This is a genomic window from Desulfothermus okinawensis JCM 13304, assembly GCF_054654515.1.
In genome coordinates this window covers 1-57,671 of sequence record NZ_BAAIEW010000016.1, presented here as the reverse complement: position 1 = coordinate 57,671, position 57,671 = coordinate 1, and the positions used below count along the sequence as shown (strand labels likewise).

53 protein-coding genes and 1 riboswitch (1 of these 54 running past the window's edge) are annotated in these 57,671 nt (G+C 37.9%); of the genes, 17 read left to right on the top strand and 36 right to left on the bottom strand.

The window, feature by feature from the left end; translation table 11 throughout:
• The 3 genes from ACYQ0O_RS07680 to ACYQ0O_RS07670 all read left to right on the top strand — a co-directional run.
• Positions 1–96, top strand: partial view of a hypothetical protein gene (locus ACYQ0O_RS07680; RefSeq protein ID WP_459891847.1) — the 3' end only. The gene continues 162 nt to the left of window position 1, outside the view; only the last 96 of its 258 coding nucleotides appear in the window; the start codon falls outside the window, past its left edge; the stop codon is at positions 94–96.
• A gap of 171 nt (positions 97–267) precedes the next feature.
• A complete protein-coding gene (locus ACYQ0O_RS07675) occupies positions 268–1,302 on the top strand; it encodes a TAXI family TRAP transporter solute-binding subunit (protein WP_459891846.1) in 1,035 nt (344 codons plus the stop codon).
• A gap of 83 nt (positions 1,303–1,385) precedes the next feature.
• Positions 1,386–3,440, top strand: coding sequence for a TRAP transporter permease (locus tag ACYQ0O_RS07670; RefSeq protein WP_459891845.1), 2,055 nt, complete (start codon positions 1,386–1,388; stop codon positions 3,438–3,440).
• A gap of 17 nt (positions 3,441–3,457) precedes the next feature.
• On the opposite strand, the gene ACYQ0O_RS07665 is transcribed toward ACYQ0O_RS07670, so the two are convergent.
• From ACYQ0O_RS07665 to ACYQ0O_RS07655, 3 genes are read right to left on the bottom strand one after another with little or no spacing between them, the layout of a single operon-like run.
• The gene (locus tag ACYQ0O_RS07665) at positions 3,458–3,916 is read right to left on the bottom strand and encodes a universal stress protein (RefSeq protein WP_459891844.1); all 459 of its coding nucleotides are present in this window, start codon (positions 3,914–3,916) and stop codon (positions 3,458–3,460) included.
• Positions 3,917–3,919: 3 nt separating this feature from the next.
• The gene (locus ACYQ0O_RS07660; RefSeq protein WP_459891843.1) at positions 3,920–4,822 is read right to left on the bottom strand and encodes a D-alanine--D-alanine ligase family protein; all 903 of its coding nucleotides are present in this window, start codon (positions 4,820–4,822) and stop codon (positions 3,920–3,922) included.
• On the bottom strand, positions 4,785–5,399 hold the full coding sequence (locus ACYQ0O_RS07655; RefSeq protein ID WP_459891842.1) for an HD domain-containing protein: 615 nt from the start codon (positions 5,397–5,399) through the stop codon (positions 4,785–4,787). The genes ACYQ0O_RS07660 and ACYQ0O_RS07655 overlap by 38 nt, the downstream gene beginning before the upstream one ends.
• A 239-nt stretch (positions 5,400–5,638) precedes the next feature.
• Here ACYQ0O_RS07655 and ACYQ0O_RS07650 point away from each other — a divergent pair, with 239 nt between their 5' ends.
• The 4 genes from ACYQ0O_RS07650 to thiC all read left to right on the top strand — a co-directional run bounded on the left by ACYQ0O_RS07650 (position 5,639) and on the right by thiC (position 8,948).
• Entirely contained in the window at positions 5,639–5,851 is a 213-nt protein-coding gene (locus ACYQ0O_RS07650) for an FmdB family zinc ribbon protein (protein WP_459891841.1), read from the top strand.
• A gap of 49 nt (positions 5,852–5,900) precedes the next feature.
• Positions 5,901–6,000: riboswitch (TPP riboswitch) on the top strand.
• Between the two features lie 66 nt (positions 6,001–6,066).
• A complete protein-coding gene (locus ACYQ0O_RS07645; protein ID WP_459891840.1) occupies positions 6,067–6,855 on the top strand; it encodes a sulfide-dependent adenosine diphosphate thiazole synthase in 789 nt (262 codons plus the stop codon).
• Between the two features lie 3 nt (positions 6,856–6,858).
• Complete coding sequence (thiD, locus tag ACYQ0O_RS07640; RefSeq protein ID WP_459891839.1) at positions 6,859–7,644, top strand: bifunctional hydroxymethylpyrimidine kinase/phosphomethylpyrimidine kinase; 786 nt, start codon at positions 6,859–6,861, stop codon at positions 7,642–7,644.
• 47 nt (positions 7,645–7,691) lie between these two features.
• Positions 7,692–8,948: a phosphomethylpyrimidine synthase ThiC gene (thiC, locus tag ACYQ0O_RS07635; RefSeq protein WP_459891838.1), complete on the top strand. Its 1,257-nt coding sequence runs from the start codon at positions 7,692–7,694 to the stop codon at positions 8,946–8,948.
• A 21-nt stretch (positions 8,949–8,969) separates the two neighbouring features.
• On the opposite strand, the gene ACYQ0O_RS07630 is transcribed toward thiC, so the two are convergent.
• From ACYQ0O_RS07630 to ACYQ0O_RS07595, 8 genes are all read right to left on the bottom strand, one after another.
• Positions 8,970–9,572 carry a CDP-alcohol phosphatidyltransferase family protein gene (locus ACYQ0O_RS07630; protein ID WP_459891837.1) on the bottom strand — a complete coding sequence of 201 codons (603 nt, stop codon included), beginning with the start codon at positions 9,570–9,572 and terminating at the stop codon, positions 8,970–8,972.
• A gap of 18 nt (positions 9,573–9,590) precedes the next feature.
• A complete protein-coding gene (locus ACYQ0O_RS07625) occupies positions 9,591–10,331 on the bottom strand; it encodes a SagB/ThcOx family dehydrogenase (protein WP_459891836.1) in 741 nt (246 codons plus the stop codon).
• 14 nt (positions 10,332–10,345) lie between these two features.
• Positions 10,346–10,987 (bottom strand): TVP38/TMEM64 family protein, encoded by a 642-nt coding sequence (locus tag ACYQ0O_RS07620; protein ID WP_459891835.1) that lies wholly within the window; start codon positions 10,985–10,987, stop codon positions 10,346–10,348.
• 99 nt (positions 10,988–11,086) lie between these two features.
• Positions 11,087–11,728: a redox-sensing transcriptional repressor Rex gene (locus tag ACYQ0O_RS07615; protein ID WP_459891834.1), complete on the bottom strand. Its 642-nt coding sequence runs from the start codon at positions 11,726–11,728 to the stop codon at positions 11,087–11,089.
• Between the two features lie 92 nt (positions 11,729–11,820).
• The gene (gene atpE / locus ACYQ0O_RS07610) at positions 11,821–12,147 is read right to left on the bottom strand and encodes an ATP synthase F0 subunit C (RefSeq protein WP_075068631.1); all 327 of its coding nucleotides are present in this window, start codon (positions 12,145–12,147) and stop codon (positions 11,821–11,823) included.
• Between the two features lie 65 nt (positions 12,148–12,212).
• Positions 12,213–12,917 carry a F0F1 ATP synthase subunit A gene (gene atpB, locus ACYQ0O_RS07605; RefSeq protein ID WP_075068630.1) on the bottom strand — a complete coding sequence of 235 codons (705 nt, stop codon included), beginning with the start codon at positions 12,915–12,917 and terminating at the stop codon, positions 12,213–12,215.
• Positions 12,883–13,344, bottom strand: a complete 462-nt coding sequence (locus ACYQ0O_RS07600) for an ATP synthase subunit I (RefSeq protein ID WP_459891833.1) — start codon at positions 13,342–13,344, stop codon at positions 12,883–12,885. The genes atpB and ACYQ0O_RS07600 overlap by 35 nt, the downstream gene beginning before the upstream one ends.
• Positions 13,322–13,579, bottom strand: coding sequence for an AtpZ/AtpI family protein (locus ACYQ0O_RS07595; protein WP_459891832.1), 258 nt, complete (start codon positions 13,577–13,579; stop codon positions 13,322–13,324). The genes ACYQ0O_RS07600 and ACYQ0O_RS07595 overlap by 23 nt, the downstream gene beginning before the upstream one ends.
• Before the next feature lie 180 nt (positions 13,580–13,759).
• On the opposite strand from ACYQ0O_RS07595, the gene ACYQ0O_RS07590 reads away from it, so the two are divergent.
• Together ACYQ0O_RS07590 and ACYQ0O_RS07585 are read left to right on the top strand one after the other, a co-directional pair.
• A complete protein-coding gene (locus ACYQ0O_RS07590; protein ID WP_459891831.1) occupies positions 13,760–14,275 on the top strand; it encodes a LysM peptidoglycan-binding domain-containing protein in 516 nt (171 codons plus the stop codon).
• 248 nt (positions 14,276–14,523) lie between these two features.
• Complete coding sequence (locus ACYQ0O_RS07585) at positions 14,524–16,353, top strand: triose-phosphate isomerase (protein WP_459891830.1); 1,830 nt, start codon at positions 14,524–14,526, stop codon at positions 16,351–16,353.
• 46 nt (positions 16,354–16,399) lie between these two features.
• On the opposite strand, the gene ACYQ0O_RS07580 is transcribed toward ACYQ0O_RS07585, so the two are convergent.
• The 13 genes from ACYQ0O_RS07580 to xerD form a co-directional block, all read right to left on the bottom strand.
• On the bottom strand, positions 16,400–17,284 hold the full coding sequence (locus tag ACYQ0O_RS07580; protein WP_459891829.1) for an SDR family oxidoreductase: 885 nt from the start codon (positions 17,282–17,284) through the stop codon (positions 16,400–16,402).
• Positions 17,285–17,293: 9 nt separating this feature from the next.
• On the bottom strand, positions 17,294–19,180 hold the full coding sequence (locus ACYQ0O_RS07575) for a SurA N-terminal domain-containing protein (protein WP_459891828.1): 1,887 nt from the start codon (positions 19,178–19,180) through the stop codon (positions 17,294–17,296).
• Between the two features lie 4 nt (positions 19,181–19,184).
• On the bottom strand, positions 19,185–21,119 hold the full coding sequence (locus ACYQ0O_RS07570; protein WP_459891827.1) for an aconitate hydratase: 1,935 nt from the start codon (positions 21,117–21,119) through the stop codon (positions 19,185–19,187).
• 3 nt (positions 21,120–21,122) lie between these two features.
• Entirely contained in the window at positions 21,123–21,566 is a 444-nt protein-coding gene (locus ACYQ0O_RS07565; RefSeq protein WP_459891826.1) for a hypothetical protein, read from the bottom strand.
• Positions 21,553–24,198: a DNA mismatch repair protein MutS gene (mutS, locus tag ACYQ0O_RS07560; protein WP_459891825.1), complete on the bottom strand. Its 2,646-nt coding sequence runs from the start codon at positions 24,196–24,198 to the stop codon at positions 21,553–21,555. The genes ACYQ0O_RS07565 and mutS overlap by 14 nt, the downstream gene beginning before the upstream one ends.
• A 149-nt stretch (positions 24,199–24,347) precedes the next feature.
• Positions 24,348–24,680, bottom strand: a complete 333-nt coding sequence (locus ACYQ0O_RS07555; RefSeq protein WP_459891824.1) for a LapA family protein — start codon at positions 24,678–24,680, stop codon at positions 24,348–24,350.
• Between the two features lie 30 nt (positions 24,681–24,710).
• Positions 24,711–25,199 carry an HIT family protein gene (locus tag ACYQ0O_RS07550; RefSeq protein ID WP_459891823.1) on the bottom strand — a complete coding sequence of 163 codons (489 nt, stop codon included), beginning with the start codon at positions 25,197–25,199 and terminating at the stop codon, positions 24,711–24,713.
• 15 nt (positions 25,200–25,214) lie between these two features.
• Positions 25,215–25,667: a TIGR00725 family protein gene (locus tag ACYQ0O_RS07545; RefSeq protein ID WP_459891822.1), complete on the bottom strand. Its 453-nt coding sequence runs from the start codon at positions 25,665–25,667 to the stop codon at positions 25,215–25,217.
• Between the two features lie 11 nt (positions 25,668–25,678).
• Entirely contained in the window at positions 25,679–26,419 is a 741-nt protein-coding gene (locus ACYQ0O_RS07540; protein WP_459891821.1) for an amino acid ABC transporter ATP-binding protein, read from the bottom strand.
• Entirely contained in the window at positions 26,412–27,200 is a 789-nt protein-coding gene (locus ACYQ0O_RS07535) for an amino acid ABC transporter permease (protein WP_459891820.1), read from the bottom strand. Before ACYQ0O_RS07535 ends, ACYQ0O_RS07540 begins: the two co-directional genes overlap by 8 nt.
• A 57-nt stretch (positions 27,201–27,257) precedes the next feature.
• Positions 27,258–27,998, bottom strand: coding sequence for a basic amino acid ABC transporter substrate-binding protein (locus tag ACYQ0O_RS07530; protein ID WP_459891819.1), 741 nt, complete (start codon positions 27,996–27,998; stop codon positions 27,258–27,260).
• A gap of 129 nt (positions 27,999–28,127) precedes the next feature.
• Positions 28,128–30,785, bottom strand: coding sequence for a CBS domain-containing protein (locus ACYQ0O_RS07525; RefSeq protein ID WP_459891818.1), 2,658 nt, complete (start codon positions 30,783–30,785; stop codon positions 28,128–28,130).
• A 5-nt stretch (positions 30,786–30,790) separates the two neighbouring features.
• The gene (gene xerD, locus ACYQ0O_RS07520) at positions 30,791–31,687 is read right to left on the bottom strand and encodes a site-specific tyrosine recombinase XerD (protein ID WP_459891817.1); all 897 of its coding nucleotides are present in this window, start codon (positions 31,685–31,687) and stop codon (positions 30,791–30,793) included.
• Positions 31,688–31,711: 24 nt separating this feature from the next.
• Between xerD and folK the strand changes: the two genes are divergently transcribed.
• Both folK and ACYQ0O_RS07510 read left to right on the top strand, forming a co-directional pair.
• Positions 31,712–32,206 carry a 2-amino-4-hydroxy-6-hydroxymethyldihydropteridine diphosphokinase gene (gene folK, locus ACYQ0O_RS07515; RefSeq protein ID WP_075068623.1) on the top strand — a complete coding sequence of 165 codons (495 nt, stop codon included), beginning with the start codon at positions 31,712–31,714 and terminating at the stop codon, positions 32,204–32,206.
• Positions 32,207–32,422: 216 nt separating this feature from the next.
• Positions 32,423–32,674 (top strand): transcriptional regulator, encoded by a 252-nt coding sequence (locus ACYQ0O_RS07510; protein ID WP_459891816.1) that lies wholly within the window; start codon positions 32,423–32,425, stop codon positions 32,672–32,674.
• A gap of 77 nt (positions 32,675–32,751) precedes the next feature.
• Here ACYQ0O_RS07510 and rdgC read toward each other — a convergent pair whose 3' ends face one another.
• Positions 32,752–33,363: a recombination-associated protein RdgC gene (gene rdgC / locus ACYQ0O_RS07505; RefSeq protein WP_459891815.1), complete on the bottom strand. Its 612-nt coding sequence runs from the start codon at positions 33,361–33,363 to the stop codon at positions 32,752–32,754.
• 4 nt (positions 33,364–33,367) lie between these two features.
• On the bottom strand, positions 33,368–35,365 hold the full coding sequence (gene tkt / locus ACYQ0O_RS07500) for a transketolase (RefSeq protein ID WP_459891814.1): 1,998 nt from the start codon (positions 35,363–35,365) through the stop codon (positions 33,368–33,370).
• A gap of 119 nt (positions 35,366–35,484) precedes the next feature.
• Between tkt and rpe the strand changes: the two genes are divergently transcribed.
• Positions 35,485–36,153, top strand: a complete 669-nt coding sequence (rpe, locus tag ACYQ0O_RS07495) for a ribulose-phosphate 3-epimerase (protein WP_459891813.1) — start codon at positions 35,485–35,487, stop codon at positions 36,151–36,153.
• A gap of 105 nt (positions 36,154–36,258) precedes the next feature.
• Positions 36,259–36,729 (top strand): YbhB/YbcL family Raf kinase inhibitor-like protein, encoded by a 471-nt coding sequence (locus ACYQ0O_RS07490; RefSeq protein WP_459891812.1) that lies wholly within the window; start codon positions 36,259–36,261, stop codon positions 36,727–36,729.
• A gap of 82 nt (positions 36,730–36,811) precedes the next feature.
• Here the strand turns inward: ACYQ0O_RS07490 and ACYQ0O_RS07485 are convergent, their stop codons facing one another.
• The 4 genes from ACYQ0O_RS07485 to ACYQ0O_RS07470 all read right to left on the bottom strand — a co-directional run bounded on the left by ACYQ0O_RS07485 (position 36,812) and on the right by ACYQ0O_RS07470 (position 44,080).
• Entirely contained in the window at positions 36,812–38,365 is a 1,554-nt protein-coding gene (locus ACYQ0O_RS07485) for a clostripain-related cysteine peptidase (RefSeq protein ID WP_459891811.1), read from the bottom strand.
• A gap of 28 nt (positions 38,366–38,393) precedes the next feature.
• Complete coding sequence (locus tag ACYQ0O_RS07480) at positions 38,394–38,873, bottom strand: hypothetical protein (protein WP_459891810.1); 480 nt, start codon at positions 38,871–38,873, stop codon at positions 38,394–38,396.
• Positions 38,874–38,933: 60 nt separating this feature from the next.
• The gene (locus tag ACYQ0O_RS07475; RefSeq protein WP_459891809.1) at positions 38,934–43,151 is read right to left on the bottom strand and encodes an Ig-like domain-containing protein; all 4,218 of its coding nucleotides are present in this window, start codon (positions 43,149–43,151) and stop codon (positions 38,934–38,936) included.
• A 104-nt stretch (positions 43,152–43,255) separates the two neighbouring features.
• Positions 43,256–44,080: a glycosyltransferase family 2 protein gene (locus ACYQ0O_RS07470; protein ID WP_459891808.1), complete on the bottom strand. Its 825-nt coding sequence runs from the start codon at positions 44,078–44,080 to the stop codon at positions 43,256–43,258.
• Positions 44,081–44,089: 9 nt separating this feature from the next.
• Between ACYQ0O_RS07470 and ACYQ0O_RS07465 the strand changes: the two genes are divergently transcribed.
• Complete coding sequence (locus tag ACYQ0O_RS07465) at positions 44,090–44,869, top strand: hypothetical protein (RefSeq protein ID WP_459891807.1); 780 nt, start codon at positions 44,090–44,092, stop codon at positions 44,867–44,869.
• On the opposite strand, the gene ACYQ0O_RS07460 is transcribed toward ACYQ0O_RS07465, so the two are convergent.
• The 6 genes from ACYQ0O_RS07460 to ACYQ0O_RS07435 form a co-directional block, all read right to left on the bottom strand.
• The gene (locus tag ACYQ0O_RS07460; protein ID WP_459891806.1) at positions 44,866–47,211 is read right to left on the bottom strand and encodes a penicillin-binding protein 1A; all 2,346 of its coding nucleotides are present in this window, start codon (positions 47,209–47,211) and stop codon (positions 44,866–44,868) included. The genes ACYQ0O_RS07465 and ACYQ0O_RS07460 overlap by 4 nt on opposite strands.
• 157 nt (positions 47,212–47,368) lie before the next feature.
• Entirely contained in the window at positions 47,369–49,042 is a 1,674-nt protein-coding gene (locus ACYQ0O_RS07455) for an AAA family ATPase (protein ID WP_459891805.1), read from the bottom strand.
• Between the two features lie 75 nt (positions 49,043–49,117).
• Positions 49,118–50,125 carry a KpsF/GutQ family sugar-phosphate isomerase gene (locus ACYQ0O_RS07450; RefSeq protein WP_459891804.1) on the bottom strand — a complete coding sequence of 336 codons (1,008 nt, stop codon included), beginning with the start codon at positions 50,123–50,125 and terminating at the stop codon, positions 49,118–49,120.
• A 257-nt stretch (positions 50,126–50,382) separates the two neighbouring features.
• A complete protein-coding gene (gene purF / locus ACYQ0O_RS07445; protein WP_459891803.1) occupies positions 50,383–51,774 on the bottom strand; it encodes an amidophosphoribosyltransferase in 1,392 nt (463 codons plus the stop codon).
• Between the two features lie 49 nt (positions 51,775–51,823).
• Complete coding sequence (gene carB, locus ACYQ0O_RS07440; RefSeq protein WP_459891802.1) at positions 51,824–55,054, bottom strand: carbamoyl-phosphate synthase large subunit; 3,231 nt, start codon at positions 55,052–55,054, stop codon at positions 51,824–51,826.
• A gap of 5 nt (positions 55,055–55,059) precedes the next feature.
• The gene (locus tag ACYQ0O_RS07435; protein WP_459891801.1) at positions 55,060–55,359 is read right to left on the bottom strand and encodes a hypothetical protein; all 300 of its coding nucleotides are present in this window, start codon (positions 55,357–55,359) and stop codon (positions 55,060–55,062) included.
• Positions 55,360–55,474: 115 nt separating this feature from the next.
• Here ACYQ0O_RS07435 and ACYQ0O_RS07430 point away from each other — a divergent pair, with 115 nt between their 5' ends.
• The 3 genes from ACYQ0O_RS07430 to ACYQ0O_RS07420 form a co-directional block, all read left to right on the top strand.
• Complete coding sequence (locus ACYQ0O_RS07430; RefSeq protein ID WP_075068605.1) at positions 55,475–55,720, top strand: FeoA family protein; 246 nt, start codon at positions 55,475–55,477, stop codon at positions 55,718–55,720.
• Positions 55,721–55,839: 119 nt separating this feature from the next.
• Positions 55,840–57,267, top strand: coding sequence for an RtcB family protein (locus ACYQ0O_RS07425; protein WP_459891800.1), 1,428 nt, complete (start codon positions 55,840–55,842; stop codon positions 57,265–57,267).
• Between the two features lie 5 nt (positions 57,268–57,272).
• Positions 57,273–57,671: 2-thiouracil desulfurase family protein (locus ACYQ0O_RS07420; RefSeq protein WP_459891799.1), on the top strand; the 399-nt coding region annotated here is incomplete at its 3' end.

Sequence of the window (57,671 nt, the reverse complement as noted above, 5' to 3'; positions counted from 1 at the left end):
AAAAAAGTATTAAAGAGAGAATTTCCCAGAAGCCATAAAATAAGGGTCTATTTACTTGCCAAAGAAGAACAAAAAAAGCCTTTTAAAAAGCTGTAGCCTGTCCAAAACAAAAAGATCTTATATCCAAATTTTTATATCAATAAACACTGTTTTACATCTATGTTGACAATCATCACCTATTACCCTTATTATCCATATCAATTACCTTTACCATAATGGGTTTGGTGATTTTTTACTAAATATTTTAACTTATAAGGAGGAGAGGTTATGAAAAAAATTTTATCAATTATTTTGGCTCTATGCGTCACTTTGATCTGGGCACCCAGTAGTTTTAGTAGGACCAGATTTGTAACCATTGGTACAGGGGGAGTCACAGGGGTATACTACCCAACAGGAGGTGCCATAAGTAGAATAGTCAATAAAAAATCCAAAAAATATCACTTAAAAGTAACAGTAGAGTCCACAGCTGGATCTGTATACAACATCAATGCAGTACTATCTGGGGACCTGGAATTTGGTATTGCCCAGTCTGATAGACAGTACCAGGCGTGGTATGGCCTTGCTGAATGGAAAAACAAGGGACCCCAGAAAAACTTAAGGTCCGTATTCTCCATCCATCCAGAATCAATAACCCTTGTGGCAAGGGCTGACTCTGGCATTAATTCCCCTGCGGATTTAAAAGGTAAAAGGGTAAATCTGGGTAATCCAGGATCAGGACAGCTCCAGAATTCAAGGGACGTGCTTGCTGCCTTTGGATTAGATGAAAACAAAGACATAAAGGCAGAATATGCAAAGGCAGTTGAAGCCCCATCACTCTTGCAAGATGAGAGGATTGATGCATTTTTCTATACTGTGGGACATCCAAATGGTAACATAAAAGAGGCTACAGCAGGAAGGATTAAAGTAAAGATAGTGCCAATTACTGGTGAGCCTGTTGAAAAGCTCTTAAAAAAATATCCCTATTACGCAAAGTCCTTGATTCCTCACAAGTTCTATCCTGATGCAGTAAATAAAGAAGACATCCCAACCATTGGAGTAAAAGCAACCTTTATTACATCTAAAAAAGTAAGCCCAAAAATCGTATATGCGATTACAAAAGAGGTATTTGATAATTTTGAAGCATTTAAAAAACTACATCCTGCCTATGCTGTTCTAACAAAAGAAAATATGCTCCAGGGTTTAACTGCACCAATCCACAGGGGAGCGCTTAAGTATTACAAAGAATCTGGCCTTATAAAATACCTAAAACCAGAACTAATCCCTGCAAAATACAAAAAGAAATATTTAAAATACTTACAATAAGTTCAAACTATAAAACTTAACTTTTAAGAAGGAGAGACTAGTAGTCTCTCCTTCTTATTACTTAAGAAATACAAGAGGGAATTATGGTTGATAGAGTGGAAAAAGCTAAAGAGATCCTAAAGGAAGAGACTGGGGAACTCAGGCAGTTTAGGCCATTTGAGAGATATCTGTTTAACACAATTGCAATATCCTGGGCCCTTTTTCAGCTGTCTCTTGCAAGTTTTTTAATAATGAACAGTACATATGTTAGGGCCATACACCTTGCCTTTGCAATTACCCTTGTATTTTTAACTATACCCCTATTTAAAAAGCCCAAAAGGGGTCTAAAATTCTTAAGTGTAACAGATAAGATACCATTAATCGATTATGTCTTTGCCATAGGAGGGGCACTATCTGTTCTCTACATTGTTTTAGATTACAATGGACTTGCAATGAGGTCTGGATCGCCCATTACACGGGACATTGTAATTGGACTGCTCATGGTTATTTTGCTCCTTGAGGCAACAAGAAGATCGATTGGACCAGCCCTTTCAATTATAGCAATAATTTTTTCATTATACGCATTTTTTGGTCCATACATGCCAGATGTACTTGCATATAAGGGAGTGAATTTATCTAAATATGTTAGCCAGATATCCCTATCCACAGAGGGGATATTTGGTATACCCTTAGGTGTTTCAGCAACCATAGTTTATTTGTTTGTGCTCCTTGGATCCATGTTGGAAAAGGCTGGTGCAGGTAAATTTTTTATAGATCTGGCCATTTCTCTCCTTGGTAAATTTAAAGGGGGCCCTGCCAAGGCAGCCATTGTATCAAGTGCATTGACTGGACTTGTGTCAGGATCCAGTATAGCCAATATCGTTACCACTGGAACATTTACCATCCCACTTATGAAAAGTGTGGGGTATCCTGCTACCAAGGCTGCAGCAACAGAGGTGGCAGCAAGTACAGATGGACAGCTCATGCCACCTGTTATGGGTGCTGCTGCATTTATTATTGCAGAATATGTAAACGTCCCATATATTGATGTAGTAAAGGCAGCAGCCATTCCTGCTTTTGTATCATATTTTGCCCTGTTCTTTGTAACACACTTAGAGGCCAGTAAACTAGGTATGAAAGGTCTACCACCAGAAAAAATACCCAGTTTCTGGGAAACAATAAAAAATGGTGCCCACTATCTAATTCCAATTGGACTTTTGGTGTGGGAACTGGTGGTTCTTAGACATTCGCCAGAACTTGCAGCCTTTAGATCCATTTTAGTCCTTGCAGCCATAATATTTATACAGGAAATAATTGCATTGAAGAAAAAGGGAAGCTCAGAAAATTTCATCCTCACTGGGATAAAAAATGGATTTAAATTAATAGGTGATGGGTTTGTTGGTGGCTCCAGAAATATGATCTCTGTGGCCCTTGCATGTGCTTCTGCTGGTATCATAGTAGGACTTGTGAATACAGGCATAGGAAGCATGATAACTGAGATAGTGGAACAACTCGCCCAGGGGAATATCTTTCTCCTCCTACTCATTACAGCAATTGCATCTTTACTTCTTGGAATGGGACTACCAACTACAGCAACCTATATTGTCATGGCATCACTTACTGCTCCAGTTATTGTTGAAGTTGGAAGTAGGTATGGATATTTTATCCCTCTTATGGCAGCCCATTTATTTTGCTTTTACTTCGGGATATTGGCAGACGATACTCCGCCAGTTGGCCTTGCGTCATATGCAGCAGCAGCACTGGCAGATTCAGAGCCAATCCCAACTGGCTTACAAGGATTTTTATATGATATGAGAACTGCCATAATTCCCTTTATGTTTGTATTCAATCCTGATCTAATACTCCACCACATAAACAGCTGGAGCCTGGGAATTTTAATATTTATAATGGCAGTATTTGCTGCTTTTGCCTTTACAAGCGTGCTTCAGGGCTGGCTCATAACCAGGAATAAATGGTATGATATCCCGTTTCTCCTGGCTGCAGCTTTAATTCTTTTTAACCCTCAAATAGGAATTGATCTTCTACATTTATCACCAAAGTTAAAATACCTTATGTATGTCCCAGGTCTTGCACTATTTGGGTTTGTACTGCTCATACAAAAGATCAGGATGAGGACTGAGATATCTTTTGCAGGATAAAAAAATAGGGCCAGGGTCTATTTGGACCTTGGCCTTCTGGTTATCAGCACACTTACAGGAGATCTCCTGGCAACCTTTTCAACTGTACTCCCATAAAAAAATTTTTTAATACTGGTATTGCCATGGGATCCCATAACCACAAGGTCATATATTCCTTTTTCTATTTCTAACAGTCCCTCTACGTATGGTATCCCTCGCCTGATCTTCTTGGTTACCTCTATTTGCTTTAAAATACTGACTTCCTCTTTTAAATTTTCAAATTTTGAATCTATCTCTTCATCTAACCTCTCAATTACTTTTTTTAGAAAATCTTCACCACCAAATAAAGAGAGTTGGCTCTCGTCGTGGGCAACGTGTAAAATTGTAAGCTTACATCCAGACATTTTTGCCAGCTTTCCAGCAATCTTAACTGCATACAAGGAATCTTCACTAAAATCAGTCATTACCAAAATATGTTTATAAAATCCATTATCCATCTACTACCTCCTCATCCCAAGCTCAATTAGCCTTTGAATTAACCCTTTGAAATCAATACCAATAGCAGCAGCCTCCTGGGGAAGGAGACTGGTCTCAGTCATTCCAGGCAAGGTATTTACCTCTAATGCATAGATCTCATTGCCCTGTACAATAAAATCTGTCCTGCTATATCCTGAAAGTCCCAAAACCTTATGGCATTTAAGGGCAAGATCCATTATCTTTTTACTTAAATCTTCAGAAATTGGAGCAGGACAGATCTCTTTTGCCGCACCCTTGGTGTACTTACTGTAATAATCAAAAAAATCAGACTTAGAGCCTGGTTCAATTAATACTGGAGGGAGGGAGTTGTCTCCCAAAACACCACATGTGATCTCCATGCCATCTATTTTTTCCTCTAACAATACCCCCTCTCTCTGGTCTAAAATTTTTTTCATAGCAGAAAACAAACCCTCTTTACTATCCACTATCTCAATATCAACACTTGAGCCACCACTGTTTGGTTTAACAACCACGGGAAACTCCAGCATGGGAGTCCAATCGTTGCCAGGGGGCATGGGAATAAACTCCCATTTAGGGGTGAGTATCCCATTTTCCTTAAAAATCACCTTGGTACACACCTTATTTAAGGCTATCATTGAAGGACCTGGACCTGCTCCCTGGTATGGGCATTCAAAAAGATCTAGCATAGCCTGCACCAAACCATCCTCTCCAGGAGATCCATGTAAATTTATAAATGCAAAATCAACTTCCCTGGCAATTTTAGGTAAATTCTCTAAATCCTTTGCTAGATCAAAGAAAATCACCTCATGTCCAAGGTCTGTAAGTGCCTTTTCAATAAACTCTGCTCCACTTAAAGAAACATCCCTCTCAGCTGACCATCCCCCTGCTATTAAAAGTACACGCATTTACATCTACCCCCATAATTTTTGTTAATTTATCCCCAATCAACCTTGCCTGTTTAAAGGAATAGAGGATCCTCTGCATCCTCTCATAGGTCCAACCATATCTTTTAAGTATGTATTTTTGTCTATCTTCTAAACTGACAATCTTGTCATGGTTAACCCTCTTATCAGAATATATTATAATCAAAGGAAGCCAAAACCTTTTAAAATCAATAGGACCAGGCCAAAACACGTGGTGCAATATTCCATGGGCTATGGCATAATTTTTTGTCCTATCCAACATCCACACAGCTCCAAGCTGGCTGTGGTATCCCCCATTTTTTATGGTGTATGTCTTTGCTATATCATGTAAAAGTCCTGTTGCATATACCAATTTTTCATCCACTAAATAACCCTTTTGTTTCAACCTAAGGGATATCTCCAGGGCCACTTTTGCTACCATGATACTGTGTCCCTTTATGTGTTCCATCATCTCATATTCATCCCAAAGACGAAAACACTCTCCTTCATCAGGTATTGAACCACAACCATTATCTAAAATCTCAAAAGGTGTTAAAACATCATAATAATCTTTGTACATGGCTCATATCCCAATGTTCAAGGTTCAACGTTCAAAGTGTTAAGTTCAAGGTTTCAACCCTTCTACCTTCCACTACTCACTATTCACTAATCCCTTGGTCCATAAATCGGCGCTAAAGAAATAAGCAGATTACATTATTTAAGAAAATATTGACAAAAAAATCAACTTGAAAAAATGGATTTCAGTGTATAGTGTTTCTTGGATTCTGCAAATGAATACCAATTTTAAGGAGGAGGACCATGCCCATATATGAATTTAAATGTTTAGATTGCTCAAATGAATTTGAACTGGTAATCTTACCAAAGGAAGAAATTTCTCCAATTTGCCCAAAATGTGGTTCTAAAAAATTGAGAAAAAAGATCTCAGCAGCATCTATTAGACCAAAGGGCATTCCAAAGGGCAAAGGTGGTTTTAAGGTCCCTGAATGTATGAACAGAGAAAGAAAAAATTAGACCTTGCAATGAACAGATCTATTAATTAACATATTGGTCATTCATCCTGGGCTTCCGATTGGGGTGCCCCCATATGGCGTGGGGCTGAGATCATACCCATGGAACCTGATCCAGGTAATACTGGCGTAGGGAATTCGGAAGGATGCCAGGGCCCCGCCCACTGATGCATCCGAACCATTCCCATTCTTTTAACAATCAAAAAAAGGAGTTTTTATATGCCTATTGAAGAAACCATTGTAACTGAAGCTATTGCCACTACTTTCTTTGAAAAATTCAAATCTGCAATTGACCTGGATGTGGCCATAGTGGGTGCTGGTCCCTCTGGACTTACCTGTGCATGGAAGCTTTCAGAAAAAGGACTTAATGTAGCAATTTTTGAGAGAAAGCTCTCCATTGGCGGTGGCATGTGGGGAGGCGGAGTAACCTGGAACATTATTGTGGTCCAGGAGGAAGGTAAACACATATTAGATGAAGCAGGTATACCCTGCAAAGAATATAAAAAAGGATATTACACTGCAGATGCAGTCCTGGCAACCACTCAGCTAGCTGCAAAAGCTGCCCTAGCTGGGACAAAAATTTTTAACTGCATGTCTGTTGAGGACGTGGTGTTAAGGGTAATAGATGGAGAAAAAAGGGTAACTGGTATTGTTGTGAATTCATCCCCAGTTGAACTTGCAGGACTTCATGTGGACCCTGTAGTAATAAAATGCAAATACTTAATAGAAGCAACAGGGCATGACCTGGAGGTTGTAAATACACTCATTCAAAAAAATGATGTGAGGCTTTTTACTCCAAGTGGAAAAATTGAAGGAGAGAAGTCCATGTGGGCGGAGGTTGCAGAAGCCCATACAATTGACAATACCAAGGAAGTGTTTCCAGGTGTATTTGTGGCTGGTATGGCAGCAAATGCGTGTTTTGGCTCATATAGGATGGGACCCATTTTTGGGGGTATGCTGTTATCTGGTGTAAAAGTAGCTGAAGAAATAATCAAAAGAATAAAATAAACAATGGAAAATATTCCTATTGCCTTGACAATAGCAGGATCAGACCCCAGCTCTGGTGCTGGGGTCCAAATCGATCTAAGAACATTTTGGGAACATGGAGTCCATGGCTTATCTGTAATAACGGCCATTACGTCACAAAATAGCCAGAAAGTTTTTGATGTATATGGATTACCTGACGATGTGGTTGCCTCACAATTAAAGGCAATACTAGACGATTTTAAGATAGATGCAGTCAAAATTGGGATGTTGTTCTCAAAAAAAATAGCATTAGCAGTTAGTAATATATTAAAAGAATACAACATAAAGAAAATCGTACTGGATCCTGTTATCATATCTTCTTCTGGCTATAGATTATTGCAAGATGAAGGCTTAAATTTGCTAATAAATAATCTAATTCCAATTACATATATAATTACCCCAAATATTTTTGAAGCAAGTATCTTATCTGGAATTAAAATAAAAAATGAAGATGAAATCCTTGAAGCAGCAGAAAAGATACAGAAGTTAGGCGTAAAATATGTATTGATTAAAGGCGGGCATTTGGCGAATAAAAATAAAGGTACAGATTTTTTGTTCCATGGAAGATCTGTCCTAAAATTTTCCGGGCAAATGCTCCATAAGGCAGAAGTACATGGAACAGGATGTATTCTTTCTTCTGCAATAGCTGCAAATCTTGCAAAGGGACTTCCTATTATAGATTCCATTAAAAATAGTAAATCATTTATGGAAAATGTGTTTGAGTCCAGTTTCAAATTGGGAAAAGGTAGACGGATATGGACCAAACAATAAATAGCTAGTGTGGGAGAAATATAACAGATTTTTGGAGGAAAAATTTCATGCTTGATAAAAACAACATATTACAGGACATACTCACTAATAACAGAGATTATTTTTATAAAACAGAAGGATTAAACTTTGATGACATAAAAGGATATGTGAACAGGGGAGAAATGGTTGTCCTATGCAACCCAAACCATAGATCTGTAACTCCCACATTAATTGGCCAGCCTTCAAAAATAAAAGTGAACGCAAATTTAGGTACATCTCCCTTTCTCTGTGATGTGAAGCTAGAGTTATCAAAATTAGAGGCTGCCTTAAGGGCAGGGGCACACACAGTTATGGATTTATCCACTGGAGGAGATTTAGACTCAATCCGCAGGCAAATTATAGAAAAATCCCCTGTTCCAGTGGGAACAGTTCCAATCTACAGCGTTGCCCAAAAATACATAAAAAGGGGCAAAGACGTAAGTCAAATCTCAGAAAACGAACTATTAGAAGAAATTGAAAAACAGGCTGAGCAAGGGGTTGACTTTATGACCCTTCACTGTGGGGTGAGCAAAAGGGCAGCTAGGATGGCCAGGGACAGGGCCATTGGGATTGTATCAAGGGGAGGGTCTATTTTAGCAAAGTGGATGGAAGCAAACAACAAGGAAAATCCCCTTTTCACCAATTTTGATAAGCTCCTTGATATCTGCCTCAAGTACAATGTGGTTATAAGCCTTGGTGATGGCCTAAGGCCTGGTGCAATATGCGATGCTGGAGATGGGGCTCAGATAGAAGAAGTTATTATACTTGGCGAACTCACAAAAAAGGCGTGGAGCATGGGAGTCCAGGTTATGATCGAAGGTCCTGGACATGTACCCCTTGATCAGGTAATAGCCCAGATTAAAACCATAAAGACCATTTGTCACAATGCGCCCCTCTATGTGTTAGGTCCCTTAACAACAGATGTAGCCGCAGGCTATGATCACATTACTGGTGCCATTGGAGGAGCACTCGCAGCATATGCAGGTGCAGATTTTCTATGTTGTGTTACCCCAGCAGAACACGTTACATTGCCAAATGAAAATGATGTTTACCAAGGAGTCATGGCATCTTTGATAGCAGCCAACTCTGCAGAGATTGCACTTGGGTATAAAGATGCAAAAAATAGAAGCAAAATGATCTCTTTGGCAAGAAATGAGTTAAACTGGAATAAAATCATAGAACATGCACTGGATCCAAATATTATAAAAAAGAGGCGGGAAAAATTTGCATCCAAGGAAGAATGTGCTATGTGTGGAGAATTTTGTGCAGTTAAAATGCTAAAATAAAAATAGGGGAGTACATCTCCCCTATTTTAAAACTTTTTTTGCACACAAAATCCTCTGATAAATTGAATAGATAAGTAAAAAGTTGTACACTATAATCCCATATAAAATAAGGCTAGAGCTGTTAAAAAATGGGATAAACACACTTAATACAATAAGATATATAACCCTTTTTGCCCTCTCCATAAAACCCACATTACAGCTCCCACCAAGGCCTTCAATCCTGGCCTTTGTGTAACTAAACAAAAGGGTCAACACAAGGGCAATAAAAATCAAAAATGTAAGAATTAAACTTTTTGACGTGTTTCCGGAAACTATCATAAGTCCCATGAGATAAAAAAAATCAGACACCCTGTCCACAGTTGAATCTAAAAATGCACCAAATTTTTTTTCTCCCATACTCCTTGCAATTTGCCCATCCAGGCTATCGAATATAGCTGAGACTAAAATTAGCATGGCTCCTATTAGAGGAGAAAAATAAAATCCCAGGGGTACCATAAGGGATACTACCCCGCCAATTATTGTAATTTTATTTGGGCCCAACCCACTTTCCTTGAGTTTAGGGACAATAAATTTTTGTAAGAGGGTGTAATAGATATTACCCAGATAACTATTTCTAAGAGCCATATATCCCCCAGTGGTTACTTAATTTACCAACTTCTTTCCAAAGGCCACCATGTACACAACACTCTCTTCTTCCCCATCTATTTCAAGCAAGTTGTTTACCTCATCATCAAAAAACGCCCCTACAGGACAGCTCCCAATGGACAAGGCCTCTCCTGCAATTATCATGTTCTGGGCAATGTGGCCTGCATCAAGTAGAATATATCTCAGTCCCCTATGCCCATACTTTGCCATGTTTCTCCTAAAAACTGCTGAAAACACAATGGTAAAAGCGCCTTTTGATACAAAACCCTGACCCAAGGATGCATGGGCTAGTTGGTGGCTAAAATCCCCCCTTTTAATTAATTCCAATAAATGGTCCTTTGGAAAGTAGTGGTATACACCCCTAACTAATCCGTCCACATTAAAGGGAAATACATAAACTTCATTGGGGTATAGTGCTCCAGCAGATGGGACATTTCTAAAATAAAAGTCTCCAGTCTTCTCTCTAACACCATAACCTGACCAAAGTATAGTTGAGAGTTCTTTAAGATTAATGACCTGTTTTTTAAATTCCCTATGAGATCTCCTTGTTGCAATAAGTGAAATCAAATCAGTGTTTAACTCACATGGCACTGGCAAATCATAGGTTTCTGCATCTGGATAAAACTTGAAAGGCGCACTGGGATATATTCTTGGTCTTTTTAAGGTATAAATATTCTCTCTGCTAAATTTCGTCTTTTGTATATATTGCCATCCCAGGCTATTTTTTAAATCTGGCATATCTACCCCTTTTACTACCACTCGATTTTTTTAAACCTTTTTACAAAATTCTTTAAAAGATATGACCATAGACCAATAAATAAGATCCCTACAATCACTATCCAAAAGATGTATCGGCTGTTCCCAGTAACTATTATGTTGTGAAGGCTACCTGCCAAAAATATACAGAGGACTAAATCGGGAAACACTCCTATTATTGTACCCAAAATATATTTTGAAAATTTTATGTCTGATAATGCAGCAGTGACACTAATTATTGTGTATCCAATTGGAACCATCCTAAGAATCATAATTGAAGTGACTCCATCTTCACTAATGAGTTTATTTAGCTTTTTAATCTTTTCCTTAGATAACAGGTATTCCTTGGCACTTGAACCCAGAGATCTAACAACACAAAAGGTAAAAACCGCACTCACGATACAGCCTGTGAGGGAGAGAATAAGACCCTTTTCAATCCCAACGAAAAGTGCTGTAGCAGTGGTCAGAACCGTCACAGGAAACATGGTAATACCTGCAACAATAAAAGCCAATATAATAGAAGGATATAGAAAGGGAGATTGTTCCAGCCTAAGGAAAAGAGACCTTAATTTAGAGGGATCTGTGTAATTACAAAAAGGGGGAATGTGCCATATAATGGCAAAAATTAAAAGAAACATAACAAAAAAAATCAAAGTATATTTGCCCCTATCCATAACTCCCCTATTTTTACAAAATAGCTGGTAGATATAGGTATCAACGCAGAAAAAAAAGGTCAATTAAATATTCTTTTTAGTTCGAGAAAGATTAAAGGATAGGTATATGAGATGGGTTGAAAAATCAACATAGTCCACAATTACGTCCTCTGGTACAGAAATCCTGGTGGGCGCAAAGTTAACAATTGCCTTGATCCCTGCTTCAACAATATGGTTTGCAGCGCGCTGTGCCCTATTTGGAGGGGTTGTTATTATGCCAATCTCAATATTCAGTTCCCTTGCCCTTTCTTTAAGACGCCTTGTACATATGATTTCCAGGTCACCAACCTTTTCCCCTATTTTAAATGGATCACAGTCAAAAGCGCCAACTATCCTAAAACCCCTCTCTGGAAGGCCCTTGTGTCTTAAAATTGCTCTACCCAGGTTACCCATGCCAACTATGGCACAATTCCATACCTTGCCCAGTCCTAAAAAGTGATTAATAGACGCAATCAAATCCTTAATAAAATATCCTACACCCCTAACACCAAATTCCCCAAAATAGGCCAGGTCTTTTCTTATTTGAGAAGAATTGACTCCACAGAGCTCTGCAAGCTTACTGGAAGAAATCACTTCTTCCCCATCTCTATGGAGCTCCTCTAACACCTGAAGATACACAGCCATCCTGTGTATAGTGACTTTGGGTATTCTCTCTTTTTTCAACATTAGGACAATCTTATTTGAGAAAAAATTCACAAAACAAACATAAAAAAGAGGGGGACACAATTCCCCCTCTTTCAACTTCCATTACCCAAAAATTATAGATATGGGTTAGCAAAGAGAATGATCAAATCAATAACAAGGGTATAAATTGCCAAAGACTCGATCATTGCAAGACCAATGAGCATTGTAACTGTGATCTTACCACTTACATCAGGATTTCTGGCGGTTCCTTCACAAGCGCCCCTTAGTCCAAAACCCATTCCAATTCCACATCCCAGAGCGGCAAGACCCATACCAATTGCAGTTCCAATGGCAATCATTGAAACCACCTGAGGTGCCACAGCTCCCTCAGCTGCAAAGGCTGCTGATGCAGCACAGAGAACAGCTACTACATTTAAGAGAGTGAACAAAACCTTACGCATAACAAACTCCTCCTTAAAAATTTATATTTGTTTAAAAGGCCTACAAAGACCATTTCCCCCTAAAGTTAATGGGCTTCCTCAAAGGTCATCTTAAAGTAAATCATAGACAACATAAAGAATATAAATGCCTGGATTGTATCAGCAAGTCCATATAAAAAGTATATTGGCAACGTGGCTATTACTGGAAGCAACATAAAGAAGAGCAAAAGGACCAGTTCCTCACCAAAGATATTTCCAAAAAGACGAACTGTGAGAGAAAGTGGCCTTGCCAAATGGCTCAAGATCTCTATTGGCAACATAAGGGGCATCAACCATGCAATTGGGCCTGTAAAGTGTTTAATGTATTTTGCACCGTGTTCCTTTAATCCCAAAATATTGTACCATACAAAAACTGTAAGGGCCATTGCTGCATTGGTATTTAAGTTTGCAGTTGGGGCATTACAGCCTGGGAAAAGTCCTATAAAATTACAAAACAGAATAAATATAAAAATAGTCATGAGTAGAGGAAATACCCTTGCACCAGAAGGACCCATGTTTGAATACACAAAATCCTCCATTCCTCCCACTATTATCTCCCAAAAGTTTTGAAGCCCCCTTGGAACCATGGACAACCTCCTGGTTCCAAACCATGCTAGACAAATCAAAATCAACATAACAAGCCAAGTATATAGGATGTGCTGAGGGACCAAGCTATGACCATGCTTATCAACAAGGCCCAATACATCCATCAATTTTTCAAGAAGCAATACGTGAGGAGCTACTTCTGACATAACCTTCTGCCTCCTTGTGTTTGGTTGTAAAGATATATCTAACTATCCAAAAAATTATACCCACTATAATAGTAGAAAGTCCCACAATAAGAGGATATATGGGCATTCTCAAAAATACAATACATACAAGTAATACAATTCCTGTAAAGATTAACCTTGAATAAAAACTAAAAAGCAAAGAAAATATTGACGCCCGACTGTCTTTGCTAACAACTAAGTTTGGTAAAATCCGAGCCAACACTATAAAATTAAAAAAGACCAAAAGACCTCCTACTAAAAATGAACCTGCCCATACAACTCCATGAGCAAAAAAGAACAATACCATTCCCACACTCAAAAGAACCAACTGAACCCTTACAATCCACCTCACCACTGGTTCAGATGCAATGTAAGGATCTAAAAAATCACTCACTTTTTTTGTCTCCATCCTTTTTCTTGCCCATTCCATGTATTCCCTTTATCTCCATATACATATTTTTATATCCTGCAACAATTCCAAAAAGCAGAAAAATAATGGTCATAATGGGCTTTGTGTCAAGCCATTTATCCAGAAAATAGCCAATTGCAAGACCAACAAATGTGGCAGTTACCAGATGTATACCCACCACACTTGCCTTCATGAGGCTATTTATATACTCGTTATCCCATTTTTTAAAGAACATCCCCTTGTTCCTTTATTCACAAACCTGGTAAGAGCACATAGCACACGGAAAAAACAAAGTCAACTCGTTGTTTTAGTGATTAATGTATAAAAATTTATTTGATAAAATAAAAAAAATGGGTTAAGAATATCTTCAGCATGATAATAAGGAAACCTAAGGAAAAAATTTAGGAGGTCTACTATGGTTAAGGGTGGAAAAATTGCTACAGTATTACTTGTATGCCTGTTAATGGTAACGTCAGGCTGTTCTCTTTTTAAAAAGAAAAAAACTGCAGCTGTTACTCCAAAAAAAGAAGCCACAGTAAAAAAACAGGTGGTTGAGACAAAGCCTCAACCAAAACCTCAGACTGTTGTAAAAGAAACTCCCACACCAGAGGAACTCTACAAAATGAATTACAAAAATCTTCCCACCTCACATACAGTGGTAAAAGGGGAGTGTTTGTGGTGGATAGCAGAATACAAACAGGTTTATAATGATCCCTTTATGTGGCCACTTATTTACAAGGCCAATAGAGACAAGATCAAGAATCCAGATTTGATCTATCCAGGTCAAGTATTCAGGATCCCAAGAGAATTTTCTTTAGAAGACCTTAAAATGAGCAGGAAGTCCGCTGGGGCACCTAGACCATATCTTCCTCCAATGGATGCAAATATCCCAGCGAATTTAAGAGCAGAGCTTAACTGGGGCTTTAAATAAAAATTTCCAGTTATCTCCCGCCAAAATTTTAGGGGCCAACTATCTGGCCCCACAATAATTTTATGGATTCCAAACCATGAATAAGGTCTATATATTTTCACCAGGCCTATAGATTTATTGGTTGGAATTTTAACCATACAGAAAGATAGCCCTAATTTATTTTATTGTATAGCCATATTGTAATTTCATATTACAATATTTTCTCTTTAGGGCATATAACTTATAACTAAAACCTATAGGAGAGAGGTATGAGCTATTCATTTTTACATCTAAAGTCATTGGGTACTCGTCTTGATCTAATAAATCCTGAAGAGCCCAAGTTATTCAGACAACTATATCCATATAAAAAAGTATGTAGGATAAGCTTTGACGACACCTTTGTAATGCCAAGACCTGCAGAACCAATGGTGATAACTGATACCACTTTTAGAGATGGCCAACAGGCACGTCCTCCCTATACAGTGGAGCAAATAAGTAAAATTTTTGACCTTCTCCATGAACTGGGCGGTAGGAGTGGTTTAATTAAGCAGTCAGAATTTTTCCTCTACTCTAAAAAGGACAAAAGGGCAGTAGAAGAGTGTCAGTTAAAAGGGTATAGATTCCCACAAATAACTGGATGGATAAGGTGTAACAAAGAGGACTTAAAGCTTGTTAAACAAATGGACCTAAAAGAAACAGGGATGCTTACCTCAGTATCAGACTATCACATCTATCTCAAGTTGGGGAAAGATAGAAAAAAGGCCATGGAGGATTACCTTGAAGTAATAGAAATGGCACTTGAACTTGGAATTATACCACGTTGTCATTTTGAAGACATAACCAGGGCAGATATATATGGCTTTTGTATCCCATTTGCACAAAAATTAATGGAATTGTCAAAACAAAGTGGCATGCCTGTAAAAATCAGACTATGCGATACCATGGGTTATGGGGTACCCTATGCTGGTGCAGCATTACCCAGGAGTGTTGGTAAAATCATCAGGGCATTTACTGATGAAGCGGAAGTGCCAGGCAAATGGCTTGAATGGCACGGACACAATGACTTTCACAAGGCACTTATTAATGCATCCACTGCGTGGCTTTACGGATGCTCGGCAGCCAATGGCACATTACTAGGGTTTGGAGAAAGGACAGGGAATGCCCCAATTGAAGCACTTGTAATCGAGTACATATCCATAACAGGCGATGATGATGCTGCAAATACCCAGGTGATAAATGAGATAGCAGAATATTTTCAAAAAGAACTCAAATACAATATTCCACCTAATTACCCATTTGTTGGTAGAGACTTTAATGCAACCAGTGCGGGAATCCACGTAGACGGACTGTCCAAAAACGAAGAAATATATAACATATTTGACACAAATCACTTACTTGGAAGACCTGTTCCAATAATTATCACTGATAAATCTGGACGCGCTGGCATAGCCTACTGGCTGAATCATCACCTAAAGCTTCCAGAGGATAAAAAAATCACCAAAAATCATCCAGCAGTTGGCAATATCTACAAGAAAATAATGGCACAATATAACAAGGGTAGAACCACTTCCATGTCACACGAAGAGATGATGGCCCTGGCCAAGAGATATCTTCCAGAATTCTTCCAGTCTGAATTCGATTATCTCAAAGAAACTGCCCACAGGATAGCAGCAAAAATTATTGAAAGACTGTGTGAAGGAATTACAAAGTTAGATAAAGAAAGTATCCAGGAAAAGTTCAATGAACTAATGTCCAATTATCCCTTTATCCAGTTTGCATACATTACAGACCAATATGGTAGATTATTTACATGGGTCATAAGTCACCCAGAGGACAGGGCAAGGTTCAAACAACTTATTGAAGGAGAAGACCACTCAGACAGAGAATGGTTCAAAATGCCCATGCAAACAGGCCAGATGTTTATAACCGATTTTTATAGGTCTGTTTATACAGGAAAATTGTGCCTCACGGTCTCATCGCCCATATTTAATGAAGAAGAGGAAATAATTGGGGTTTTTGGCGCTGACATTAGATTTGAAGAGCTTCTTAAGATCCACCAGGAATTGGAAGAAGAAGAGCAAGAGGAAGAGGAAGAATAACAAAATGGTTGGGTCAGGAGACTATTTTTTCTCTTCTGGCCCTATTTTAATCTTCAAACTCTACTTCATGTTTGTAGTGAGAAAAAATATATTCCCTTAAGGCGAGCATCCAGGACCTGGGCTTTTCACCCAAAAACTCTATTAACTTTGAATTGTCTAATACCCCATATTCTGGGAATTTGTCTATTTTTTCTTTATCTTTCTCAATAATTGGTTCAACAATACATTGCCGTCCAAGAAGAGTTATCACTTCCTGGGCCACCTCGCATAAACTTGCCTGACCACTATTTACCACATTAAATATACCTCTAGCCTTCTTTTTTATTAACTTACAGGTATATTCAGCAAGATCAAGGGTATATGTGGGAGCTGAGACCCTATTGTGACACGCACAAATTTTGTCCTCTTGCATAACCAGTTTTATAATATCATCAACATAATTTGCAGCCCAAGGGCCAAAGGGCCAAGAGGTCCTGATAATAATCCAATTTTTTAGATGGCCAGAAATTATTGCCTCTTCCCCCTTTAATTTTGACATACCATAGACCGATTTTGGATTTGGCCCATCTTCCTCTAGATATGGTATGGTCCTCTTACCATCAAAAACCATATATGTACTAAAGTTAACTAAATATGTATTTCTGTCTTCTAATATTTCCACCAATTGTTTGGGCAACTTTTGATTTACCCTATGCGCCAATTGAGGATTTTCCTCTGCCTGCTCCACCAGATTATAGGAAACAGCATTCACAACAATATCTGGATGGATATCTATTAAAAACTCAGATAGCTTTTTAAAATCAAGTACATCAAAATCAGACTTATCGTGGATGATTACATGAAAATCAGGATCCCTGGAAAAAACAAAAGAGAGGGCCTTTCCAATAAGCCCCCTCTTACCACCTAGTATTAAGACCTTAGTTTTCTCCATATATTTTCACTACCCCTGCAAAAAATCAGGGTTTAAAATTTCTATTTTTGCCTTTTTTCTAATCCCAGTTAGAAAATCATTAAAAAGAATTTCTTTTTTTCTGTTTTTCGCCATTTTTTCCCAAAATTCTTTTTGTTTTTCCCACAATTTCTCGTCCGGCGACCTAATCTCTTTTAATTTTACCACCACATACTTATCATCCACCTTATATACTTTTGATAACCATGTATCTATCTTTGCCAAAAGGAGATCTTTAGCTAGAAGACCACTGGAACCCAAACCAGGTATATACCTATCTGATAATTTAAAAAAATCAGAGTCCTTAACTCTTCCCTTGTAATCTTTTGGGAGCTGTCCTTTCTTTAGTTTATTCAATACCAGGTTCGCAGTATCCCTTGCAAGTCTTTCTGCCTTTTGTTTCTTTAGTTTAATCAACACTACATCTTTAACTTCATCTAATTTTTTAATCCGCTCTGGGACATCCTTTATCTTTTTAACTATCATATACCCATTTTTTATTATTATTGGATTTTCATATACCTTGTTGTTTTCCATTAAAAAAAGCTGATCAATATCTTCTGGCTTAATATTGTACAAACTCTGCATATCTTTTTTTGACAAAAGCTTACTGGTCTTGGCGGTTAAATTTAATTTACTTGCGGCTGTATCAATATTGTTTGTATTAAACACAATATCCAATACCTTGTCCAGAAATTCCTCTACCTTATCTGCTCCCTTTTCTCTGGCCAGTATATCTTTTACATCCCCCTTAACCTCGTTTAAAGACTTATAGTGGGCAGGTTTTATATCTTCAACCAACACAAGATGGTATCCAAATACTGTCTTTACAGGACCACCAACTTCACCTTTTTTCAGGGAAAAGGCCAGATTTTCAAATTCTTTTACAGTCTCACCCTTTTTTATCCAACCAATATCTCCACCATTTTTGGCACTGGGCCCTTGTGAATATTTTTTAGCCAATTTATGAAAATCTTCCCCTTTTTTTATCCTTTTAAGCAATTCCATTATTTTTTTCTTGGCTTTTTTACCATCTTTGTCATTTTTATCTATTTTAATGAGAATATGGGCAACTTTTCTCTGCTCTGGTTCAAAAAACTTGGACTTATTTTTTTCATAATAAGACCTTATCTCTTCATCTGTCACTTGCATAAGAGGAGCCAGGGTATCTGGTGTGATCTTTATATACTTTATTTGTATCTTTTCTGGCTCCTTAAACTCCGTTCTATGTTCATTGTAGTATTTTTTTATTTCATCATCTGATACTGAGACCTTGTCCATATAACTCTCGGGACTAAACTCCAGGTATTCTATTTTTCCCTCCCTCATTATAAAATCAAACAGGTCCTTTACCTCTTCATCTGAGACAGTGACTGAGGATGTAATTAACTCCTTAAGGGCCTTAATCCTCATATCCCTTTCAACAAGACCTTCAAATTCCATTGGGGTTAGATTATTTGATGCAAGAATCATCTCATATCTCTTGGGATCAAACACCTTATTCTTATCCTTAAAAACATCCATGGAAGTTATTTTATTCCTTAGCTGGGAATCAGATACAAAGACACCTAATTGTTTGGCTTCCTGCAAAAGTAACGCCTGGTTTACAAGTTGATCAAAAACTGCCTTTTTTAACCCAAATCTCTTTAAATCTTCACTGGTTAAATTTGGACGCTGTTTTAAAATCCTTTCATATTCACTTTGGTAAGCCTTCAAAAAATCTCGGGTCATTATTGGCTTTCCATTTACCTTAGCAAGTACACTTCTTTTATTAACCCTAAAACCGCCAACCCCCCAAAAAACAAAAACCAATATAATGACCCCAAAAATGAGCTTAATTCCCCAAGACCGTGCATTTTTTCTCATTCCATCTAACATGTATCTACTCTCCTTTGTTCATTAGTTTTTGTCTAACATAAGATAATCTGCCACCAGACAAAATAATCTCAAGCTCCTCTTCACTTAAGTCGTTTGTAACACAAACCCTTTTTGAAGAATCTTTAATTATTATTTCTACATCTCCCCCTGGTTCTATTTCTTTTATGGGAATTACTACAGAGTGCCCAATTTCAAAAAGTTCATAGTCTTCTTTGTTTTTTAAAATCAAGGGCAATATGCCAAAATTAACCAAATTTCCCCTATGTATCCTTGCAAAGGATTTTGCAATTATACAGAGTATACCAAGATACCTAGGTGCCAGGGCTGCGTGTTCCCTGCTTGACCCTTGACCATAATTCTCCCCTCCAACTATTACTCCACCACCATATTCCTTCACCCTTGAAACAAAATCCTTATCAACTCTTGAATAGATATATTCGCTTATGGCAGGTATATTTGACCTAAGAGACGTTATCTCTGCACCTCCTGGCAAAATATGGTCAGTTGTAATGTTATCCCCAACTATAATTGCAACCTTTTTCTCAATTACATCCCCCAATGGATCAAATTTAGATAGGGGAACAATATTAGGCCCTCTATATACATCTATGCCTGTGACATCATGAGGAGGAAAAATAAAATGATCTCTAATTGAAGGCATGGTATCTGGCAAATCCAAAAATATGGGATTACCCCACTTGGCTGGATCTTCAAACTTCCCAGATACTGCCACATGGGCAGCAGTAACTGGACTAGTAAGATATACCCTGGCATCCAAAGTTCCGCTCCTTCCCTCAAAATTTCTGTTAAATGTCCTAACACTCACGCCTCCACTTATTGGAGATCCTCCCATACCTATACAAGGACCACAGGCACACTCCAAAACCCTTACCCCTGAGTCTATAAAATTTTCAAAGATCCCTTCCTTTATGAGTTGCTTAACCACCTGTCTTGAGCCTGGGGAGAGGAGTACGTCCACATCCCTATGTACATGTTTCCCCTTTAAGATACTTGCAGCTATTTTCAGATCCAGATAAGAAGAATTGGTACATGAACCAATTGCCACCTGATCAACATGTGTTCCATCTAGTTCCCTTACACTCACTACATTATCAGGCATATGGGGACAGGCTGCCATTGGTTCAATTTTTGACAGGTCCACCTCAATAATCTCATCATATTCACACCCATCATCTGCAGCCAAGGGAACAAAATCTCTTTCCCTTCCCATTAGTTTAAGGAATCTTTTAGTTTGCTCATCACTGGGGAAAATAGATGTAGTTGCTCCAAGTTCAGCCCCCATATTAGTAATTGTAGCCCTTTCAGGAACTGTCAAACTCTTAACGCCATCACCAAAATACTCCATTATTGCCCCAACTCCACCTTTTACAGTAAGTATTTTTAACAAGTATAAAATAACGTCCTTGGCGCTTGCCCAACCTGTGAGCCTATTTTTTAAGTGTATCCCAACTATCCTTGGCATGGGCAGGGTATATGGCTCACCAGCCATTGCAAGGGCCACAGAAAGTCCTCCTGCACCCATTGCCAGGCTACCCACTCCTCCTGCAGTAGGGGTGTGACTATCAGACCCAAGCAGGGTCTTTCCAGGACGGGCAAAGTTTTCCAGATGAAGTTGATGACAGATACCATTGCCAGCTGGAGAAAACACCACTCCATATTTCGTTGCAACAGTTCTCAAGTATTTATGATCATCTGGATTCCTGAAACCCACCTGTAGGGTATTGTGATCCACATAACTTACAGAAAGTTCCGTATGTACCTTAGATACTCCTGTTGCCTCGAACTGCAAATATGCCATTGTACCTGTTGCATCCTGGGTCAATGTCTGGTCTATCTTTATAGCAATCTCTGATCCAGGGATCATTTCTCCATCTACAAGGTGAGATGTAATGATCTTTTTCGCAAGATTCATCTTCATGTCCTAGTTCTCCTCGCCTAATTTTTTGATTGTGACAATATTGGAAAAAACTGGCGCCAACGACCTATATCTATTTATTCCTATTACCCTCAACCTTGAAACTTTATGTCCCTGTTGAGGACAATATGTCAATGCAAAAGAATTGGATTTAAATTTTAATCCCCTGGATGTAATGGGATATCTCACCCTCATATCTGGTTTAAATGGACACCTGGTACATAATGTGCCCTCTTCTATCTCAAGCCACAGTTCCTTTAAGTTCCTAACGTTCCCTATAATATTTCCTTCTATGTTTAAGCATCCTTTATCAAAATGAACCAAAATAGGAGACAATTTAAATGCATCTTCAGTCTCAATGGGTGTGGGCCACTTTTTTCTTCCACAGGAAAGACATAAAAATACAATGCAAAAAAAATAAATTAATTTAATTGAATTATTTTTCTTCACTACACATCTCCTTCCATCTATAAAGTATGTCCAATGCCTTTCTTGGGGTAATATTGTCTAAGTCAATGGTTTGTAATTCTTTAATTAACAGAGGGAGTATATTGGGGGTTAATTCTTCTTTTGAACTCCGTTTTTCTTTTCTTTTAATTACATCGTCAAGCAGCATCATCACCTGTTTTTTTCTACCACTTTGCCCTTTCACCTTGATCATTCTATCCTCCAACATCCGAAGGATCTCTTTTGCCCTATTTATAACAGGCCTAGGTATACCCGCCAACTTTGCTACCTCTATTCCATAGCTCTTATCTGCTGGACCTGGCAACAACTTCCTTAAGAACACTATATCTCCTTTATATTCCTTTACAGCAATATTCAAATTCCTTAGCCCCTTAATCCTTCCCTCAAGATCAGTTAACTCATGATAGTGAGTGGCAAAAAGGGTCCTGATACCTCCATATTTATTTGCCAGGGACTCCACCACAGCCCAGGCTATTGAGAGCCCATCAAAGGTACTGGTCCCCCTTCCAATTTCATCTAATATAACCAAGCTCCTTTTTGTTGCCTGTTTTAATATACGGGCAGTTTCCAACATCTCAACCATAAATGTAGATTGGCCCAGGGCCAATTTGTCAGATGCCCCTACCCTGGTAAATATCCTATCACAAACCCCTAAAACTGCCTCTTTTGCAGGAACATAGGAGCCCATCTGGGCAAGAATGCATATTAGCGCCACCTGGCGAAGTACTGTGGATTTTCCAGCCATATTTGGGCCTGTTATTAAAAGTATTTTAGACTCATCATCTATTTCAATATCATTTGGGATAAAGTTACTACTTCCAATAAAGGATTCAACTACAGGATGCCGACCCTCTTTGATTTTAATGTTAATTCCATCCACTATCTTTGGCCTGGCCCAATTGTATTTTCTTGCACAAATTGCCATTGAACTATAAAAATCCAATCTAGCCAGCACAGAAGCCATATTTAGGACCCGATCTCGAAAGGTAACTACTTCTTCCCTTAATTCCAGAAATAATTTATATTCAAGGGATTTCCTTTTCTCTTCACTGGATAGTATTTTCTCTTCTACTTCCTTTAACTCATCTGTAATATATCTTTCACTGTTAACTAAGGTCTGTCTCCTGATAAAATAATCTGGTATAGGTCCTCTGTAACTTTTTGGCACCTCAAAATAATACCCAAATACCCGATTATATCCTAATTTTAGTTTAGGGATGGAAGCTTTCTCCTGTTCCCTCTTAAGCAATTCTTTGAGCTTGGCCTCACCATGCTCTGCATATTCAATTAATTGATCCAATTCATAATTATAACCCTGTTTAAATATCCCCCCCTCTGTTATAAGCTGAGGTGGATTATCCCTTATTGCTCCATCCAGCAATCCATAAAGATCGTCTAAATTATCCCATTTTGATACAGTTTCCCTTAATTTTTCTGGAAGATTAGAATCATTAGAGATGAAATTGTAAATGCCAGGGAGTCTTTTAAGACTATTTTTTAACCAATAAAAATCCCTGGGATTTGCCCTATTTAAAAATATCCTATTTATAAGCCTTTCTAAATCATTTATCTCTTTTAGACACTGGCTAAAGTTTTCTAATTTATCAAAGTTGGTGACAAGATATTCAACTGCATCTAAATCAAGATCTATCTCTTTTAAATCCCTTAAAGGATATTTAAGTCTGTTTACGAGGAACCTCCCACCCATGGGAGTTTTTGTCTCATCTAACAAAAAAAACAGGGTACCTGCCCCTTTACTTCCGTCCAGGGTCTGAAATAGTTCCAGATTCCTTTCTGAGACTTCATCCACTATCAAAAAGTTGTCTAAATTTACCACCCTTATTGGCTTTATGTGTGAGAGGTTTTCATTGTGGGTCTTGTTCAGATATAAAATAATTCCCCCACAGGCCTGGATTAATTCCCTTTTGGCTTCCATGCGGGGCAAAAAGAGTTCTTCATTTAAAAAATATTGGTCAATTAGCTTCTTTGCCCTCTTAAAATCAAACATCATATTTGGGAGATGGGTAATCTTAGGCTTTAGGTGGGAATATTCAGAGGGGAGACGGCTATTTTCAGGACAAATTATCTCAGCAGGATTTACTTTACATATCCACTTCCAGATCTCCTTTGGCTCCTTTGAATAAAATCCCAACCACTCACCAGTGGAATAATCTATCCAGGTTGCAGCACCAATGGATGTTGATTGATTAAAATATATGGATGCCAGAAAATTGTTGTTTTTAGAAGATAGAGTGGCCTCTTCCACAACGGTTCCAGGGGTTAGTACCCTTGTAACTGCCCTTTTAACAAGCCCCTTTGCCTTTTTTGGGTCTTCAACTTGTTCGCATATTGCCACTTTATAATTTTTTTCCAAAAGTACTTTGAGGTACTCATCAACAGCATGGTAGGGAACCCCACACATGGGTATAGGGTCTTCTTCATTTGGATTCCTTGATGTCAATGCTATTTGTAACTCTTTGGAAGCAACTTCTGCATCTTCAAAAAAGAGCTCATAAAAATCCCCCATCCTAAAAAAAAGGAGGGCATCTTTGTACTGCTCTTTTATGGTGAGATATTGGGAGAGCATTGGAGTCAATTTTTTCTGAACAGCCATCTCATTGCCTTATAAACCAGAACCCACCAAGCAAGGCTCAGCTTGGTCTGGACGAAATTTAATAACATAAGGACCCGACAGCCCTATGCACATATTCGGGTCCTTTTTTTGGCAGGACTAAAGAAAAGAAGTGCAAAAAATTTAAAAAATTATCCTTCTTCTACTTCCCTTTCCTCAGACTCTTCTTCCTCAACCCCTTGGGAAAGTTCATCTTCTAGCTGTCTCACCCTTGCCCTCAAGGACTTAACTTCTGCACCCAGCCTCAATTTTTCTCCCAATAAATACAAAAAAGAAACAATGGCACCAAGTGCAAATGCACTTAAAACGTATACGTAAAGAGGTATTGGACTGCTTGCCCATTTGGTTCCAAAAAGGTCAAATTGAAGAGCGATTTTTTCAGTTATAAAAACTGAATTTTGAATAAAAAATACTACACCACACAAAAACACAATCAGAAAAAAAACCATTTTAATAAATTTCATAATAGATTCTCCCCTACTTTTTTAATATTATTAAAATTTAACCCCTTCAAAGTAAGGTTTTAATTTTTTATATGTAACACTTAAATGCTCTGGAATTACATTTGTCTCTGAAAAAAGGGCCATAAATGAATGATCCCCCTTCCATCTGGGAACCAGGTGAAAGTGTAGGTGTTCCTCTATCCCGGCACCAGCTGCCTCTCCAATGTTTAGCCCAATATTTATGCCATGTGGATTAAATACCTTCTTTAAGATTGTAACGCTCTGAGATAACATAAGCATCATTTCTTTTAATTCATCTGAATTGAGCTCATCTAATAAATAGACATGTTTGTACGGTGTCACCATTATATGGCCAGTATTATAGGGAAACTTATTCATTATTACAAAAGAAAACTTACCCCTCCACAGAATCAGCCTTTCTTCATCTTCATCTAAAATATCCTTAACGCAAAAAACACATTCATCGGGTTTAGGCCCCAGGATATATTCAATCCTCCAGGGGGCAAACAATCTCTTCATAAAAAATGGCTCTCCTTATAAATTTGATCTTATTTTTTTGATAATTCGAATAACGTCTCTTGGGTCTTTAGCTGGAATAACACCTTTAATTTCCTTCCATCTTCCAAGTGCAATAACAGGCCGATCTATTTTTTTTGCAAGTCCAATTTCAGACAAAGTACCATAACCACCAGATACAGCAACCACAATATCACCATTTAGGACCACTAAAAAATTTCTCATCTCCCCAAGACCAGTTGCTATTGGATAGGTAATATACCTATTTGCCTCTTTTATATCTCTGCCTGGTAATATACCAATGGTTGTGCCACCAACCATGGCAACACCCTGGGCAACGGCCTCCATAACTCCACCTCGTCCACCACACACAACCAGGTAATCTTCCTTGGCAAGTAACCGACCAAGGGCCATGGCCTCATTGTATATAGTAGGGCAACATTCACCAGCACCAATTACAGACACCCGCATTTACAATACCTCTATAGTATCTGACTCAAAAATTGTTTCGTCCTGGGATGGGTTGGATTCTGGAAAAAGTGCTCAGGTGTCCCCACCTCAACTATCTTCCCACTGTCCATAAACACTACCCTGTCTGCAACTTCCCTTGCAAAGCCCATTTCATGGCTCACCACTACCATTGTCATCCCTTCTTCAGCTAGATTCTTCATAACATCTAAAACTTCCCCAATCATCTCAGGATCCAGGGCAGAGGTGGGTTCATCAAACAACATAATCTTGGGGTTCATTGCAAGGGCCCTGGCAATGGCAACCCTCTGTTGTTGTCCTCCAGATAGTTGTTTGGGGTAGTTGTTGGCCTTGTCTCTTATCCCCACCTTATCAAGAAGATTTAAAGCTATTTCTTCAGCCTCTTCTCTTGGTATTTTCTTAAGTTTAATAGGAGCCAGCGTGAGGTTTTCAAGTACTGTTTTATGGGGAAATAGATTAAAGCTCTGGAATACCATACCAAGGGAAGTCCTGATCTTATTCATATCTACCTTTGGATCAGTTACATCTACACCATCAACTATTATTTTACCAGATGACACCTTTTCCAGTTGATTAATTGTCCTGAGCAAGGTGGACTTACCTGACCCACTTGGTCCTATTATTACAATCCTCTCCTGTTTATATACATCCAGGTTGATATCCTCTAGGGCCAAAAACTGTCCAAAATATTTATATACACGTTTGATTTTTATTATTGGTTCTTTTTTATTCATAGGGCGTTAATTTCTTCTCCATATAACTTACACATTTTGACAAAATCAAGGTTATTACCAAATAAATAAGCGCAATCATGGTAAAGGTTTCAAAATAATGGAATGTAGATGTTGCATATTCCCTTCCTCTTCTGAGGAGATCAGCAACTGCTATAATAGAGACCAATGAAGTATCCTTTAAAAGTGCAATGAATTCATTCCCAACAGGTGGCAAAATAGTCCTCATTGCCTGAGGGAGGATCACATATAACATGGTCTGTCTTTTATTAAAACCCAAGGACATTGCAGCCTCTGTCTGTCCTTTGTCAATGGACTCTATTCCTGCCCTAAATACCTCTCCCATATATGCACCATAACAAATGGTCATGGCCAAAACAGCAGCAAAAAAAGGCGGGATTCTAGTGAAACTTCCAACAGCATAATATATGTAAAAGAGTTGAACCAAGAGTGGAACCCCCCTGATTACCTCCACATAAGTTGAGGCCACAAGGTTAATGGCCCTGTTTTTTGATATCCTCCCAAGCCCTGTTAATAGTCCAACAAAAAAAGAAAGTACAATTGAGATAACAGTAACTTCAAAGGTCACCATTACCCCATCTGGCACAAACTTCAATATCTCCACATAGGGGTCTGGTTTAAATATGCACAGACCGATTATAAGTGCAATAGACCCAAAAAAAGCAATCCTCCATGCAGTAAACAGGCCTTGGTCCCGATGAGTGGGAATAGCTGCACCATCTGTTACTTCAATCTTCACCTCTGGTGTTTTTTTGTCCTCCATACAACTCCCTCATATAAGGAGGGCCAGGTGTTTACCTGACCCCATGTAAAAGATCTTTTACTTTATCCACTTCTTTATAAGCTTTGCTTCAATTCCCTTTTCTTTTACAGCCTTTATTCCCTTATTTATCAAATCTAAAACTTCCCTGTTCCCTTTTTTAACTGCAATACCGTAGTATTCTGCTTCACCACTCTCAATTATGGATGCAATCTTTAACTTATCTTTAAATCCCTTCTTTTGCTTTGCATAATTGGCTGCAACAGGGTCATCACAAACTACTCCGTCTAGATTTCCATTTATTAAATCTTGCATGGCAAGACCTATCTCATCATAGGATTTGGCCACAACGCCCTTTACTTTTTTAATGGCAAAATAGCCAGTTGTACCAATTTGGGCACCAACTTTCTTACCCTTTAGATCCTCTAAAGATTTGGCATGGCTGCTTATTGGAACAACCAATGCCTGCCTAACTTTATAATATGGGATACTAAAATCCATGGTCTTTTTTCTCTCCTCAGTAATACTTACTGAAGAGCAGATTGCATCATAGTTTCCACCAGCTAGACCTGCAAAAATCCCATCCCATGCAACATTTTTAAACACAGGAATAAATCCTGCTTCTTTTGCTGCAGCAGTCATATAATCAATTGAATATCCCACTATCTGCTTGTGCTCATTTACAAACTCCATTGGTGGCCAGGTTGCATCCACAGCAAATACAATGGTTCTCTTCTTTGCCATACACACACTTGATAGACTCATCAAAACCAAGAGAAAAATAATTACCTTGTTTCTCATAACACTACCTCCCTTTTATTATTTTAAAATACAGCTAAACAATAATGGAGCAGACTAATCTGGGTAATACTAAGAATTCCCTAAAAATGCAACTTTATTTAGGTCAAAAACAGGCACCTGGTACCCCATTTAGGTTATTTTTTCAACTAATTTTCTCACCAAATCAAGCTGAGCATCCCTGTGCGGTGCCTTTCCATCTATCTTAGCCCTAAGTACTTCCTTTAAAATATATCCGTACCTGGGCCCTGGGGGTATTCCCATATCTTTTAAGTCATATCCAGTGATATCTATTGTAACATCCTTTAACTTACTCAAATACAATGAAATAATCTTTCTCACCTTCTCTAATTTACTGGATGCCATTAAAAACAAAATCCCTTCAACAGGTACAGGGGACAGAATAAAATACAACTCACTCAGTGGCCCATCTTGTTTTTGATATTCATAGAGTTTGTGGTTAACTACTCTCAATTGCTCTACAACTCCAATTAGTTGCTCTAGTTGAGTCTTAGATAAATTCAATCTGCTAGCAACAGAGCTAATCTCAGCAGTACTGGACTCATATGTGAGTCCCAGAAAAAAGACCACCCACCTCCTAGGCGTTGGTGAAGTGTATAGGAGGCCATACCAGTCTAAAACCTTTTTAACTCCTTCCAACACCTCAATCTTCTTATTATTTAACTTTAACACAGGATGAATCTTATATAAAATATCAAAGGATTCCATCCTCTTTATACAGGGAAGGGGATCTTCTTCTTCAAGTATTAACTTTAACTCATGAAAAATCCTACTCCCAGATAACTTATCTAGCATATCCAGCTTTAAGGCATTTTTTATTAACCGTTCAGTTTGTACACCTAATGTAAAATTGTACCTCTTCTCAAATCTAAGGGCACGAAGTATCCTTGTTGGATCTTCTATAAAACTAAGTGAGTGTAGGACCCTTATCTTTTTGTCTTTTATGTCCTTTTGTCCTCCAAAAAAGTCTACCAGCTTCCCAAAGTTCTCAGGATTTAGTTCTATGGCAAGGGCATTGATTGTAAAATCTCTCCTGAACAGATCCAATTTAATGGATGATAGTTCCACCGTTGGAAGGGCTGCTGGATGCTCGTAATATTCCAATCTAGCTGTGGCCACGTCTATCTTCTGTCCATCTGGTAAAATTACCACTGCAGTTTGAAACTTCTTATGGGCCCTTATTCTCCCACCCATGTCCCTGGCCAATTTTGCCGCAAATTTGATACCATTCCCCTCAACAACTAAATCAATATCCAAATTGGGTCGCAACAAAAGTATGTCCCTTACAAAACCACCAACTGCATATACCTTGTATCCCAGCCTATCTCCCAGCTCCCCAGACCTTTTTAAAATATTAAATATGTTATCAGGAAGTCTATTTTTCATAAGGGATCTTATATTCTTTTCCTGCCTTCTTTCAGGTAAAAATGCTTCAGGTATTCTTGCGGGTTCCTCTACCATCCAATTTATTAGATCTGTCCTGGTAACCACGCCAATCACCTTATCATTTTCTATAACAGGAACTAGTCTCTGACGCTGGTCAATAATAATTTCCATGACTTTATAGAGACTGTCATTTGGAGTAACAGAAGAAAAATCAGTCCTCATGTATTCAGATACAGGCAAATCCCCAAGTCCGTGGGAACTGGCTTTTTCTGCAACCTGATGTTCCAGGATTCCAACACACCTGCCCCCCTCTCCATCCAGAACTGGAACTGCTTTAAGACCATAGTGGGTCATAATATGAGCAGCACTGGCTAATGTCTCTTTTTTTGTTACACACCTTGGAGGAGATGACATCAAAAAGGACACCTTTATCTCTGGATTAATGTAAGAATACAAAAGCCCAAATAGTTCATCTTCTACCTGGGAGAGGGTCTTGTCCTTTATAGTTGCTGAAGCAGCATAAGGATGTCCACCACCTCCTAAGGATGCACATATTTTCCCCACATCCACACTGGGTAGTTTACTCCTTGCTATAACAAAGATCCTATCCTGCATTCTGGCTATTACAAAAATGACAGATATATTCTCCATTTCAATCAACTTGTGGACCACAACAGCAAAGTCTTTTACATAGTGGTCTGTTGATATGGTGGCCATATATACATGGGTTCCATTTATATTGTGTTTTGTTAAGGACTGTAGCAGATTATTCAATAGAGATACCTGGGCTGCATCCAGGTCTTTGTGCATAAAATCTGAGATAAGCACCACGTCCATTCCCTTTTTTCTGAGCCATGCTGCAGCCTCCAAGTCTTCGGGCTTTGTTGATGAAAACAAAAAGCTTCCTGTGTCTTCGTATATCCCCATTCCCATTATTGTTGCTTCTTCAGGAGTGACATCAATGTTCCTATCCCTTATTATTGAGACCAAAATAGATGTGGTGGCGCCAATCTCTCTAACAACCTCCTTGTTGGCTCTAATGTCTTCCTCTGTTTTTGGGTGGTGGTCATAAACATGTACGAGAACATCATCCTTATCTAAAATTGGCTTTATATGGGAAACACGGGACAATTGCTTTGTATCACAAATAACCACCTTTTTAACAGAATCTAGCTCTATATCCTTGATAGAATGAAAATTTAAAAGGTAACTGGCACTTTGTATAAAAAAATTTCTCATGGATTTTTCCTGGGTCCCAGGGAAAATTAAAACAGCACCCTTGTAGAGTTTTCTCGCAGCCACCATTGATGAAATGCAGTCAAAATCAGCATTCATGTGGCATGTAATAATTGTTTCTGCCTTGATCTTTTTTCTTTGATTCATATTTTCTATGCCCTTGGATGATATTTTTTATGCATTTTTATCATAGTTGTTGTCTGGATGTGGGTATATATCTCTGTTGTCTGGATATCTGAATGTCCAAGTAATATCTGAACAGACCTAAGATCAGCTCCGCCTTCCAAGAGGTGAGTGGCAAAGGAGTGCCTTAATGTGTGGGGAGATATATTTTTTCTTATCCCTGCTTTTTTTGCGTAATATTTTATTATCTTCCAGATACCCTGCCTGCTTATTGGTCTTCCAAATTTATTCAAAAACACATTATCCGACTTTGGAGAAAATCTTGGGCGGATATTATCCAGGTATTCTTGCAGAAGTTTCATTGCTTCCATATGCAAAGGCACTATCCTTTGCTTATCTCCCTTTCCAGTTATTTTTAAAAATCCGCCGTGAAAATCTATATCAAACAAACCAAGACCCGATGTTTCAGAAACCCTGAGCCCAGAACCATACATAATCTCCAACATTGTCCTGTCTCTAAATCCAAACTTTGTATTTGTATCAGGCGCATCTATTAAAGAAAAGACCTCATCAATGGTCAATACTTCTGGCAAGGTCTTTGTGTACCTGGGACCATCAAATAACCTTGCAGGGTTGGTGGACAAATCATTGTTTGCCACAAGGAAATCAAAAAATCCCCTAATTGAGCTGAGCATCCTGGATAGGGATTTATTCGAAAGCCCCCTTTGCTTTAAACTTAAAAAAAACAAAAACAAGACATCCTCATCAACATCTGACAGTTCTATATTCTTTTCTTCTAAAAAACCTAAGAAAGTGGTGAGGTCAGACTCATAGGATGAAATGGAATTTTCAGCTAAACCCTTGACCACTATAAGGTGTTCAATGTACCTATCTAAAAGCGGATTTAACAGTGTGTCTTTTTTCATCTATCTTAAATCCAGGAAAAAGTGATGGAACTTGCATATATTTCCCTTGGATCAAATATGGGGGACCCAACTAAAAACCTCCATATAGCCCGAGACCATTTGGATAATTCTCCTAACATAAAGATAACAAAAATATCCTCAATATACTTAACAGAACCACAGGGACTTAAAAATCAGCCCTGGTTTGCAAACCAGGTTATTGAGGTCCAGGTAAATGGATTCACACCTATAACCCTTTTACACAAATTACTCAAGGTCGAGGATCTAATGGGAAGAAAAAGGACAGTTAGATGGGGACCCAGGATAATTGACCTGGATTTAATCCTTTTTGAAAATCATATAATTGATTCAGAAAAGCTCACCCTCCCCCACCCCAGGATGTTTAAAAGGGCCTTTGTATTGATACCTCTGTTGGAAATAGAACCAGAGATAACAACCCCAAATGGGGACAAAATAAAGCCATTTTTAGACCAACTAAATTACAGATTAAAGGGAAATAAGATCTGGCAATATGAATAATCTTTGTGGTGGTGTGTGTGTATGTGTATGTGAAAGTGTATGTGTAGGTGTATGTGTGTGTGGAAGTTACAGTTCACAGATCACAGTTCACAGTTCACAGACCACATACACAGATCACATACACAGACACAGATCACATACACAGACACAGCAAAGTTTGAGATTTCGGAGTTAATGGAATAAGCAGAATGAATAATTTTACCCAAGGAGTATCTTATGCTTAAATTAATAATAGTTTTTATCGCAGGTTACCTACTCTATAAACTCATCACTGGTGAAAAAAAACATAAGGTAAAAGAAGATATTTCCCACAAAATAAAGGCAGGAGAAATGGTAAAAGATCCAGTGTGCGGCACATACGTATCAATAAATTCAGATATCAGGGTGAGAGATGGGGACAAGACCTATTGTTTCTGCTCATATGAATGCAGGGATAAATATCTAAAAAAGATTAAAGAAAACAACTAACTACTGTAGCAGAGAGTATAGTTGTAGAGTAGTGAAGTGGTATAGTGGGATAGAAGGATAGTGGTGGAGTTTATGAATTACACAGCAAATATATCGGTTTGATATTTATCTAAATTAATACCCAGACCTTTTTCTAAGGCCTTTCCCATTTCATAGGAAGTCATTGGGATTATAGGTAAATTAAAAGTCTTTTGAAAGAGATCCACAAAGATTTCTTTTGTAGATTTATTGGTTGTTGAAAGATATACAATGCCTTTAGAAAAATTCCACACCACATCTGTTATAGATGGAACTGGCAGGGTTTTAGACAAAAGTTTTATCCTAAGATTCTCTCTTATTTCCTGTTTCTTCGCTTTAGATAGATATTTTACATCCTTGTCATGGTTTCCTAAAACCTCTTCAAGGGACATTTGATAATATTTTTTAAAGACCGCAGGTGGAATTCTCCTCTTGTCAATCCTCATAGAAAAACACACATATTCCCCCTTATATGGAGATGCAGCCTGAAATTTATTGTCCAACATATTGTCAAATGAGACCCAGCCAAAGCTCACTTCATCTATAACATGGTCAATATCATTAAAAGAAAATTTTATAAGGAGCTCTGGGACCTTTTCCCAGAGCTCAGAATCAGATTCACCAATTACCTTGTACCGAGTAAGACCAAAAGATGCTGACAAAAATCCCATGGGGTTATATTCTCTCTTTTATCTTGTTTACAATGTTCTCAGCAACAAAACCATAGTGCTCAAAAAGTACTTTACCTGGTGCAGATTGTCCAAATTCATCTATTCCAAGCACAAATCCCTTATTTCCTATATACTTGTACCAGATATCAGTTGTCCCTGCCTCCACTGCTACCAGAAGTGAGGCCCTTTTATCAATAACCATCTCCTTATAAACCTTATCCTGTTCTTCAAAAACCTCCAGACATGGAAGGGAAACTACCCTGGTGGGTATTCCTTCTTTATTCAAATGAGATGCAGCCTCCACACATATGGACACTTCAGATCCAGTTGCAAGCAAAATAACCTTTGGAAGATCGCCATTTTCCTTAACAAGGATATATCCACCCCTTTTTGCCCCTTCAAATTGTTCCCTATTTACAAGTTGTCTTTTTAATACCTGCCTGGATAGGATAAAAGCAGTAGGACCACTGCTTTTAAATAGGGCATGAGAGTAGGCAACTGCACATTCTATAATGTCGCAGGGTCTAAACACCTTTAAATTGGGAATAAGTCGTAGAGAAGATATATGTTCAATGGGCTGGTGCGTTGGTCCATCTTCTCCAACCCCAATAGAGTCATGGGTTAAGATGTAGAGGACCTTAAGTCCCATTAAGGCAGATAACCTTATTGCATTTCTCATGTAATCTGAAAACACCAAAAAGGTTCCTCCATATGGAATAAAACCACCATGAAGGGCAAGACCATTCATTATTCCTGCCATTGCAAATTCTCTAACACCATAGTGGAGGTAATTTGCAGGGGGATTTTCCTTGGTATAGGGGACAGATCCCGAGTGTTTGGTATTATTTGAGCCACTTAGGTCTGCAGAACCACCAATTAGTTCCGGAAGATTATTCGCTATCTTATCCAGAACTAATCCAGAGGCCTTTCTGGTTGCAATATCCCTCTTGTCTTCCAGGAACTCTGCCACATACTTTTCAAAGGACTCATGAAAATCCTCTGGCAGATCTCCATTAATTCTCCGCAAAAATTCCTCTGCTTCTTCAGGATATAATTTTTTAAATTTTTCTAGCTCTATGTTCCATCTGTTTTCCAGTTCCTTGCCCTTTTTTCTGGCATCCCAGGCCTTATATATATGCTCTGGTATCTCAAAAGGGGGATATTCCCACCCCAGATTTTTTCTTGCCGCATCAATTTCATCCTGTCCCAAAGGTGCTCCATGGGTCTTCTCGCTTCCAGCAAGATTAGGGGCGCCAAAGCCAATCTGGGTCTTAAAGCAAATAAGAGATGGCCTTTTGAGCTCCTGCCTTGCTTCCTCTATTGCCTCATATATCTCATCTGGGTTATGGCCATCAACATTACATATTACGTGCCAGTCATAGGCCTCAAACCTCTTTTTTATGTCTTCAGTAAACCACCTATCTGTTTTGCCATCTATTGTAATGGAATTGTCATCATATAAGGCTATGAGTTTTCCAAGACCCCATGTACCAGCAAGAGAACAGGCCTCGTGGGAAATACCTTCCATGAGACAGCCATCGCCTAAAAGCACATAGGTATAGTGATCCACAATCGTTAAGTCCTGCTTATTAAAGGTTGATGCCAGGATCTTTTCAGCCAGTGCCATCCCAACTGCATTTGCAAGACCCTGTCCAAGGGGACCTGTGGTTGTCTCAACCCCTGGAGTTACACCATATTCTGGGTGTCCTGGTGTCTTTGACCCAAGTTGCCTAAAATTTTTTATATCATCAATAGTCAAGTCATATCCAGTTAAATGCAAAACAGAATATAGGAGCATTGATGCATGGCCGTTTGACAACACAACCCTGTCTCTATTGGGCCACTTTGGGTTTTGGGGATTGTGTCTTACAAAATCCCTCCACAAAACTTCTGCAATATCTGCCATGCCCATGGGTGCACCAGGATGACCAGAATTTGCCCTTTGCACAGCATCCATGGAAAGAAATCTAATTGCATTTGCAAGTTCTCTTCTGCTAACCATTTAAATATTCCTCCAAGCTATATGAAATAATTGTTTTTGACTCTATTAATCTTGACCTGTGAACTTAAGGGATATAGAGAGAAGTATGCAGAGTCAACAACTTTTTTATAGGAGTGATTATGAAAACTAAATTTATATTATCTCCCTCTCTTCTCTCATGTGATTTTGCAAATATTGAAAAGGAATTAAAAGGTCTTGAGGAGGCAAAAATAAAATGGGTCCACTGGGATGTCATGGATGGACACTTTGTACCCAATATCACCCTGGGACCGGTAATTATTAAAAAATGCAGACCCAAAAGTTCCCTTTTTTTTGACGTGCATTTAATGATTGAAAATCCTGAAAGATATTTAATGGCATTTAAAAAAGCAGGGGCTGATCTTCTATGCGTACATGCTGAAGCATGCATCCACTTAGATTCTGTGATTTCCCAAATTTCAGAACTTGGTGTAAAACCAGCAGTGGCCTTAAATCCACACACACCAATAGAAATAATAAAATACATATTGCCAAAACTATACATGGTCCTTATAATGAGCGTAAACCCTGGATTTGGTGGACAGAAATTTATCCCATATACAGTAAAAAAGGTGAAGGAAATAAGACAGATGATAGATTGTGAGGGATTGGACACCTTAATACAGGTAGATGGAGGAGTTAGTTTAGATAATGCTAAAGATCTAGTTAATGCCGGGGCTAATGTCTTAGTATCAGGCTCTGCATTTTTCAATTATCCCCCTTATGACAAAAGACACAAAGAGTTTTTAGATGCGATTTCTAAAAAATAAAAAATTTAATGACTACTTATACCTGGAAGATGATAGATGAAGAAGCTAATTTATGTTTTTATATTTATATTTTTAGGCACCATTAGTGCTTTAGGAGGTAATCATATGATACTCAAAAGTAACTCTTATCCAGATCAAGGCCTTATGCCAAAAAAATATGTAATGAAGACCATAGGTGGTGAGAACATATCCCCTGAGTTCACCTGGGAAAATGCACCATCAGAAACCAAATCTTTTGTACTTATCATGGTAGATCCCCATCCAGTTGCAAGAAACTGGCTCCATTGGGCAGTCATAGACATACCTTCAAATTTAACATCCCTTAAAGAAGGCTTTTCTCTATCTAACAGTTGCTCAACATGCAAAGAACTCATAAATTCTTTTGGATTTAGGGGATATGGTGGGCCACAACCCCCAAGGGGTACAGGAAAACACCCCTATGTAACCACTATATATGCCCTTGATGTAAAAGAAATAAAGGTGAGAGAAAATCCAACGTATGAAGAGCTATTAAAGGCCATATCTCCCCACGTGCTGAATAAGACAAGCTATACTGGATATTTTGAACAAAAATAACAAGCACCCATCTCGGTTTTTTTTGCTTATTCAAGGGTAATAATATTGGCCTGTGAAAAAGATAATCTCATTGCCCAGATTATTATAAATCCCATATGGTGGTAATAAGTGTGTCCCATCTAGTATCTAATGTAAACTGTAACTGAAGATACTCCAGATTATCTGCATCCCAATTTTCTGGATCTGGATACCATATACTTAAACCATGTACATTGCCAAGAATAGAAGGGGGATTTGAATCTTCCGAATCTGTTGATACACCAGATGATATCATAGCATTCTGGATCGCAGAGAGTACATCCTGTGCCTTGGTGAAATAAGAGGGAAAAGAGTCTTGAATCAAGTAAATAAGATGGTATAAATCCACATAGGAATCATTTAAATCAATCCCAAATTCATCGCCTCCATCATCAAACTTTTGAACACCATTATATATGGTAGTCTTCAGGGCATTCTTCAAGGCCGGATCCCCCTGGACTCCATTAATTAAATCCCCAGTAAAATCACTTAGTGAGTCGATCAGAGAGTCCATCTTAGATAGGTCAATTGCTGACAGGGTTGCTTCATCACTTGAAGTATAAGAGGAGACAAAAAGTTCTACTATTTTTTTACTGAGATCATAAGAAGTTATATTGCCTTCTTTATCTTTAATTAAATAGGACAAAATAGCATCATAGGGCCATCCAGCAAACGGCTCAGTATTTTCTGAGGCCACCATAAAATCAGCATAATCTTTAATTTCATAGGCTATTTCCACCATGCCCATTAGACACGCATCCATACCAACTATATCTATTTTTTTCCCAATGTGTTCCTTTATCTTTGCAAGGGAATATCCCAGATCTGGTATGCTCATGGCCACTCCATTTGAAGTGTCGTCTTCAAATATATCTCTTTTTGCACGAATACTCTTAAATCCTGTACCATGATCCCATAATACAAGTAGATAATGTTCTGCTGGATAATTATCCACTGCCCAGGTAACAAAATCTATTAATGTATCTGGTTCTGCCATATTTAATTCACCAAGATCAGCTAATAATCGATTCTCATTTTGCAATATAAAATACCTTTTTGTTGTGTCTGAATTTGAATCAGTCTGAACTACTACATTAACATCTTTTGATGAGCCTATTTTGGATATTTCATTTAGATCATTATCAATCTCCGTGCAAAGACTATTATCTCCATCCATGTAAACAATAACCGTCCATTTTGTTTTAAAAATAACATTGGAAACATACTTTATGCTGTGTACGTCATTATAATAAGCATCAAATATTATAAAATGTGGGCCACCCAATACACTTGATAGATTCTGTGAGGGAAGAATATAACTATCATCTAATTTATCTGTTCTGTAGTGAATTATTCTGGTGTCAGAATCATCAATTTTATCATCATCAGAAACATAAATATCCATATAATATGGTAAATGATTGGAGTTTACTTTCCAGGTAAATACCACATAATCATTACTGGAACGTGATATTTGAGATGGGCTTACTTCGTAGGAGTTCAATTTAAAAGAGATTTGTTCTTTACTATCCCCACCACCTCCTCCATTACATGAAAAAATAGATAAAAATACACATAAAGACAAAATCATAATTACTCTTTGAAAATATTTTTGCATATATTTGTCCTTAAATATAAAAAACTATTTAATTTAACTCTTTTTTAAAATTTTTATAGTACAATGTAATTTTTGATCTTTTAAAGTCTACAACCACTTTATAGGGTTGTTTAAAATCTCCAGGAAAAACAACTACTGGATAAGGGATAGCTATGTAACCTAAGTCGGGTTTGAGTGTAACTTTCTTTTTCTTAAAAACAAATTCTTCTTTACTATCTTTTAAAATGGTTAATTTAACGTCCCTGGCAACAATCACTTTCATGAGATTGGTTTTAAACATAAGGATATTTTTTCTTTTAAAAAAAATCTTTTTTGCTTTAACATGAACTATATATTTTCCTATCTTTCTACTAATGTCAATATCTTGAGCGGTTGGACCTACATCAGTTATCTTAGGAGGCTTTAATGAATATGTTTTTCTAATTACTTTATTGTTTTCAAAATAGAAAATTGCAATCACAATTCCTGCAAAAAGAATACTACCTATTAATAACCGTCTTTTCCACATAATAAATTTAAAAAAAGGAGGGCTTATAATGCCCTCCTTTGGAATAATTCCTCCAGCTATTTATTGAGTTGAAATCTCAGGGAGGAGTTTAAAAACAATAGCTTTATCGTATACTACGTTATAATCCTTATATTCATAATAAGCCAATCCATTTATTGAGTCGGGTTGAAGTAACCTATCTAATCCTGTAAATTTAGCTTCTATTTCCGATACATTTTCATTCGACTCTGTGACCTGGCTAAAATCTTCAGAGAATGACCAATCTGGACTATACCCATCCTCAAATTCATAATAAATAGTCTTAAATTCCTCACCTGAATAACCTGTATATAATATCCCATAACCATAATGTATGTTAATCTTCAAACTCCCTAAATAAAACTTCCATGACTCTCCCTGGGATTGATTTGTATGTCTCGCATATACATAAAAATACTGGCTATCACTACTCCTTGCTATCTTAATCTCTGTATTTCCCACTGTACGGAAAACAGGTATTGCATTCCAATCACTGGCATCACCATCAACGGTAATATCTGCTATTGGCACTTCATATGTATCAGTTGTATCTATTGGATTGCTCCAATCTATTTCTGGGACATTTTTTCCTATAATTTCTTCACCTCTTGAGGAATCAACAACATATAAATCATAGCCCTCTAACGAAGCCATTATTACATCCCTTAGTGTTTTTTCACCACAAGCTACATGATATAAAGTGAAATCAGAATCCGCTGGTTTAAAATACATCACTCCAATATTGTATAATTCCTGTATATAATAATTGTCATCATCCGCATGCACCATAGTTTTCCCCACATATTCCTCTATGTACATCTTTATATCTGCATATTGATCATCAATACCTACTTTAAAAGAGTCTAATATCTGTTTCCAAACCTGAGCTGTGGAATTATTGTCAATAAAGATGGCGTGTTGAACCTTACGTCTATTGGCAAAATAATCATCTGAAAGGTTATTTAAGATCTCATCATACTTATCAACTGCAGCTTTAAATGCTTCTATGGATTCCTGCAGTTTTAATGTGTCTATGTAGGTAAACAGGTTTTGATTATTAGTCATAAAGGATTCCAATTGATAGGAAGATAATTCCTGTCCACTTTCTATTAGATCTCTAATATCCTCACCATCCACTGTCCAATTAGATACGGTCAAATCAAGTGACTCTATATAGAGACAAATGGCCTTTACTGCTTTTACTATTGCCTCCATACTCTTTACGTCAAAATCGTCAAAATAGATGGTATCAAAACCTGTAACACTGATATTTGTATTTACACCCTCTGCATCCTGTAAGTCATCTAATACAGTATCCAGTTTACTAAGTAAATCATCAAGGACCCCTTTTAGTTCCTGATCATAATCAGCAAGTCTCAAAAGATTTAAAAAAATATCTTCAGGATTTAAATTGCCAAGGGTTGAATCCAGATTTAGCCCCAGGGTATCAAAAAAACTTTGATTATCCTGATACAACTTTAACAGGGTAGCAGTTGCCCTCCATAGGTGGGTTTCTTTTGTCTCAGGAAGAGAGTTAATAACATTGAGAAGGGTTGTAAAATTCTCATCTGTTGGATTATTTAAAAAATCTGCCATTGTAGTTGTTACATCTGGCAAATCAGAAGGGGCGCTGACCCATACTTTGAAAGAATCACTGGTCTTCTTGCCGTAAGCATCAGTTACAACTAAAGTTACATCAAAATATCCCTTAAGTGGAACATCAGAGGGCAGATTTAATTTACCAGTATAATAGCCAGTGCTATTGTCATAATCTGCCTCAGTTGCATTAGCGGTAAGTCCGTCAACTTTCCACGTAAAATTATCAACACCTAAAGCAGTATTTTCACCAGAATCTGGATCATAGGCATAAGCAAAAACATCTATTTGATCTCCTGCTTTAGGATCAACTGTTGATGTCCCAAAGGCATAAATAATAGGTGCCTGGTTCCCAACATGTACATCTATGCTATAAGTAGCATTGAATTCTCCATCATTTACTATTGTCTTTATGGTGTAATTTCCTTCTGAATTAAAAGTACAATTAACGCTATTTTGTTGAGTAGTACAATCACCACCTGATACATTCCAGGTATAACTCAGTGTATCACCATCTGGATCCCACGCATAAGCAGTAAAAGTGTATGAAGTATTTACCTTCAATGCATTCCAATCCCAGACATAATTTCCGTTCCGCTTAATATCAATACCATACACTTGAGGAGATCTATTTGAAATAACATCTATGCTAGCTAATTGAGAAGTTGATTTTTTACCATCTGATACTGTAGCATTAAAAGTTGTACTTCCAGACAGTCCAGTGGTATCCAGACTACATTGCCATGCAGCATAGCCATAATAAGAATATATCTCAGAACAGCTTTCTACTACACTCTCTGAATTAAATTGGGCGTCTGTTAAAGACAGATTCTCACTATCTACATCACTGGCATAAATATAAGCAGTCACCATACTTCCTGGTTTAACACCCCAGGCAGGATTAATTTGAATATATACCTCAGGAGCAATATCTTCTGGCTTACTAATATCAACACTGACTAATTGACCATTATCAGATGTTTCTTCTAAATCTACTTCTTTATCTACTTTAGCCCTCTTTTCCTGCCCAAGAGCGTAAATATAGTAAAGCGTATTTGACTTCACATCAAATAGGACCTCTCCATTTCCATCTGTCATTTTTGCGTCATAATAATTTGATCCATCATCTACAGTCACCCACTCATCTTTTATTGGATTACCATTCTGATCTTTAACAGTGACCTTAATCTGAGAATCAAATGGATTTTGTATCTGTAAATCCATATAATAGTCGCATCCAGAAAGTTCAGAATCCGTCAAATTAGATAAATCAATTTCATTTGCTATCCATCCATAGGCATAATATTCCCATGAAAATTCATAATTATTTTTAATAGCCTTAAGTATGTCAGAGGAATCCCCAGGGATAGAGACCTGAATTTTTGCCAGACCACTATTATCAGTAGAGCTATCCACATAGGTGTTACCTGCATTATCTGACTTCCCTTCAGCATACATCCACACTCTAGGAATAGGATTATTATTTTGATCCATCGCTTTTATACAAACTGTAATTTCCTTCGGTTCCTGACCAAACCATACTCCATAATCCAGGTTACAGTATGTCCAGCCTGGAGGCAAACAGCCTTTTACATAAAAACCAGATCCTGTTAAGCTCGTAGCACTATCTTCCACTGCTGTTCCATTACTGTAGTAAAGTTCCCCTTCAGTAATAAACTCCCACATGCCTGTATCTGGATTGTATCTCCAGATAGGCACATCATATTGACCCTTTCCAGGGACATCATCTGTAAGCTGAGAGATCTGACCATCTGGGACATTTAAGACTACTTCTAAATTTGAACACGTTCCATCCTGCCTATTTTTTTTCTCTTCAAAATCAACCTTTTTCCCATCTTGATCGGTAAAATCTGCATATAGAAAGGCTATGGATTTTAACTGGACAACCTTATCATCTGATTTTGTAGCAGGATAACCAGTGCCTTTAAATTCTCCAGGAAATTGTTTTATGTCCTTTGAATTACCACTATCAAACAATCTCATGGAGGCAGTAAGTTCTTCAACATTATCAGGGATACTATCTACAGGAATAGCTACTTGGGCTTTTGTTCCAGTAGCATTCACAGCATCATCAGCCCTTGTGGCCCTTTTTGCAAATATCTTTTTTGTACCATCAGGAGAATCCTTAATTCCAAAAATAATATATCCCCCATCTCTCTTATGTTTTATCGTTACAGTAGTCTTTTCTACTGGACTAACATCTGCTGACAACTTTACAGAATCACCAGCACTTAACTCAACAATCTTTTCATAAGGTGCACAACCATTCTTCTCAATAGTTAGTTTTGCCTGGGTAGAACTCTCTTTTTTAACCTGGACATTCAATAATGAAAACTCACCACTACTCTGAATTACTCCGTGGTAAGTCTTATCCCCAGATGAACCAAATGTTCCATCCCCATCAAGGTCAACAACAAGTGAAACAACACCCTGAGTTAAATTACTATCAGCTCTTACAGCACGTTTGCTCCCCCCGCTTCCAACTGTACCAACCAAAGAAGCACTCCCATATTGGACGCCACCACCTCCAGACGATGATCCTTCTGTAGAGGTACCTGAGTCACCACCACATCCATAGATTAAAACACCTAAAAACAAAAATAACACCCACCCCACTGTCTTTAGTCTCCTTAACTTTTTCATGAGACCCTCCTCTTTTTTGTTTTAATCATTTCCAGAAAACAATTTCCTGTCAATTAATATCGTCAATTCCCCTAGTCCATCAATGACATTAATCACAATATAATTCAAGAACCAATTTTTAAATTTGTCAATTTCATAACCCTCTCAGCTTCTTCAATCTTTCCCCTTTTCAAACATCCCATTACATATGTTTTTGACTTTATTTTCAACATCTTCTTTGCAGAATTAAGTTGATCGCCATCTAAATTTTCCCTTTTTAAAATTTTTATCAGGGAATATATCCTATATAAATCAAGGCCTATTATTTTTGATGAGAGTTGATCACATCTTCCCCCATACCTTATAACCAGAGGATATGGGCATAAACCAACAGGATATTTTAATGTAGCCCTAAGCCACATGTCATAATCTTCACATGCAAGTAAGCTTTCATCAAATGGGCCAATTTCTTCAAAAAATCTTTTAGAAAACATAACACAAGATGGGCTTATTAAACATAGTTCCAGTGATGGCTCAAATATCCAACCAGCCTTTTTCTTGTGCTTGTTTCCCGGATTTACCCTTTCCCCCCCCCTTATCCATATCTCTTCTGTCTGGGATATCTCAAATCCCCCTTCAATATGGAATCTTAGATGTACTTTTAATTTATCTTCAAGCCATTCATCATCAGAATCTAAAAGTGCAATTATATCCCCGCTACTTTCATATATTCCCTTATTTCTCGCAGCTGATACACCCCTATTTTCCTGAAAAATTATCTTTACCCTTAAATCATCAATTGATTCAAGTACCTCTTTTGTGTTATCTTGAGACCCATCATCTACAACAATTAATTCAAAATTTTTGAACGTCTGATTTAAAACAGAATAAATTGCCCTTTTTACAAGATGGGCCCTATTATAGGTAGGTATAATTATTGATACCTTCATGGATAAAAAATGGACAAATTAAAAAGTTTCTTACTAAATTATTTTTCTAAACAATTTCTTATAACAAAAGAAGCAATAGATTTTTTTGAGTCCAATTATGGAATATCCCATACAAAGGATCTACAAAAATTATTACAAAATGAGCCTCATCTACTAAAGCTTATTGTATATCCTGATAATAAATTTAAAGAAAATTTCTACACCATTGCACCACCCTATGTGTCCCGGAAGACCATAAAAGAATATTCCAGATATTTAAAACACAATATAAAACAATTACAATTAAATATATGTAGAGAAATTATAACCATATATCCACCTGAAAAATTTTTCATTGATTTATTCTTGGGCATCAAATGGCATGTTGAGATCCCTGATAAAATACTAAAGACTCTCTTTGAACTAAGACAACCCTCTACAGAAATCATTTATAAAATGAAAAACACCAATATCTCATGGAATGACAATGTTATTTCCTTTTTTGAGATGTTTTTCCTGAAATTTAAATCAAGAGAAGATTTAAAAGAATTAATTGACCTAATTCTAAATTTTTTCAACAGAGATGTAACTATCCTTGATATAAAAAAATTCCTAATAAAACGCCTCACACATATAAGACAATATCTCTCTTCTGCTATTTCCACCTCTGACAAAATAAATAAAATGGGACTTGAGTTTGTCCTTATGTCAAAGACCCCGGTTCTTGATGTAAATAGAGATAAGTTTGAGAGGGAAGCAAAGCTTCTACAAGATATCCTCTACAATTTATTTCCAGACCACACCCTTTAAAAAATATGCTTTAGGACATCCTCCTTGGTATCCCCACTACCACTTATACCGCTCTCTTCACCCCTGGATATTTCCCTGGGTTCAGTTCCTGCAATAAATGGAAGTATATAGCTCTCTTTTGTGTTGGGACCAGCCAGTTTTCCATTTTTTGCATCCACCCTGACCATAATAATCCCTGGAGGTCTTTTAAAATCCTCCACTGGATAATCTTCTTCAACCTGCTGTCTGTATTTTACAAAAATGGGACAGGCAGCCCGTGAGCCTGTCTCATATTTTCCCATTGGCGCAGGCACATCAAAACCAACATACACACCTGTCAATAGATATGGTGTAAACCCCATAAACCATGCATCCTTTTGTTCATCGGTTGTTCCTGTTTTTCCAGCTACAGGTCTTTTTAAGACCTTTGCCCTCCAGCCTGTTCCATATTTTACCACCTGTTGCATTAAGTAATCCATTATATACGCATTTTGAGGAGATATGGCTTTCTTTACAATAGAAGTTATGATCTCAATTTCCCTTCCAAAAGAATCTTCTATTTTCCTTATAATTACAGGGTCAATTATGGTCCCAAGTCTTGCAAAACCAGTATATGCCTTACAGAGATTTATAAGAGAAACCGAGGCACTTCCAAGGGAAACAGAGAGATTTCTTGGAAAATCTGCCTCAAGTCCCATTGTCCTTGCCCTTTTGATTATTGTGTCAATACCTATTTTCATGGCTATTCTAATGGTCACCAAATTTCTGGAATAGACCAGGGCTGTTCTAAAAAGTGTTGGTCCATATATTGTCCTCTCATAGTTTTCAGGACGCCAGGTGGAATTTGTGCTGAGGTCCCTATACACAATTGGTGCATCCAATATTACTGAGGCTGCTGTAAATCCATGATCTAAAGCTGCTGAATACACAATTGGCTTAAAAGCAGAGCCTGTCTGCCTCTTTGCTTGAGTCGCCCTATCAAATTGGCTCCTGGAAAAATCATAACCTCCAACAAGTGCAAGTACCTCTCCTGATTTTGGATCTAAAGAGACAACTGCTCCCTCAACTAAAGGTTCTTGCTCTAAATTTAAAGTTATATTACCGTTTTTATCTATCTTATCCAAAGACGCATATACAACATCCCCCACTCTTAATACCCTCGTTGCATCCCTTATCTTTGGGACCTCTTCCGGAGCCTTCTCAGGATTTATTTCCCTGCACCAGGACATGGATTTAACGGGTATGAAACCTGTATTGTTCCCAAATATTACCTGAGCACCTGTTTTTTTCACATTTTCTACAAGGACCTTTATCCACTTACCTAATTTAAGTTCCTGAAGTAGTTCGTTTGAATTGTGAGACAAAAATTTATCAATCTCTTGCTTTTTAATGAGATGCTCAATTGGTCCTCTAAAACCACGCCTTTTTGTTGAGGCAATAAGTCCTGCCCTTAGAGCCTTTTCAGCAGCCTTCTGATGTTTGATATCCATTGTAGTATAAACCTGAAGTCCTCCACAATAAGTCCTATCCTCTCCATATCTCTGGATTAAAAACCTCCTCACCTCTTCCAAAAAATATGGACCAATTTTCCAGGATGGATCTTCCATCTTTTTAAGCTCCAGGGGAGATGAGATTGCCTCTTCATACTGCTTCTTTGTAATCCACCCCAATTTCAACATCCGGGTGAGCACATATTTTTGTCTTATCTTTGCCCTGTCTGGATGTCTGTAAGGATTATACAGAGAAGGTGCCTTTGGAAGACCAGCTAGAATAGCGGCTTCAGCTAAAGTTAAGTCTTTTGCATGCTTTCCAAAATATGTCCTGGCAGCGGCCTCAACCCCATATGCACCTGCGCCAAGATATATCTGGGTGAGGTAGATGGTTAAAATTTCATCTTTGGTCAAATATTTTTCCAGTCTATACGCAAGGATTGCCTCCCTTATCTTTCTTTTATAACTCCTCTCAGGACTAAGGAGTATTGATTTTACCACCTGCTGGGTAATTGTAGATCCCCCTTGCACAATTGTACCAGCTTCAATATTTTTAATAGCCGCCCTGAGTATTCCCATAAAATCAATTCCCTTGTGGTGATAAAATTCACTGTCCTCGGCTGCCAAAAACGCATCTTTTACATAGTCTGGTACATCTTTTAGGGAAAACAAAAAACGATTCTGTCTATAAAAATATCCAATCACTGAATTATTTCTCGAATAAACTGTAGTGGTGAGGCATGGGCTGTAGTCTGTAATCTTCTTTATTTCAGGAAGCCCCCTGGAAATCCAGAAATAACCACCTATTAAAAATCCTGCCCCTAATATTCCAATAACCAGAAAAAATATAAACAAGATTTTAATGTATCTCATGTTCTTCTTACGTTTAATATTAAAGAGTTAGTTATTGGTGTGTCGTGTATGTGATCTGTGTCTGAGGGTAGTCTTCACCCTTCTACCTTCATCCTTCTACCTTTCACCAATCACTAATCACTATTCACTAATCTAAAAAAATAAGCAGTTAAACTTTTTATGCTTCTACACAATGAACAAGCTCCCAGCCATGAAACAGTAAAATGATCTTCTTTAGCTCTTTATTTTTTTGTAACCAGTATTGCACCAATTCATCTTCTTTATATGCATCAAGTTGTTTTCTTGCCTCCTCTAATTTTCTCTCTATCTTTTCTTCATTTATTTCCCCTCTTTTTATATACTTGATCTCTATTAATCCAAAATACTTCACATATTCATTTCTGGGATATATTAAAATATCTGCATATCCTTTATTTAATTCTTGTTCACTCCTGACTCCTAAATATCCGCTTAAATTAATATAAACTAAATATAACATCTTTATTGCTGTTTCATTATGTATATAATCCCTTATTCCTGTTGATTTATTTAATACTTCACCCAGATATTTAAATACATCTAATTTACCTTCCAAGGCAAATTTTTCTAGTTTATCCTCAAATGTCATCATATTTATTTTAAAGAGATCATTCACTTTCAACAATTTAGCCATATATTCACTTATTAAATAACGAACAGTTTCATTAACCAGCCCCACCCCCAGCTTTAAACTGAAATCTTTTATAGTAATCAGACCAAGATAATATAAAAGAGATGTAAAATTTTCCTCATCAGATAATTCAAAAGCAGAAAATGCATCTTTTATTTTTGATACTTTGACCAAATTTCCTGTAACTATATTTTCCAGTAAATTAAAATTACCATTTAATTTTTTATCTGTATATACCAGCCACCTTAATTTCCCATAATCTATCCTTATATTAATATCTGTCATCTCTTCAGGTGGCTCACCTGTTTGTAATAATTTACTTACATAATACATCACCATATCTGGATTATAAACTCTTTCGTATGATTTTGGTGAAAATCTGTAATTATTATACCACGTATTTATGGAATCAAAGTCAATATTCAAACTATAATATTTACATAATTCCTGCAGTTCTTCCTTTGTTATACCCAGCATGCCATTTAGACGAGGATTATTGCTCTCAAACATTCCAATGTTAAATCCACTGGTTACATCAAACATGGTCATTGGAGTAACACCGGTTATAAACATCTTTTTCAGTGGACTGCCTTCCATATCAGTTGCTGCTTTTAACACCTTAAAAAATTGCTTAAATAATGATTCCTGTTCAGATACCAATTTTGTATATCCTTCTTTATCTTTACTTAAAAGCTCATTAGCAAAGTTGTCATATTCATCTATTAAACAATAAATTCTCATTTGATATTTCTTTAACTTTAAAAATAATTGATCCAGCAAGTCTATTGGATTATCTACAGTCAATTTTACATCTAATTCATATCTTTCAACAAACTCTTCTATCCTGGAACGCACATAATAATAGAAACTATCTTTATACCTGCTACTATCAATAGAACTAAAATTAAATCTTAGTATTTTGTAACTGTTTGCTTCTTTCGTCTTATTCTCAACTATCCATGTGTCTTTGAATATCTCTCTAAATTCTTCTTTATATTTCTCATCATAATAATAATGAAGCATTGAAAGAAATAGCGACTTACCAAAACGTCTGGGACGAATAAAAAATATATATCGTGGAAGGAGTTCAATTATTGGAATATATTTTGTCTTATCAACATAATAAAAATTATCCAATTTTATCTCTTTAAACTCACTTAAACCATAAGGTATTTTCTTCATCTCTCTGGATCTCCCATCTCCTGATCCCCTGGTATAAAGGTTAAAAAATGCAGTTATAAAGGTAAAACCGTAAATTTATGATCTCAACCAATTAACTCCATTAAATTTTAATCTGCCTTTTCCAAGTAAATCATGAAGATGAACAACACCTTTTACAACCATTTTTTCATCTACCACTGGAAGTACAGTAATTTCTGCCTGTTCCATAATATCCAGCATCCTGGCACCAGTTTCCCCTTCCCTTCCAAACCTGGGATTTTTAGTCATAAAGTGGTAGACACTACCATCTAAATCCAGCCTATCTCTTACCACCATCCGCCTTACATCCCCATCTGTTAAAATCCCTTTTAATCTGTTTTTATCATCAACAACTATCACACAGCCAAGACCACCACTATCTATTTCTCCTATGGCATCTTTTAGTTTTGCATTTATATGAACAATGGGGAGATTGTCCCTTTGCATTATCTTATCTATATCCATTGAAAGTCTTCTGCCCAAATCCCCTCCAGGGTGAAACCTCTTAAAATCTTCTTTTTTAAATTCTTTCCACCTGGTCAGGGAAACAGCAATTGCATCTCCCAAGGCAAGTGTTGCAGTGGTTGATGCAGTTGGGGCCAAATTTAAGGCACACGCTTCCCTGGGAACGTATATAGATAGCACAAAATCGCTCATTTTTGCCAGTGTAGAATCCCTTTTTGAGGTCATAGCAACGATTTTTAGGCCAAGGCTTTTTAAAACAGGTATTATAACATTTAACTCATCTGTCTCCCCACTATTTGATATGGCCAAAACAACATCCTCTTTTTGGATCATACCAAGGTCCCCATGCGCTCCTTCCACAGGGTGGAGAAAAAATGCCGGGGTACCAGTGCTGCTCAAGGTTGCTGCGATCTTTCGCCCAACCAGACCTGATTTACCTATTCCTGTTACAACAATTCGCCCCTTACATGTGGCAAGTAATTTGAGTACACTGTAAAATTCCCTGTCTAAATTTTTTTTGACCTCTAAAATTCCTTCAACTTCAATATCTAAGACTTGCCTGGCAAATTCCACCCACTCATCTGGGGACCTACCTCTCATGTTACAAATCTCCTCCAGATATAATGTTCAAGGTTCAATGTTCAATGTTCGAAGTTCAAGGTTCAAAGTTTAACGTTTAATGTTTTAGTACTCTTCATCCTTCTACCTTCTACTAATCACTAAAGACTAACCACTAACAACTAAAAACTAACAACTGCTATAATCTGTGTCTGTGGTCTGTAACTTTCACATACACATACACTTACACATACACATACACACACCCTTCCACCTTTCACTAATCACTATTCACTAATTTACAGCCTATCAAAAAATAATTTCCCATATTCACTACATGGATCAATTGGATAATCACCGGTAAAACAGGCCAGGCAAAAATCATCCTCTCCATCAACAGCTCTAAGAAGGCCCTCTAAGGATAAATAATGTAAGGAATCCAGGCCAATAAAACGCTCAATATCCTCTACACTGTGATTTGCAGCAATGAGTTCTCCTTTTGAAGAAAAGTCAATTCCATAATAGCATGGAAATTTAATTGGGGGACAACTAACACGCATGTGCAGTTCCCTTGCCCCAAGTTCCCTTAATTTTTTTATCCTTGTCCTTATTGTAGTACCCCTGACAATCGAATCTTCCACAATAACTATCCTCTTATCCTTTATCATGTCCCTCACTGGATTTAGTTTCATCCTTACCCCAAAATCACGCATATCCTGAGAAGGCTGAATAAATGTCCTTCCAACGTAGTGATTTCTTATCATTGCATTTTCATAGGGGATAGAGGACCTGTGTGCATATCCAACAGCTGCATACACTCCAGAGTCAGGAAATGGCATACAAAAATCCGCATCAACCGGTGCCTCAGAAGCCAGGGCCATTCCCATCTTTTTCCTGGATTCATAGACATTTTTCCCAAAAACTGTGGAATCTGGCCTTGCAAAATATATGAGTTCAAATATACAAGAGCGCCTTTTAGGGAGATCTTTTTTTAGGAAAAAACTTTTCAGGGTCCCATTATCAATAACCACCATCTCCCCTGGTTCAATTTCCCTTAAATATTCAGCCTCCATGAGATCTAACGCACAGGTCTCTGAAGAAATGACATAGGAGGTTCCCATGCGACCAAGGACCAGGGGTCTAAAACCGTGTGGGTCTCTTAGTCCAATTAACTTATTGTTTACAAGCATAACAAGGGAATATGCGCCTTTTACCTTGTCGCATGCAGAGATAATAGCCTCTTCTATCTCTTTTGAGCATGTTTCATGGGCAATTAAATGGACAAATATCTCGCTGTCCATGGTAGTTTGAAATAATGCACCTTTATTTTCAAGCTCCCGTCTGAGCTCCACTGTATTTACCAGATTTCCATTGTGTCCAATGGCCATGTGAATGCCTTTAAAATAAGTAATAAAGGGCTGCACATTTCTAAGCAGCGAGGCACCAGTAGTGGAATAGCGCACATGTCCAATTGCAATATTCCCCTTTAATTCATGAGATAGGTGTTTTTCATTAAATACCTCGGCAACAAGCCCCATCCCCCGCTCTTCCCTTAATTTTTTTCCATCCCAGGTGACGATTCCAGCACCTTCCTGTCCCCTGTGCTGCAGGGCATATAGGCCAAAATATGCGAGTCTTGCTGCTTCCTTGTGATTATAAATTCCAATAAGCCCACAGGATTCTCTTTTCATGTCTTAAAAACCTTTATTATTATCTTCTTATTAAATGGCATATCACCCTTTACTCATTATAATATTCCTGGATAGAACGAACCTGATACCCCCTACCCCCTTTTAGTTCCTTAAGTGCCATAACCATTGCCTTTGCTGCTGCTACTGTGGTTGTGTAAGGGATATCATAAAGCAAGGTGGCCCGTCTAAGGGATGAAGAATCTTTAGCAGTTAACTTTCCAGATTTTGTGTTTATTATAAGATCCACTTCCCTATTTTTGATCATATCCAGGATATTGGGTCTACCCTCATACACTTTATTTACGACCTGGGATATAATCCCATATTTTTTTAAAAACTCTGCAGTACCTCTTGTTGCAATGAGTTCAAACCCCAGTTCTTCAAATCCCTTTGCAACTTCCACAATCTTTGGTTTGTCCCTGTCATTTACAGAAATAAATACCTTTCCTTCTCTGGGCAAAATCTGTCCTGCCCCAGCCTGTGCCTTTAGAAAAGACATGCCAAAACTCAGATCTATTCCCATAACCTCACCAGTTGATCTCATCTCTGGGCCTAAGAATACATCCACCCCTGGAAATCTATTAAATGGGAGTACCACTTCTTTAATTGAAGTAAATCCCCATTTTCTTTTTGACCAGGGATCTAGCTCTTTTAGGGTATGTCCCATCATCACATAGGTTGCAAATTTTGCCAGGGGCACGCCAGTTGCCTTGGATACAAAGGGAACTGTCCTGGATGCCCTGGGATTTACCTCAAGGACAAATATCTCACCATCTTTTATGGCATACTGTATATTCATAAGCCCTACTACATTTAACTCCTTTGCAAGGGCCACTGTCATATCATGTATCTGTTTCTTTATCTTATCAGAAAGAGTATGTGGTGGGATAACACACGCAGAATCACCTGAATGTATTCCAGCTTCTTCAATGTGTTCCATAATACCAGCAACATATACATCTTCTCCATCTGATATGGCATCAACATCCACTTCAATTGCATCTTCTAAAAATTTATCTAGTAATATAGGATGATCCGGGCTAATTACAACTGCCTCTCTAAAATATGCCCTGAGCTCAGACTCATCGTAAACTATCTCCATGGCCCTGCCACCAAGTACATATGAAGGCCTAACTACCAGGGGATATCCTATATCTTTGGCAAGATTTATTGCCTGTTCTTCTTCTTGAGCAGTGGCATTTACTGGCTGTTTTAGACCTAATTTTTGAATGAGATCCTTAAAACGTTCCCTGTCCTCTGCTCTATCAATGCTATCTGGAGAAGTTCCCAGGATATTTACCCCTGCCCTCATCAAAGGAACAGCCAGATTAAGGGGCGTTTGTCCTCCAAATTGGACGATCACCCCATATGGTTTTTCCTGCTCCACAATATTTAATACATCCTCAAAGGTTAATGGCTCAAAATAGAGCTTGTCTGATGTATCATAATCTGTACTCACGGTCTCAGGATTGGAATTTACCATTATTGTCTCAATACCAAGCTCCTTCAAGGCAAAGGATGCATGGACACAGCAATAGTCAAATTCTATCCCCTGACCAATCCTGTTTGGACCTCCACCTAAAATCATCACCTTTTTTTTGTCTGAAATCCGGACCTCATTTTCCTTTTCATAAGTGGAATAAAAATATGGGGTGTATGCCTCAAATTCAGCAGCACAGGTATCAACCAGCTTGTAAGTGGGAGTTATATTCAAAGATTTTCTAAGGCTCCTCACAGAAACCTCATCCATATCCAGACAAAGACCAAGCTGTTTATCTGAAAATCCCATCTCCTTTGCCCTTTTTAGCATAAAAATATCTTTTTCATCCTTAAAGGTTGGGGACCCCATGGACCACTCTTTTAGTTTATCTTCAAAGTCAATAACCTCCCTTATCTGTCTGATAAACCATGGATCTATAAATGATTCTTTGTATATTTCTTCATCTAGGATACCAGCCATTATAGCATATCTCAAATACTGGAGCCTATTTGAATTGGGGGTCCTGAGTTTATTTAAAATATCTTCTTTTGGAGGGATATCTGCATCTAACTTTGAGAGTCCAATGTGACCTGTCTCTATTGACCTGAAGCCCTTTTGCAGGGCCTCTTTGAAGGTGCGGCCAATGGCCATTGTCTCCCCCACGCTCCTCATGGAGGTTGTGAGCTCATCCCTTGAGCCAGGGAACTTCTCAAATGTAAATCTGGGGATCTTCACAACAACATAGTCAATAGAAGGCTCAAACGATGCAACAGTCTCTCTGGTAATATCATTTGGAAGCTCATCTAGCGTGTATCCAACGGCAAGTTTTGCGGCTATTTTTGCTATTGGAAATCCTGTGGCCTTGGATGCAAGGGCAGATGATCTTGAGACCCTGGGATTCATCTCTATAACCATGAGATCACCAGTATCAGGGTGCACTGCAAACTGTACATTTGATCCACCAGTTTCAACCCCTATTACCTTCATTATATCAAAGGCTGCATTTCGCATTATTTGATATTCTTTATCTGTTAAGGTCTGGGCAGGGGCAACAGTTATGGAATCACCTGTGTGGATCCCCATTGGGTCAAGATTTTCAATGCTACATATAACAACGCAGTTGTCATTTTTATCCCTCATAACCTCTAATTCAAATTCCTTCCAACCCAGTAGGGACTCCTCCAACATCACTTCTGAAGTCATACTGGCAGAAAGTCCCCTTGACGCTATCTGCAAAAGCTCTTCTATATTATAGGCAACTCCACCCCCAGTTCCTCCAAGGGTAAAGGCAGGTCTTACAATTATTGGAAAGGAAATCATATTTGCTATTTCCCTGACCTCATCTAAACTCCTTGCAATCCCACTTTTGGGAACCTTAAGACCAATTGATTCCATGGCCTCTCTAAAGAGCTCCCTGCTTTCTGCCTTTTTTATTGCATCCAGCTTTGCACCAATTAGCTCAACTCCATACTTGTCCAGTACGCCCATCTCAGCCACTGCTACAGCGGTATTTAGCCCTGTCTGACCCCCTAAAGTTGGGAGCAGTGCATCTGGTCTCTCCCTTTTTATTATCTCTTCAACAAAGTCAGGGGTAATTGGCTCAATATAAGTCCTATGTGCCATGTCCGGGTCCGTCATGATAGTGGCTGGATTTGAATTAATCAAAACAACCTGGTATCCTTCTTCTTTTAAGGCCTTTATTGCCTGTGTCCCTGAATAGTCAAACTCACATGCCTGACCAATGATAATTGGACCAGAACCAATTAGTAAAATTTTCTTTATATCTTTTCTCTTTGGCATAAATCTCACCTTTTATATTTAATGGGTTTTACCCTCAAAAAAACTCGTCCCTCCCTATACTCTATTATGTTTAAATGGGCAAGAAGCTTAAGGGACCTGTAAATTTCTTCCCAGGAAAGAGAGGTATATCTGGGGAGCCTCTGTTTAATACTTGACAATTTACCTATGGAGTCCAAATAATATAAAGTAGCCAGCACATATTTTGAATCAATATCCAGTTGCTCCATACTATTAATTTTCTTTTGTAGAGTTTCTGGAAGCTCAAGTAGGGGGGATAGACCTATTTTTTTTATTAATTTTGCCATTTGGTTATAATGTAAAAAATTTTATGAATTAATAATAACCGCTGTAACTGACAAACTAGTAATAGACATCATAACAGGTAGCAAGTCAAAAACTATATAATGGGGAGCAAAAATTATGGATGAGACAAATTATAAGACCATACGGAAGTTAAAGGTAAACCAGCGGGCAAAAATAATTGAGATAAGGGCCAATGGAGAATTGGGTAGAAGGATCAGAGACATGGGGATAGTCCCAGGGGCAGAAATAATGGTTATTGGAAGGGCTCCACTAAAAGACCCTGTAGCCATCAGGATAAACAATTTTACAATCACCTTGAGAAACAATGAAGCAGACTACATCATTGTGGATACAAACCTTTAGAGATAAGTTCAATGTCTTAATTTAAGACATAAAATATATGGATGTTAGCATTTGAATAAAAACCTCACTACATCCAATATTGACCCTGAACATTAAACTAAAACTAAAAAGAAGATCTTATGAAGGAAAGTTTAAAACAAATAAATGAATTTTGTTTTGAGATCCCAAAACAGGGCAGAATGAGGGTTCCAGCCAGGTTATTTGGCTCTAAAGATTTAATACAAGGGCTGGAGCCAAAGGTATTTGAACAAATTGCCAATGTTGCCACTCTGCCAGGAATTGTAAAGGCATCCTACGCCATGCCAGATGCCCATTGGGGATATGGGTTTCCAATTGGAGGAGTTGCAGCATTTGATCCTGACAAAGGAGGTATAATATCTGTTGGAGGGATCGGATATGATATTTCCTGTGGGGTTAGAACACTGGTTACCACTCTTACAAAAGAAGAGGTAGATGAAAAATTAAACCTAATAGCAACTACACTGTTTAAAAGGATTCCTGCTGGGGTTGGTGCTGAAGGTTTGATAAAACTATCTGAGTCGAAACTAGACGAGGTACTTATAAAAGGGGCACACTGGGCTATTTACAAAGGTTATGGACTTAAAGAAGACCTGGAATTTATAGAAGATGGGGGAATGATAAAAGGGGCAATGCCAGAGAAAGTATCCGCCATTGCCAAAAAAAGGCAGAAAAGACAAATCGGCACCCTTGGATCTGGAAACCACTACCTTGAAATACAATATGTGTCAAAAATCTATGACGAGAAAACAGCTATCCATTATGGTCTAAAAAAAAATCAGGTGGTTGTCACAATCCACTGTGGCTCCAGGGCACTTGGACACCAAATAGGCACAGATTATATCCACATCTTAAAAAAGGCCGCAGAAAAATATGGAATATATCTACCTGAAAGGGAGCTTGTATGTGCACCGATCTATTCAAAGGAGGGCCAGGACTTCTATGGAGCAATGGTATGTGGTATAAATTGCGCCCTTGCCAACAGGCAGGTTATAACCCATCTGGTTAGGGAGTGTTTTGATGAGGTATTCCCTGGAGTGAATCTGAGGCTCTTATATGATGTGAGCCACAATACCTGCAAAATAGAGATACATGAGATAGAGGGCCAGAAGAAAAAATTATATGTACACAGAAAAGGGGCAACAAGGGCATATCCCCCTTATTCACCTGAAATCCCCTTAAAATACCAAGAAGTTGGACAGCCAGTAATTATTGGTGGAACCATGGGTACAAGCTCATATATTCTGGCAGGAAATAAGGATCAGGAAGACCCTGCTTTTTTCTCTGCGTGCCATGGAGCAGGAAGGGCAATGAGCAGGAGACAGGCAACCAAGAGGTGGAGAGGAAAAGACGTGATAAATGCTTTGGCATCTAAAGGAATTTTGGTTCTGGCTGCTAGCAAAAGAGGGGCAGCAGAAGAGGCACCTGATGCTTACAAGGATGTTGATGAGGTGGTTAATGCAACCCATGAGGCTAAACTTGCAAGGAGGGTGGTAAAGCTAAGGCCAATGTGTGTAATCAAAGGTTAAATTCAATGAAAATAGACCATGATGCCCCAATACTGATTAGCGCATGTCTTCTTGGTATTGCATCAAGATATGATGGCAAATCAAAACCCCATCCAGGAATATTAGAACTCACCAAAACAAAAATTCTAATCCCTGTATGCCCAGAACAACTTGGGGGTCTTCCAACCCCCAGGGATCCAATGGAAATTTTGGGAAATAAGGTCATTACAAAAAATGGAATAGATGTGACAAAAAATTGCATAAAAGGGGCAAAAGAGACACTGAAAATCGCAAAACTCCTTGACATAAAACTTGCAATATTAAAGCAATATAGCCCCTCCTGTGGATGTGGAAAGATCTATGATGGAACATTTAGAGGAAAAGTGATTAAAGGAGATGGAATAACCACAAGGTTTTTGAAAAAA

Coding starts and splice junctions, on each gene's coding strand:
- ACYQ0O_RS07675 (WP_459891846.1), top strand. CDS start 268: ATGAAAAAAATTTTATCAATTATTTTGGCTCTATGCGTCACTTTGATC.
- ACYQ0O_RS07670 (WP_459891845.1), top strand. CDS start 1,386: ATGGTTGATAGAGTGGAAAAAGCTAAAGAGATCCTAAAGGAAGAGACT.
- ACYQ0O_RS07665 (WP_459891844.1), bottom strand. CDS start 3,916: ATGGATAATGGATTTTATAAACATATTTTGGTAATGACTGATTTTAGT.
- ACYQ0O_RS07660 (WP_459891843.1), bottom strand. CDS start 4,822: ATGCGTGTACTTTTAATAGCAGGGGGATGGTCAGCTGAGAGGGATGTT.
- ACYQ0O_RS07655 (WP_459891842.1), bottom strand. CDS start 5,399: ATGTACAAAGATTATTATGATGTTTTAACACCTTTTGAGATTTTAGAT.
- ACYQ0O_RS07650 (WP_459891841.1), top strand. CDS start 5,639: ATGCCCATATATGAATTTAAATGTTTAGATTGCTCAAATGAATTTGAA.
- ACYQ0O_RS07645 (WP_459891840.1), top strand. CDS start 6,067: ATGCCTATTGAAGAAACCATTGTAACTGAAGCTATTGCCACTACTTTC.
- thiD (WP_459891839.1), top strand. CDS start 6,859: ATGGAAAATATTCCTATTGCCTTGACAATAGCAGGATCAGACCCCAGC.
- thiC (WP_459891838.1), top strand. CDS start 7,692: ATGCTTGATAAAAACAACATATTACAGGACATACTCACTAATAACAGA.
- ACYQ0O_RS07630 (WP_459891837.1), bottom strand. CDS start 9,572: ATGGCTCTTAGAAATAGTTATCTGGGTAATATCTATTACACCCTCTTA.
- ACYQ0O_RS07625 (WP_459891836.1), bottom strand. CDS start 10,331: ATGCCAGATTTAAAAAATAGCCTGGGATGGCAATATATACAAAAGACG.
- ACYQ0O_RS07620 (WP_459891835.1), bottom strand. CDS start 10,987: ATGTTTCTTTTAATTTTTGCCATTATATGGCACATTCCCCCTTTTTGT.
- ACYQ0O_RS07615 (WP_459891834.1), bottom strand. CDS start 11,728: ATGTTGAAAAAAGAGAGAATACCCAAAGTCACTATACACAGGATGGCT.
- atpE (WP_075068631.1), bottom strand. CDS start 12,147: ATGCGTAAGGTTTTGTTCACTCTCTTAAATGTAGTAGCTGTTCTCTGT.
- atpB (WP_075068630.1), bottom strand. CDS start 12,917: ATGTCAGAAGTAGCTCCTCACGTATTGCTTCTTGAAAAATTGATGGAT.
- ACYQ0O_RS07600 (WP_459891833.1), bottom strand. CDS start 13,344: ATGGAGACAAAAAAAGTGAGTGATTTTTTAGATCCTTACATTGCATCT.
- ACYQ0O_RS07595 (WP_459891832.1), bottom strand. CDS start 13,579: ATGTTCTTTAAAAAATGGGATAACGAGTATATAAATAGCCTCATGAAG.
- ACYQ0O_RS07590 (WP_459891831.1), top strand. CDS start 13,760: ATGGTTAAGGGTGGAAAAATTGCTACAGTATTACTTGTATGCCTGTTA.
- ACYQ0O_RS07585 (WP_459891830.1), top strand. CDS start 14,524: ATGAGCTATTCATTTTTACATCTAAAGTCATTGGGTACTCGTCTTGAT.
- ACYQ0O_RS07580 (WP_459891829.1), bottom strand. CDS start 17,284: ATGGAGAAAACTAAGGTCTTAATACTAGGTGGTAAGAGGGGGCTTATT.
- ACYQ0O_RS07575 (WP_459891828.1), bottom strand. CDS start 19,180: ATGTTAGATGGAATGAGAAAAAATGCACGGTCTTGGGGAATTAAGCTC.
- ACYQ0O_RS07570 (WP_459891827.1), bottom strand. CDS start 21,119: ATGAAGATGAATCTTGCGAAAAAGATCATTACATCTCACCTTGTAGAT.
- mutS (WP_459891825.1), bottom strand. CDS start 24,198: ATGGCTGTTCAGAAAAAATTGACTCCAATGCTCTCCCAATATCTCACC.
- ACYQ0O_RS07555 (WP_459891824.1), bottom strand. CDS start 24,680: ATGAAATTTATTAAAATGGTTTTTTTTCTGATTGTGTTTTTGTGTGGT.
- ACYQ0O_RS07550 (WP_459891823.1), bottom strand. CDS start 25,199: ATGAAGAGATTGTTTGCCCCCTGGAGGATTGAATATATCCTGGGGCCT.
- ACYQ0O_RS07545 (WP_459891822.1), bottom strand. CDS start 25,667: ATGCGGGTGTCTGTAATTGGTGCTGGTGAATGTTGCCCTACTATATAC.
- ACYQ0O_RS07540 (WP_459891821.1), bottom strand. CDS start 26,419: ATGAATAAAAAAGAACCAATAATAAAAATCAAACGTGTATATAAATAT.
- ACYQ0O_RS07535 (WP_459891820.1), bottom strand. CDS start 27,200: ATGGAGGACAAAAAAACACCAGAGGTGAAGATTGAAGTAACAGATGGT.
- ACYQ0O_RS07530 (WP_459891819.1), bottom strand. CDS start 27,998: ATGAGAAACAAGGTAATTATTTTTCTCTTGGTTTTGATGAGTCTATCA.
- ACYQ0O_RS07525 (WP_459891818.1), bottom strand. CDS start 30,785: ATGAATCAAAGAAAAAAGATCAAGGCAGAAACAATTATTACATGCCAC.
- xerD (WP_459891817.1), bottom strand. CDS start 31,687: ATGAAAAAAGACACACTGTTAAATCCGCTTTTAGATAGGTACATTGAA.
- folK (WP_075068623.1), top strand. CDS start 31,712: ATGGAACTTGCATATATTTCCCTTGGATCAAATATGGGGGACCCAACT.
- ACYQ0O_RS07510 (WP_459891816.1), top strand. CDS start 32,423: ATGCTTAAATTAATAATAGTTTTTATCGCAGGTTACCTACTCTATAAA.
- rdgC (WP_459891815.1), bottom strand. CDS start 33,363: ATGGGATTTTTGTCAGCATCTTTTGGTCTTACTCGGTACAAGGTAATT.
- tkt (WP_459891814.1), bottom strand. CDS start 35,365: ATGGTTAGCAGAAGAGAACTTGCAAATGCAATTAGATTTCTTTCCATG.
- rpe (WP_459891813.1), top strand. CDS start 35,485: ATGAAAACTAAATTTATATTATCTCCCTCTCTTCTCTCATGTGATTTT.
- ACYQ0O_RS07490 (WP_459891812.1), top strand. CDS start 36,259: ATGATACTCAAAAGTAACTCTTATCCAGATCAAGGCCTTATGCCAAAA.
- ACYQ0O_RS07485 (WP_459891811.1), bottom strand. CDS start 38,365: ATGCAAAAATATTTTCAAAGAGTAATTATGATTTTGTCTTTATGTGTA.
- ACYQ0O_RS07480 (WP_459891810.1), bottom strand. CDS start 38,873: ATGTGGAAAAGACGGTTATTAATAGGTAGTATTCTTTTTGCAGGAATT.
- ACYQ0O_RS07475 (WP_459891809.1), bottom strand. CDS start 43,151: ATGAAAAAGTTAAGGAGACTAAAGACAGTGGGGTGGGTGTTATTTTTG.
- ACYQ0O_RS07470 (WP_459891808.1), bottom strand. CDS start 44,080: ATGAAGGTATCAATAATTATACCTACCTATAATAGGGCCCATCTTGTA.
- ACYQ0O_RS07465 (WP_459891807.1), top strand. CDS start 44,090: ATGGACAAATTAAAAAGTTTCTTACTAAATTATTTTTCTAAACAATTT.
- ACYQ0O_RS07460 (WP_459891806.1), bottom strand. CDS start 47,211: ATGAGATACATTAAAATCTTGTTTATATTTTTTCTGGTTATTGGAATA.
- ACYQ0O_RS07455 (WP_459891805.1), bottom strand. CDS start 49,042: ATGAAGAAAATACCTTATGGTTTAAGTGAGTTTAAAGAGATAAAATTG.
- ACYQ0O_RS07450 (WP_459891804.1), bottom strand. CDS start 50,125: ATGAGAGGTAGGTCCCCAGATGAGTGGGTGGAATTTGCCAGGCAAGTC.
- purF (WP_459891803.1), bottom strand. CDS start 51,774: ATGAAAAGAGAATCCTGTGGGCTTATTGGAATTTATAATCACAAGGAA.
- carB (WP_459891802.1), bottom strand. CDS start 55,054: ATGCCAAAGAGAAAAGATATAAAGAAAATTTTACTAATTGGTTCTGGT.
- ACYQ0O_RS07435 (WP_459891801.1), bottom strand. CDS start 55,359: ATGGCAAAATTAATAAAAAAAATAGGTCTATCCCCCCTACTTGAGCTT.
- ACYQ0O_RS07430 (WP_075068605.1), top strand. CDS start 55,475: ATGGATGAGACAAATTATAAGACCATACGGAAGTTAAAGGTAAACCAG.
- ACYQ0O_RS07425 (WP_459891800.1), top strand. CDS start 55,840: ATGAAGGAAAGTTTAAAACAAATAAATGAATTTTGTTTTGAGATCCCA.